The sequence below is a fragment of the Gluconobacter kondonii genome (genome assembly GCF_002723995.1).
In the GTDB taxonomy this organism is placed as follows: Bacteria; Pseudomonadota; Alphaproteobacteria; order Acetobacterales; family Acetobacteraceae; genus Gluconobacter; species Gluconobacter kondonii.
This window is the reverse complement of record NZ_BEWP01000005.1, coordinates 172,495-228,051: the sequence shown is the minus strand read 5'-3', so window position 1 is coordinate 228,051 and position 55,557 is coordinate 172,495. Positions and strand designations below refer to the sequence as shown.

53 protein-coding genes, 4 tRNA genes and 1 other RNA gene (2 of these 58 cut by a window edge) are annotated in these 55,557 nt (G+C 59.0%); 20 read left to right on the top strand and 38 right to left on the bottom strand.

What is annotated here, in order from left to right; all coding sequences use genetic code 11:
* The 3 genes from GKO01_RS07665 to GKO01_RS07655 all read left to right on the top strand — a co-directional run.
* Positions 1-217, top strand: the 3' portion of a protein-coding gene (locus GKO01_RS07665; protein ID WP_099286567.1) for a DUF4142 domain-containing protein. It extends 374 nt beyond the left edge of the window; the window shows 217 of its 591 coding nt (coding positions 375-591); the start codon falls outside the window, past its left edge; it ends in the stop codon at positions 215-217.
* A gap of 26 nt (positions 218-243) precedes the next feature.
* Positions 244-816, top strand: coding sequence for a cob(I)yrinic acid a,c-diamide adenosyltransferase (locus GKO01_RS07660; protein ID WP_099286532.1), 573 nt, complete (start codon positions 244-246; stop codon positions 814-816).
* 216 nt (positions 817-1,032) lie between these two features.
* Positions 1,033-1,593, top strand: coding sequence for a hypothetical protein (locus tag GKO01_RS07655; RefSeq protein WP_099286531.1), 561 nt, complete (start codon positions 1,033-1,035; stop codon positions 1,591-1,593).
* A gap of 17 nt (positions 1,594-1,610) precedes the next feature.
* On the opposite strand, the gene GKO01_RS07650 is transcribed toward GKO01_RS07655, so the two are convergent.
* Positions 1,611-3,494, bottom strand: a complete 1,884-nt coding sequence (locus GKO01_RS07650; protein ID WP_099286566.1) for an OPT family oligopeptide transporter — start codon at positions 3,492-3,494, stop codon at positions 1,611-1,613.
* A 96-nt stretch (positions 3,495-3,590) separates the two neighbouring features.
* Positions 3,591-4,184 carry a hypothetical protein gene (locus tag GKO01_RS07645; RefSeq protein WP_099286530.1) on the bottom strand — a complete coding sequence of 198 codons (594 nt, stop codon included), beginning with the start codon at positions 4,182-4,184 and terminating at the stop codon, positions 3,591-3,593.
* 114 nt (positions 4,185-4,298) lie between these two features.
* On the opposite strand from GKO01_RS07645, the gene ispH reads away from it, so the two are divergent.
* From ispH to GKO01_RS07625, 4 genes are all read left to right on the top strand, one after another.
* On the top strand, positions 4,299-5,309 hold the full coding sequence (gene ispH / locus GKO01_RS07640; RefSeq protein WP_099286529.1) for a 4-hydroxy-3-methylbut-2-enyl diphosphate reductase: 1,011 nt from the start codon (positions 4,299-4,301) through the stop codon (positions 5,307-5,309).
* A 6-nt stretch (positions 5,310-5,315) separates the two neighbouring features.
* Entirely contained in the window at positions 5,316-6,266 is a 951-nt protein-coding gene (locus GKO01_RS07635) for a homoserine kinase (RefSeq protein WP_099286528.1), read from the top strand.
* Complete coding sequence (gene rnhA, locus GKO01_RS07630; RefSeq protein ID WP_099286527.1) at positions 6,259-6,711, top strand: ribonuclease HI; 453 nt, start codon at positions 6,259-6,261, stop codon at positions 6,709-6,711. Before GKO01_RS07635 ends, rnhA begins: the two co-directional genes overlap by 8 nt.
* Before the next feature lie 109 nt (positions 6,712-6,820).
* Positions 6,821-6,896: transfer RNA gene (locus GKO01_RS07625), tRNA-Asn, on the top strand.
* A 72-nt stretch (positions 6,897-6,968) separates the two neighbouring features.
* On the opposite strand, the gene GKO01_RS07620 is transcribed toward GKO01_RS07625, so the two are convergent.
* The gene (locus tag GKO01_RS07620; RefSeq protein WP_099286526.1) at positions 6,969-8,195 is read right to left on the bottom strand and encodes an MFS transporter; all 1,227 of its coding nucleotides are present in this window, start codon (positions 8,193-8,195) and stop codon (positions 6,969-6,971) included.
* A gap of 70 nt (positions 8,196-8,265) precedes the next feature.
* Between GKO01_RS07620 and gpt the strand changes: the two genes are divergently transcribed.
* From gpt to GKO01_RS07605, 3 genes are all read left to right on the top strand, one after another.
* Positions 8,266-8,772, top strand: a complete 507-nt coding sequence (gpt, locus tag GKO01_RS07615) for a xanthine phosphoribosyltransferase (RefSeq protein WP_099286525.1) — start codon at positions 8,266-8,268, stop codon at positions 8,770-8,772.
* A gap of 49 nt (positions 8,773-8,821) precedes the next feature.
* Positions 8,822-8,898, top strand: a tRNA-Pro gene (locus tag GKO01_RS07610).
* 18 nt (positions 8,899-8,916) lie between these two features.
* Positions 8,917-8,993, top strand: a tRNA-Arg gene (locus GKO01_RS07605).
* Between the two features lie 43 nt (positions 8,994-9,036).
* On the opposite strand, the gene GKO01_RS07600 is transcribed toward GKO01_RS07605, so the two are convergent.
* The 23 genes from GKO01_RS07600 to mraZ form a co-directional block, all read right to left on the bottom strand.
* Positions 9,037-9,447: an Ivy family c-type lysozyme inhibitor gene (locus tag GKO01_RS07600; protein ID WP_099286524.1), complete on the bottom strand. Its 411-nt coding sequence runs from the start codon at positions 9,445-9,447 to the stop codon at positions 9,037-9,039.
* Between the two features lie 11 nt (positions 9,448-9,458).
* Positions 9,459-10,031, bottom strand: a complete 573-nt coding sequence (locus GKO01_RS07595) for a nicotinamidase (RefSeq protein ID WP_099286523.1) — start codon at positions 10,029-10,031, stop codon at positions 9,459-9,461.
* 36 nt (positions 10,032-10,067) lie between these two features.
* Positions 10,068-11,417, bottom strand: coding sequence for a hemolysin family protein (locus GKO01_RS07590; protein WP_099286522.1), 1,350 nt, complete (start codon positions 11,415-11,417; stop codon positions 10,068-10,070).
* Positions 11,418-11,487: 70 nt separating this feature from the next.
* Positions 11,488-13,539, bottom strand: coding sequence for an NAD-dependent DNA ligase LigA (ligA, locus tag GKO01_RS07585; RefSeq protein ID WP_099286521.1), 2,052 nt, complete (start codon positions 13,537-13,539; stop codon positions 11,488-11,490).
* Positions 13,536-15,257: a DNA repair protein RecN gene (gene recN / locus GKO01_RS07580; RefSeq protein ID WP_099286520.1), complete on the bottom strand. Its 1,722-nt coding sequence runs from the start codon at positions 15,255-15,257 to the stop codon at positions 13,536-13,538. Before recN ends, ligA begins: the two co-directional genes overlap by 4 nt.
* Positions 15,258-15,302: 45 nt before the next feature.
* A complete protein-coding gene (locus GKO01_RS07575; protein ID WP_099286519.1) occupies positions 15,303-16,202 on the bottom strand; it encodes an outer membrane protein assembly factor BamD in 900 nt (299 codons plus the stop codon).
* A 69-nt stretch (positions 16,203-16,271) separates the two neighbouring features.
* Positions 16,272-17,303: a UDP-3-O-acyl-N-acetylglucosamine deacetylase gene (gene lpxC, locus GKO01_RS07570; protein WP_099286518.1), complete on the bottom strand. Its 1,032-nt coding sequence runs from the start codon at positions 17,301-17,303 to the stop codon at positions 16,272-16,274.
* Between the two features lie 121 nt (positions 17,304-17,424).
* Positions 17,425-18,957: a cell division protein FtsZ gene (ftsZ, locus tag GKO01_RS07565; RefSeq protein ID WP_099286517.1), complete on the bottom strand. Its 1,533-nt coding sequence runs from the start codon at positions 18,955-18,957 to the stop codon at positions 17,425-17,427.
* Positions 18,958-19,014: 57 nt separating this feature from the next.
* Positions 19,015-20,412, bottom strand: a complete 1,398-nt coding sequence (gene ftsA / locus GKO01_RS07560) for a cell division protein FtsA (protein WP_062028568.1) — start codon at positions 20,410-20,412, stop codon at positions 19,015-19,017.
* The gene (locus GKO01_RS07555; RefSeq protein WP_099286516.1) at positions 20,409-21,353 is read right to left on the bottom strand and encodes a cell division protein FtsQ/DivIB; all 945 of its coding nucleotides are present in this window, start codon (positions 21,351-21,353) and stop codon (positions 20,409-20,411) included. Before GKO01_RS07555 ends, ftsA begins: the two co-directional genes overlap by 4 nt.
* Complete coding sequence (locus GKO01_RS07550) at positions 21,353-22,267, bottom strand: D-alanine--D-alanine ligase (RefSeq protein WP_099286515.1); 915 nt, start codon at positions 22,265-22,267, stop codon at positions 21,353-21,355. Before GKO01_RS07550 ends, GKO01_RS07555 begins: the two co-directional genes overlap by 1 nt.
* The gene (murB, locus tag GKO01_RS07545; protein ID WP_099286514.1) at positions 22,264-23,184 is read right to left on the bottom strand and encodes a UDP-N-acetylmuramate dehydrogenase; all 921 of its coding nucleotides are present in this window, start codon (positions 23,182-23,184) and stop codon (positions 22,264-22,266) included. Before murB ends, GKO01_RS07550 begins: the two co-directional genes overlap by 4 nt.
* The gene (gene murC, locus GKO01_RS07540; protein ID WP_099286513.1) at positions 23,181-24,614 is read right to left on the bottom strand and encodes a UDP-N-acetylmuramate--L-alanine ligase; all 1,434 of its coding nucleotides are present in this window, start codon (positions 24,612-24,614) and stop codon (positions 23,181-23,183) included. Before murC ends, murB begins: the two co-directional genes overlap by 4 nt.
* Before the next feature lie 31 nt (positions 24,615-24,645).
* Positions 24,646-25,743, bottom strand: coding sequence for an undecaprenyldiphospho-muramoylpentapeptide beta-N-acetylglucosaminyltransferase (gene murG / locus GKO01_RS07535; RefSeq protein WP_099286512.1), 1,098 nt, complete (start codon positions 25,741-25,743; stop codon positions 24,646-24,648).
* Entirely contained in the window at positions 25,740-26,933 is a 1,194-nt protein-coding gene (locus GKO01_RS07530) for an FtsW/RodA/SpoVE family cell cycle protein (protein ID WP_099286511.1), read from the bottom strand. The genes murG and GKO01_RS07530 overlap by 4 nt, the downstream gene beginning before the upstream one ends.
* A gap of 4 nt (positions 26,934-26,937) precedes the next feature.
* Entirely contained in the window at positions 26,938-28,284 is a 1,347-nt protein-coding gene (gene murD / locus GKO01_RS07525; RefSeq protein ID WP_099286510.1) for a UDP-N-acetylmuramoyl-L-alanine--D-glutamate ligase, read from the bottom strand.
* Positions 28,281-29,372 carry a phospho-N-acetylmuramoyl-pentapeptide-transferase gene (gene mraY / locus GKO01_RS07520; RefSeq protein ID WP_062028551.1) on the bottom strand — a complete coding sequence of 364 codons (1,092 nt, stop codon included), beginning with the start codon at positions 29,370-29,372 and terminating at the stop codon, positions 28,281-28,283. Before mraY ends, murD begins: the two co-directional genes overlap by 4 nt.
* Positions 29,372-30,745 (bottom strand): UDP-N-acetylmuramoyl-tripeptide--D-alanyl-D-alanine ligase, encoded by a 1,374-nt coding sequence (locus tag GKO01_RS07515; protein ID WP_099286509.1) that lies wholly within the window; start codon positions 30,743-30,745, stop codon positions 29,372-29,374. Before GKO01_RS07515 ends, mraY begins: the two co-directional genes overlap by 1 nt.
* Positions 30,742-32,202 carry a UDP-N-acetylmuramoyl-L-alanyl-D-glutamate--2,6-diaminopimelate ligase gene (locus GKO01_RS07510; protein ID WP_099286508.1) on the bottom strand — a complete coding sequence of 487 codons (1,461 nt, stop codon included), beginning with the start codon at positions 32,200-32,202 and terminating at the stop codon, positions 30,742-30,744. The genes GKO01_RS07515 and GKO01_RS07510 overlap by 4 nt, the downstream gene beginning before the upstream one ends.
* A gap of 8 nt (positions 32,203-32,210) precedes the next feature.
* Positions 32,211-34,202: a peptidoglycan D,D-transpeptidase FtsI family protein gene (locus GKO01_RS07505; protein WP_099286507.1), complete on the bottom strand. Its 1,992-nt coding sequence runs from the start codon at positions 34,200-34,202 to the stop codon at positions 32,211-32,213.
* 81 nt (positions 34,203-34,283) lie between these two features.
* Positions 34,284-35,078 (bottom strand): cell division protein FtsL, encoded by a 795-nt coding sequence (gene ftsL / locus GKO01_RS07500; RefSeq protein ID WP_099286506.1) that lies wholly within the window; start codon positions 35,076-35,078, stop codon positions 34,284-34,286.
* Complete coding sequence (gene rsmH, locus GKO01_RS07495) at positions 35,075-36,031, bottom strand: 16S rRNA (cytosine(1402)-N(4))-methyltransferase RsmH (protein WP_099286505.1); 957 nt, start codon at positions 36,029-36,031, stop codon at positions 35,075-35,077. Before rsmH ends, ftsL begins: the two co-directional genes overlap by 4 nt.
* Complete coding sequence (gene mraZ / locus GKO01_RS07490) at positions 36,028-36,522, bottom strand: division/cell wall cluster transcriptional repressor MraZ (RefSeq protein WP_099286504.1); 495 nt, start codon at positions 36,520-36,522, stop codon at positions 36,028-36,030. Before mraZ ends, rsmH begins: the two co-directional genes overlap by 4 nt.
* On the opposite strand from mraZ, the gene GKO01_RS15935 reads away from it, so the two are divergent.
* Positions 36,521-36,673, top strand: a complete 153-nt coding sequence (locus tag GKO01_RS15935) for a hypothetical protein (RefSeq protein WP_167383443.1) — start codon at positions 36,521-36,523, stop codon at positions 36,671-36,673. The two genes, mraZ and GKO01_RS15935, sit on opposite strands and share 2 nt — an antisense overlap.
* Before the next feature lie 138 nt (positions 36,674-36,811).
* Here the strand turns inward: GKO01_RS15935 and rnpB are convergent.
* Positions 36,812-37,231, bottom strand: an RNA gene (rnpB, locus tag GKO01_RS07485) — RNase P RNA component class A.
* A gap of 75 nt (positions 37,232-37,306) precedes the next feature.
* On the opposite strand from rnpB, the gene GKO01_RS07480 reads away from it, so the two are divergent.
* Positions 37,307-38,302: an alpha/beta hydrolase gene (locus tag GKO01_RS07480; RefSeq protein ID WP_099286503.1), complete on the top strand. Its 996-nt coding sequence runs from the start codon at positions 37,307-37,309 to the stop codon at positions 38,300-38,302.
* A 24-nt stretch (positions 38,303-38,326) separates the two neighbouring features.
* On the opposite strand, the gene GKO01_RS07475 is transcribed toward GKO01_RS07480, so the two are convergent.
* Both GKO01_RS07475 and zwf read right to left on the bottom strand, forming a co-directional pair.
* Positions 38,327-38,797, bottom strand: coding sequence for a hypothetical protein (locus tag GKO01_RS07475; protein WP_174694266.1), 471 nt, complete (start codon positions 38,795-38,797; stop codon positions 38,327-38,329).
* Positions 38,798-38,803: 6 nt separating this feature from the next.
* Positions 38,804-40,273: a glucose-6-phosphate dehydrogenase gene (gene zwf, locus GKO01_RS07470; protein WP_099286502.1), complete on the bottom strand. Its 1,470-nt coding sequence runs from the start codon at positions 40,271-40,273 to the stop codon at positions 38,804-38,806.
* 276 nt (positions 40,274-40,549) lie between these two features.
* On the opposite strand from zwf, the gene GKO01_RS07465 reads away from it, so the two are divergent.
* Entirely contained in the window at positions 40,550-40,816 is a 267-nt protein-coding gene (locus GKO01_RS07465; RefSeq protein ID WP_099286501.1) for a DUF2312 domain-containing protein, read from the top strand.
* Positions 40,817-40,870: 54 nt separating this feature from the next.
* Positions 40,871-41,485: a hypothetical protein gene (locus tag GKO01_RS07460; protein WP_099286500.1), complete on the top strand. Its 615-nt coding sequence runs from the start codon at positions 40,871-40,873 to the stop codon at positions 41,483-41,485.
* A gap of 18 nt (positions 41,486-41,503) precedes the next feature.
* Here GKO01_RS07460 and proB read toward each other — a convergent pair whose 3' ends face one another.
* The 4 genes from proB to rplU all read right to left on the bottom strand — a co-directional run bounded on the left by proB (position 41,504) and on the right by rplU (position 44,362).
* On the bottom strand, positions 41,504-42,640 hold the full coding sequence (proB, locus tag GKO01_RS07455; RefSeq protein WP_099286499.1) for a glutamate 5-kinase: 1,137 nt from the start codon (positions 42,638-42,640) through the stop codon (positions 41,504-41,506).
* Positions 42,637-43,647 carry a GTPase ObgE gene (obgE, locus tag GKO01_RS07450; protein WP_099286498.1) on the bottom strand — a complete coding sequence of 337 codons (1,011 nt, stop codon included), beginning with the start codon at positions 43,645-43,647 and terminating at the stop codon, positions 42,637-42,639. Before obgE ends, proB begins: the two co-directional genes overlap by 4 nt.
* A 100-nt stretch (positions 43,648-43,747) precedes the next feature.
* Complete coding sequence (gene rpmA, locus GKO01_RS07445) at positions 43,748-44,014, bottom strand: 50S ribosomal protein L27 (RefSeq protein ID WP_062027139.1); 267 nt, start codon at positions 44,012-44,014, stop codon at positions 43,748-43,750.
* Positions 44,015-44,047: 33 nt separating this feature from the next.
* Positions 44,048-44,362 (bottom strand): 50S ribosomal protein L21, encoded by a 315-nt coding sequence (rplU, locus tag GKO01_RS07440; RefSeq protein WP_062494728.1) that lies wholly within the window; start codon positions 44,360-44,362, stop codon positions 44,048-44,050.
* Positions 44,363-44,653: 291 nt separating this feature from the next.
* Between rplU and GKO01_RS07435 the strand changes: the two genes are divergently transcribed.
* Positions 44,654-44,743 (top strand) — tRNA-Ser (locus GKO01_RS07435).
* Between the two features lie 169 nt (positions 44,744-44,912).
* Here GKO01_RS07435 and GKO01_RS07430 read toward each other — a convergent pair.
* Positions 44,913-46,316: an aminotransferase-like domain-containing protein gene (locus GKO01_RS07430; RefSeq protein ID WP_099286497.1), complete on the bottom strand. Its 1,404-nt coding sequence runs from the start codon at positions 46,314-46,316 to the stop codon at positions 44,913-44,915.
* 122 nt (positions 46,317-46,438) lie between these two features.
* Between GKO01_RS07430 and GKO01_RS07425 the strand changes: the two genes are divergently transcribed.
* Complete coding sequence (locus GKO01_RS07425) at positions 46,439-46,873, top strand: UrcA family protein (RefSeq protein WP_099286496.1); 435 nt, start codon at positions 46,439-46,441, stop codon at positions 46,871-46,873.
* Positions 46,874-46,875: 2 nt separating this feature from the next.
* Positions 46,876-47,715, top strand: a complete 840-nt coding sequence (locus tag GKO01_RS07420) for a PhzF family phenazine biosynthesis protein (protein ID WP_099286495.1) — start codon at positions 46,876-46,878, stop codon at positions 47,713-47,715.
* A 287-nt stretch (positions 47,716-48,002) separates the two neighbouring features.
* On the opposite strand, the gene glsA is transcribed toward GKO01_RS07420, so the two are convergent.
* From glsA to GKO01_RS07405, 3 genes are all read right to left on the bottom strand, one after another.
* Complete coding sequence (glsA, locus tag GKO01_RS07415; protein ID WP_099286494.1) at positions 48,003-49,061, bottom strand: glutaminase A; 1,059 nt, start codon at positions 49,059-49,061, stop codon at positions 48,003-48,005.
* Between the two features lie 312 nt (positions 49,062-49,373).
* Positions 49,374-51,608 carry an FUSC family protein gene (locus GKO01_RS07410; protein ID WP_099286493.1) on the bottom strand — a complete coding sequence of 745 codons (2,235 nt, stop codon included), beginning with the start codon at positions 51,606-51,608 and terminating at the stop codon, positions 49,374-49,376.
* Between the two features lie 27 nt (positions 51,609-51,635).
* Positions 51,636-52,676 carry a UdgX family uracil-DNA binding protein gene (locus GKO01_RS07405; protein ID WP_244901372.1) on the bottom strand — a complete coding sequence of 347 codons (1,041 nt, stop codon included), beginning with the start codon at positions 52,674-52,676 and terminating at the stop codon, positions 51,636-51,638.
* A 421-nt stretch (positions 52,677-53,097) separates the two neighbouring features.
* Between GKO01_RS07405 and GKO01_RS07400 the strand changes: the two genes are divergently transcribed.
* Genes GKO01_RS07400 through GKO01_RS07390 form a run of 3 tightly spaced genes read left to right on the top strand, consistent with a single transcriptional unit; the run spans position 53,098 to position 54,900 of the window.
* Positions 53,098-53,565 carry a MucR family transcriptional regulator gene (locus GKO01_RS07400; protein ID WP_099286491.1) on the top strand — a complete coding sequence of 156 codons (468 nt, stop codon included), beginning with the start codon at positions 53,098-53,100 and terminating at the stop codon, positions 53,563-53,565.
* A gap of 44 nt (positions 53,566-53,609) precedes the next feature.
* Entirely contained in the window at positions 53,610-54,554 is a 945-nt protein-coding gene (gene sppA / locus GKO01_RS07395) for a signal peptide peptidase SppA (RefSeq protein ID WP_099286490.1), read from the top strand.
* A gap of 40 nt (positions 54,555-54,594) precedes the next feature.
* Entirely contained in the window at positions 54,595-54,900 is a 306-nt protein-coding gene (locus GKO01_RS07390) for an integration host factor subunit beta (RefSeq protein WP_099286489.1), read from the top strand.
* Between the two features lie 451 nt (positions 54,901-55,351).
* Here the strand turns inward: GKO01_RS07390 and GKO01_RS07380 are convergent, their stop codons facing one another.
* On the bottom strand, positions 55,352-55,557 hold the 3' portion of the coding sequence (locus tag GKO01_RS07380) for a LysR family transcriptional regulator (protein WP_099286563.1). Its footprint extends 700 nt past the window's final position; the window shows 206 of its 906 coding nt (coding positions 701-906); its start codon lies off the right edge, out of view; it ends in the stop codon at positions 55,352-55,354.

Here is a 55,557-nt window from a genome sequence, read left to right as displayed (position 1 = left end):
TGCGTTCGACCGGATGTTCCTGCGCGATATCGTCAGCATCCGCACACCGGATCTGAACAAGGCCATTGCGACGGCTCAGGCTTCGGGCGGTACGCCGGATATCAAGACCCTTGCCAAGGACACGGACAAGATGCTGACGGATCATACATCCCGCGCCCGTGATCTGATGGGCGATCGCAGCATTGGTCATCGCGCAAAGCATAAAAGAAGCCACTGAGACCAGCGCGGAGAATTGGACAGGTCATGACGATCCGCATCGATAAGATCGTAACACGGGGTGGAGACAGGGGGCAGACGTCTCTTGGGGATGGCACACGCGTCCCCAAGTCTTCAAACCGGATCGAGGCGATGGGGACTGTGGATGAACTGAATGCCCAGTTGGGAATTTTGTGCTGCACTATGGCGCAGGATTCCCGGATGGCTGTGCTTGAAGACGAGATCCGTCAGATCCAGTCCTGCCTGTTCGATCTTGGTGCGGACCTTTGCCTGCTTGACCCAGAACGTATCCCCAGCCTGCCTTCGGAGGCCACAATATGGCTGGAAGTCCGGCTGGAGGATCTGCGCCGCCACCAGCAGGAACTCAGAAGCTTCGTTCTGCCGGGAGGCAGTCTCGTCGCGGCTCAGGCGCATCTTGTCAGAACCGTTGCGCGCCGGGCCGAAAGGCGTGTCGCAGCACTGGAGCAGGTACCAGTAGACGGACTTCGTTTTTTGAACAGATTGTCTGATTACTTCTTTGTTCTTGCGCGTCACGCCAACAATCATGGTGAAACGGATATTCTGTGGTCGCCGGGTCGTTGGCATGAGAAGAAAATATAAATAAACGCTTATTGCCCTGATGGACAGAATGCGTGTGCAGTGCTAGGAAATCCTCGTCAGAACGCTGGGGTTCTTCCAGACGAGTCGACTTTTCATATCCTTGTCAGGACATGTTCCGGCTGAGCGGGTTTAAATCCGGTCAGCTTTTCTGCCTTTTGGCAGACCTGTTCTGGCAGGGGAAAATCCATAAATATCATATTGGTTGAAGAATACAGAATGCAGGACGAGCATCAGGCTAACGAAGAAGACAAGCTGAGACAGGCTCTGGCCCGTCTGGGTGCCGGAGCGTCCTCCCGTACCCCAAACAAGTCACGGCCCGCACCCCCGACCGCCGAGCGTCGTCGTCGTTTCGTCCGTGACGGGCAGGTCGTGGTCGAACATCAGGGCGGTCGTGGAATTGCGGCGCGTAATCCTATTCAGGACGATCAGGAAGAAGTTGAGCGGCTGCGTCAGTCGGTCAAGCGCGAGCAGCGTCGCTGGGAAGAAGCTGAGCGGAGTCTTGCGGAAATTCGTGCCCAGCTTAAGACATTCGAGACACGTGAAGCCCATGCGAAAATCCAGATCAGTGAACTGAACCGCGAACTGCGTGAAAATCAGGACACGATCCAGGCATTGAAGGCTTCTCTGCATCAGGCGCGTGAACAGGCCGCAGAAGCAGCACGCCGTACACCGCGCCCTGTTGGACGTCCCCGCAAGGAGGTTGCTCCGGAAGTGTTGAATACGGCAGAGACCGATGTTTCCGAACAGGAACCTGTGCAGTGGTGGGTAAAGGCCTGAACTCAGGCCTTATTCATTTATTCTGAATGTCTGACCCGGCGTCCGAACCAGAGCAGAATACCACAGAAAACAGCCCATCCTAATCCGGCATTCAACAGGGCTGGAACGGGAAGCGCCAGAGTATCGGAGCTTCCCGTAGCACCTGTCATCGCCGCAAGTGCTACGCCGATCAGGCTTTCCCCGACAATGAAACCTGAGGCGATCATCGTTCCCTGTTCCCGTGGGAAACGGCGCAGAAGCCACGCAAGCCCCGCACCAATTCCGATAGTCACCGAGACCTCTGCTGGGAGATAGATGCCCATCCCCACGGCCAGCGGCGGGAGAGCAAGGTTGCGGCGGTTCAGCACGATATCCACTACGACCAGACAGACGCCAATAGCGGCTCCGATTTCCAGCATCACCCAGTCCAGTTGATGTGTCAGGATGCCGGTGGCGATAGCAGCCATCAGGGCGGGCTGGGGGGCGGCGAGTGCGCGCGTCGGGTCCATGTCGGCGCGCGGCATCGCGCCGACGAAACCATAGGCGTGATACAACACCTGAAGCACCCAGGGTATGACAATCGCGCCAACGGCACAGCCGATAAGCAGAGCAACTTCCTGCCTCCAGGGTGCCGCGCCGACGAGCTGGCCTGTCTTGAGATCCTGCAGATTATCGTTGGAAACGGCGGCTGAGGCAGTGATGGCGGAGAGGACGAACAAGCCGAACGCGATGGCGATCGGGCGCTGGTCCACCGTCAAGAGACCGCCGCTCTCCAGCCCCCAGAGGGCAACCGAAATGACGATGATGGCGATGATTCCAACGCCGGATATCGGTGACGAAGATGATCCGATGATGCCAGCCATATAACCGCACGCGCTGGCGACCAGAAAACCCAGCCCGAAACAGGCGATCAACCCCAGAACGACCAGTGTTCCCAGAGCGCCACCATGCGGCATGACAGGCCACAGGAAATAGCCGAACAGCGCAGCGAGCAGTATCGCAAGACCTGCGCAAAGACCAATCAGTGTACGAGGAGAAAGATCGCGGTCGCTGTCATCGCCGGTGGCCAGATGGGTGACCGAAAGCGCTTCTTTCAACCCTTGTGCGACCGGACGGGCAAGAGCGAGCAGCGTCCAGACCGCTGCCACTGCAATGGTTCCGGCACCGATGAAACGCACCTTGTGCAGCCAGAGGCCCGAAGCCTCGGCCAGTGGCGTGGCTGAAGGGGCGAGGTGGCCCAGAACCGGCACCATGACGCCCCAGGCCAGAAACACACCGAGCAGCATCGCAATACCGCCGCCGATGCCGACCAGATAGCCGGTGCCCAGCAGGGCCAGCGAAAAACTTCCGTTCAGACGAAATGCCGATGACCCGACGACGGTAGCAGCAGAAAATCCGTCCGACAGAAGGCGCAGACCAGATGTGGCAAACGCCACAGCACCCGAGACAAGAGTGCCGAGCGTGAGGGATTTGAGGCTCCGGGCATCGCCCTCTGGCGAGGAGGCGCGCAGGATTTCCGCACAGGCTGTGCCTTCTGGGTAGGGCAGATCGGAGTTGCTCACGAGGGCCCGGCGTAGCGGGATGGTGAAAACAACGCCCGTCATGCCCCCCGCCATCGTCAGCAGCAGGGTGATGACATACGGAAATTCATGCCAGTATCCGACCATGATGAGGGCCGGGAGGGCCGCAAACACGCAGGACAGGGTACCGGCAGCAGAAGCCTGCGTCTGGACCATGTTGTTTTCCAGCATGGTTCCGCCACCCATGAGGCGCAGGACGGCCATCGAAATGATGGTGGCTGGAATGGACGAGCCGAAAGTCAGACCGATTTTCAGACCCAGATAGACGTTTGCTGCCGTAAAGACGACCGTGATGAGGGCTCCGAGAATAATCCCCCGGAGGGTCAGTTCGCGATTGTCCATGTATTTCTGTTCCGAAATGATGGCAGTCACAGAGCCGCTTGCTGTGACTGCATGTCGGGGCTGATGCTTCAGCCCCGCCGATTTTTACTGGTACTTTTACTGGGTGTGGCTGTGAAAAGCGACCGGTGACAGATGTTCGCGGTTATAGCCCAGTTCGCCGTGTGTCAGCTGATACCCGATTTCGAGTGTATAAGGATTTTCCTGCGCCATGTTGTCGGTGGCTGGCAGGTCGATCAGGCGCAGGTCCGTGCGGACGGACTGTGTGCTGACATTCGGCGGGAAGCGGAACGTGTCCGTGAAGACTTTCTTGTCCACGATCTTGCCGTCCCGCATGATGACGATGAAATACGGCACATCAATTGTATTGCTGGTCGCCGCCGGGCCACGGGTCAGGTTCATGGCAAGGCTCAGGCGTGTGCGGACCGTCTGATGGCCATGTGGCCCTTCCGGCCCACGCTCGCAGTCTCCGGACAGAGACGTGATCTGCGCATGACTGACGAGGCCTCCGATATCCGCGCTCTTGCCGTTATAGACGAACTGGTCCGCTGCCGATCCCGGGATATCGAGCGCCGGACAGGCGGGGGCGAAGAAACTCTGGTTGGATTCGTCGCAGCCGGCCAGACTCGAAAGGGCCAGGAGGGCGAAAGCCGGAGCAAACAGGGGCGAGGCGAAGCGCCGGATGGCTGGCATCAGCTGAAGAAACTCCTACAAAGAGGCTCGGCAAAGAAGCCCGGACGTTGCGACGAGAGGCAATCCGGTCGATACTGGTCCTACATATCGAACTCCGCCCGCTTGGGGAACACCATGTCAGAACAGACGACTTTCGCTCCTGCCCGCACCAATGGTGTGGATGCTCCTCCAACCCTTCGCGTCCTGCTTGCCGGTCCGCGTGGATTCTGTGCCGGTGTGGACCGCGCCATCCGTGTCGTGGAAGAAGCGCTGCGTCGTTATGGCGCTCCGGTCTATGTCCGTCACGAGATTGTCCATAACCGGACGGTCGTTGAGGGACTTGAAGCCAAGGGGGCCATTTTCGTCGAGGAACTGGACGAGGTTCCCGAGGACGGACATGTTGTTTTCTCCGCGCATGGCGTTCCGAAATCCGTTCCCGCCGAGGCCCAGCGCCGCAATCTGCTGTATCTGGATGCAACCTGCCCGCTGGTGTCGAAGGTTCATCGTGAGGCCGAGCGTCACTTCGCGGGTGGCGGTCCGGACCAGCTCCACATCCTCATGATCGGCCATGCGGGCCATCCGGAAGTTGTTGGCACGATGGGACAGCTCCCGCCGGGCGCCGTTACGCTCATCAATGATGCGGAAGAAGCCCGCACGATCCAGCCGGAAGACCCCGCGAAACTGGCCTTCATCACGCAAACCACCTTGTCGGTCGATGATACTGCCGAGATCGTGGACATCCTGCGTTCGCGCTTCCCGCTCATCGAAGGGCCGAAGCGCGAAGACATCTGCTATGCGACGACCAACCGTCAGGAAGCCGTGAAGGCGATTGCGCCCGAAAGTGATCTGGTGATCGTGATCGGTTCTCCGAACTCGTCCAACTCGCAGCGTCTGCGTGAAGTGGCCGAGCGGTCTGGCGCGCGTCGTGCGCTGCTGGTGCCGAAGCTCGAAAATCTGGACTGGAGTGTCCTTGAAGGCGTGGAAACGCTGGGCATCAGTGCCGGTGCATCCGCTCCCGAGAGCCTTGTGCAGGAAATGGTGACAGCTCTGGCCGAGAAATATTCGCTCAAGATCGAAGAGCGGATCGTTAAGGAAGAGAACATCAACTTCCGTCTGCCCGGCCCGCTGGCTGGCGAGGAAGACTGATTTCTCATGGCCGTCTATACGGAACTGGCGGCCGAGACGCTTGAGGCGTTTCTTGGCACTTACGCGATCGGCACTCTGGTCTCGTTTCATGGCATCGCCGAGGGTGTCGAAAACAGCAATTTCCTCCTCCGTACGACGGAGGGGGATTTTATTCTCACGCTGTTCGAGCGTCGGGTAAATGCCAGTGAGCTTCCGTGGTTTCTGGGGCTTATGCAGCATCTGGCGGGCAGGGGGCTGAACTGCCCGCTCCCCGTATCCGACCGGAATGGCACCGCGCTGCGGACACTGGCAGACCGTCCGGTCGCCATCACGACATTCCTTCCCGGTGTGTCCGCCACACAGCTTGATGCGGGGCTGTGTCTGGAACTCGGCAAGGCGCTGGCCCGGCTGCATATTGCTGGTGAGGGATATAGCGCCGTTCGTCCGAATGCGCTGTCTCCGGCGGCATGGGGGCCGCTGCTTGACAGTTGTGGCGAGAGTGGAGATGCGCTGTCGCCCGGCCTGACGGCTGAAGTGCGGACTGCGCTGCAGCGGATCGAAAGCGCATGGCCCCTCCCGGATGAACTGCCGCGTGGGCAGATCCATGCGGATCTGTTTCCGGACAATGTTTTCTTCCAGAACGGGCAGGTGTCGGGTCTGATCGACTTCTATTTCGCCTGTACGGATTTTCTGGCTTACGATCTGGCGATCTGCCTGAATGCCTGGTGTTTCCGGGACGAAAAGACATTCGCGCCATCATTCGCTGCGGCCATTCTTCAGGGCTATGAAAGCGTTCGTCCGCTGACTGAGGCGGAGAAATCGTCGCTTCCCCTGCTGTGTCAGGGGGCTTCGATCCGCTTTCTGCTGACGCGTCTGTATGACTGGATCAACACTCCGGCCAATGCGCTCGTGACTCGCAAAGACCCGCTGGCCTATCTGGTGCGCCTGCGCCATTTCGCGGGTGTTGCGCATGTCTGAGGCCTCTGCGGAGCGGCCTCAGGTTGAAATCTGGACGGATGGCGGCTGTAAACCCAACCCCGGCCCGGGTGGCTGGGGTGCGCTTCTGGTCTGTCGCGGTCAGGAAAAAGAGCTTCTGGGCGGGCATCCGGAAACGACCAACAACCGTATGGAAATGACGGCTGCTGCTGAGGCGCTGGAGGCTCTGAAACGCCCCTGCATCGTGACGCTGCATACGGACAGCGAATATCTGCGGAATGGCATTACCCGCTGGCATACGGGCTGGGTGCGCCGGAAATGGCGGAATGCGGCTGGGGACCCTGTTGCTAATATGGATCTGTGGCAGCGTATTCTGGAAGCTGCGAAGCCGCACGAGATTGAATGGCTCTGGGTCAAAGGGCATTCGGGCGATGAAAACAATGAACGCGTGGATCAGCTTGCAACGCGGGGGCGGGAAGAGCTCTGAAAATAGCGGTTTTTCTCAGGTCTTTGAAGAAAAACGAAAAAATCTCCAAAAAAAGTTCATTTAGGGGCTTTACCGACCCCGACCATTTGGCTACATACCACCTCGCCGGTCCCGAATAGCTCAGTTGGTAGAGCAAGCGACTGTTAATCGCTGGGTCGTAGGTTCGAGTCCTACTTCGGGAGCCAGCCTTTCTTTTTGAAAAGCTGCTTCGGCCGCAATAAAAAGCTCCCTTTCGGGAGCTTTTTGCGTTTCTGGTCTTACTGTTCTTCGGGGAAGACGTCTTCAAGACGATCCAGCGCCCATAGTCGCGGGAAAAGCCGCGCCCATGCGGCGGCCACCAGAATGGTGCCGACCCCGCCCGCGATCACGGCTGCCTCCGGTCCGATCGCCGTTCCGAGCATGCCGCTCTCAAATTCGCCAAGCTGGTTGCTCGATCCGATGAACAGCGTGTTCACGGCTGAGACGCGCCCTCGCATCGAATCCGGTGTTGCAAGCTGGATCAACGAGGAGCGGATCACGACGCTGATGACGTCAGCGGCTCCGAGGATCATCAGTGCTACAATCGAGACCCAAACCGTGTGGGACGCGCCAAAGACAATCGTCGCTATGCCGAACACGACGACCGACACGAACATGACGAGGCCTGCACGCCCCTTGAGGGGGTAGCGGGACAGGCCCCAGGACATCAGCAGTGCGCCAATCGCCGGAGCCGCGCGAAGCAGTCCCAACCCGACCGGACCGACATGCAGAATGCCGTCGGCATAAACCGGGAGCATGGCTGTAGCGCCTCCCAAAAGAACGGCGAACAGATCGAGCGTAATCGCCCCCAGCAGGTCACGGCGCCGGTTGAGAAAAGAGAGACCAGCAAAGACCGAAGCGAATGTGATCGGTTCTTTTGGGGGAACGGTGTGCACCAGCTTCAGGGAGAATGTTCCTGAGAAAGCCACCGCAAACCCGATGGTCGAGAGGCCATAACAGACGACCGGCCCGATGCCGTAGAGCAGGCCGCCAAGGCTGGGGCCGACGATGGATGCTGTCATGAAGAGCGAAGAGAGCAGCGCCTGCGCGCGGGGCAGAAGGGATGGAGGCGCGATGGCAGGCAGAAACGCCTGCTGGCAGGGCATCTCGAAGCTGCGCAGAACGCCATAGAAGGCTGCGAACGCATAGATGCCGCCCGTCGTCAGCCCGTGAAGTGCGGCAGCCACGGCGAGAGCGGCCGTAGAGAGAATTTCGCAGATCTGACAGACAAGGACGATGGTGCGCCGGTTGAAGCGGTCCGCAACGTGCCCTGCGACGAATGTCAGCGGGATCATGGGCAGGAACTGTGCCAGCCCCAGATAGCCCAGAGAGGCCACGTCATGCGTCAGCGCATAGATCTGCCATCCGATGGCGATCGTCATGGTGGTCGCGGAAAGCTGTGAGAAAATTCTTCCGACGATAAGAGCCGGAAGGCCGGAGAGGGTGCGCAAGGCCGGATCGATCATTACGGCACTTTAGGCACTTCCGTCTCTCAAGTTTATTGCAAAATTGCGAGACGGAAGGCAGAGGAAGATCATGACAGCCAATCAGACCCCCCAAACCGTTCATTATGCAACCGTCACCTGGGACCAACTCCATCGGGACGCGCGCCTTCTGGCCTCAACTCTCATGCAAAAGCATGGGCCTTTCCGTGGGATCGTCGCCATTACCCGTGGTGGCCTGATCCCCGCCGCCATTCTTGGTCGCGAAATGGGCTGCCGCTTGATCGAAAGCGTTTCGGTCATCAGTTATGCGGGCGAAGAAGGCACGCAGCATGAGCCGAAAGTCGTCAAGCCGCCTGTTGCTGCGGGAGATGGCGAAGGCTTCCTGATTGTGGACGATCTCGTGGATTCGGGCGTGACTGCCCGTATCGTGCGCGAACTGCTGCCCAAGGCAGTCTTTGCGTGCCTCTATGCCAAACCTGAGGGCAAACCCTTCACGGATCATTATGTGACGGAAGTCGCGCAGGACACCTGGGTGCTCTTTCCGTGGGACACAGCGCCGCTTTTCGTGCCGCCGCTCGTAAGAAGCGAAGGCGAGTAAAAAAACCCTCTTGCCTCAACCGGCCAGACATCCTAGGTTCCGGCCGGTTCGGGGCGTGGCGCAGCCTGGTAGCGCGCTTGTTTTGGGTACAAGAGGCCCCCGGTTCGAGTCCGGGCGCCCCGACCAGTTAATGGCCAGATTGATGCGCCCTTAGCTCAGATGGATAGAGCAACAGCCTTCTAAGCTGTGGGTCGATGGTTCGAATCCATCAGGGCGCACCAGCCATTTCAGAGATATCGGCTGGCGCTCCATCTTCCTTTAAATTCAGTCTGCTGGATTATTATCTTGATAGGCTTTGAGAAGAACCTTTTGCATCTCGGCATCGGGTGCGCCCAGAAAAGTCTGTTTTAGCGGCCCCTCCCGTTTGATGCTCAACAGCCCCCATGCCGCTGAATGGTCTTTCGCAAAAACAACCTCAAGCTGCTCTGCTGCACAGTCATGCTGGCGGCACATATGTCCCAGAAGATAAGTCTTGCCCCCAATGCTGAAATCGCTGACCGGCACGGAGGTCGCATGTGCCGTCATCACCCATGACGGCAGTGTCACCATAGCCTGATAGGCCTGCCGGAATCCTTGCGTGTTCGCCAGATCTGCCGTTATCGGAGGTGTCGCTGCTGAGGCAGTCTGGAATGCCGCACATGCAAGTATTGCAGGAAGCAGTCGGGTTATATGCATGATTGTGCCCTTCAGAAGGTATTCAGGTTTTTCAACCGAACGCCTTGTTTTTCAAGTTTTTCCAATGTGGCAGTTGGGTTAGAGGAAATCCCCCGGCAGGCTTCCGGCACGACGTCGGTTTGATAGCCGCAACTTATGGCATCCAGCGCCGTCGCCATGACGCAGTAATCCAGAGCCAGCCCACAGACGACCACACGGTCTATGCCGAGACCTTTTAATAACCCGTCGAGCCCTGTTGAAGTTGCACGATCATTGTCGAGAAACCCCGAATAGCTGTCCCGCTCCTGCAGAACGCCTTTGCGGATAATGTGCGTTATTGGCTCGGGTGTGAGTGCTTCAGGAAAATCAGCCCCTTGGGTGCCAGCAACGCAGTGGATCGGCCAGGGACCGCCCTGAGAGCTGAAAGAGCAGTGATGGGAAGGGTGCCAGTCCTGCGTTGCGATCACTGCCCTGAAGGCGTGTCTGGAAAGCGCGTTGACGGCCTCAAGAATGCTGTCCCCATTTGGTACGGCAAGTGCACCGCCGGGCAGGAAATCATTCTGGATATCGACGAGGATAAGAGCAGAGCGGCTAAGATCGATCATGTCACGATCTAAGCAGTCTGCGTCCGGCAGAGGAAGTCAGTTCAGGCGTGTCACCAGTAACTGGTTGATTCTGAAGCCTTCCACGTCCACCACTTCAAACCGGAATCCGGACGACTGCACACTGTCCGCCTTGCGTGCCATGCGGCGCAGACGGTTCATGACAAAGCCGCCAACCGTGTCAAAGTTTTGGGCATCGTCGAACATGGGAATGTCCAGTTCGCGGATGACGTCGCCGATAGGGGCCGCGCCGTCGATCAGCCAGGATTTGTCGTCGCGGCGGACGATGGCTTGTTCCTCGAATGGGCTCACCAGACCGTCCATCAGGGCGCCCATGATGTCCTTGTAGGTGATGAGGCCGACCACGAGACCATATTCGTTGACGATCAGGGCAAAGCCTGCCGAATGCGCCTCGAACTGTGCGAGGGTCTCCCACAAATTCAGGGTGTCGGGGAGCGAGAGGACATCGCGGCGCATGCGGAAGATCTGGCTGGCGATGGGAGCGAGACCTGTGCTTTTGGGCTGGGGTTCGTCGACAACGGCAACCAGAACGTCTTCTGCGCGGATGGAGCCGATGACCTTATCGAGACCACCGTCGCAGAGCGGGTAACGGGAATAGGGACGAACCCGCACCTTGTCGCGCTGGCTTTCAGGGCTTTCCTGTACGTCCAGAAAAACGATCTCGTCGCGTGGTGTCATGGCGGACGTGACGGCGCGGTCCTGAAGGCCGAGCACGTTCTGGATCATCTGGTGCTCTTCTTCCAGAAGCACGCCGGAGGCTGTTCCGGCCGCGAGAATGGCGCGAAGGTCTTCAGGCGTGACGGGCTCGACGGTTGCGGCGGCCGGGATCTTGAGAAGTTTGAGCAGCCAGTCAGAGATTTTCGAGAAAACCAGAACCGCCGGGTAGAGAACTTTCAGGGCGATGGCGGGAAACCAGCCGACCTTGAGCGCGATCCGGTCGGGCGCGTTCATGGCAATCCGCTTGGGCAGAAGATCCGCAAACAGGACGAAAAGGCCGGTGATCAGCATAAAGGAACAGGCTGAACCCAGCTTGCTGGCAAGTGCTGGGCTTGTGCCCATCGCACGAAAGCCTGCCGCGATCGGGTCGCTCAGCATGGATTCGCTGATGATGCCGCCCAGAACGCCGACCGCGTTCAGGCAGATCTGAAGGACCGTAATGACCTGACCGCTGTTGCGTCGCAGTTTGAGAAACGCGACAGCACGGGGATCTCCCGCTTCGGCTCTGGAACGAAGGCGCACATCCCGTGCCGCGGCAAAAGAGATCTCCGATAGTGAGATCAGGATGGAAACGCCAATCAGCGCGACCGTGGCAGCTAAGCCCAGCAGGAGGAAAACGATCTGTTGCTGGGAGGAAGGAAGGACTGACATGCGGGAGGCGTTATACCCTGAAAAAGTGAAATATTACCAACTTTCTCACGGTTTTGGTTTTGCAGTTCTGTTACAGCCCTGCCAAAACGCGCCAGCCGTCCTCATCCGTGGTTTCAATCCCGAGTTCGGCGGCTTTCTTCGCTTTTGAACCCGCTTTTTCACCAAGGACGACCAGAGACGTTTTTTTGGAAACGCTGTCGGTCACCTGCGCACCCAGCCGTTCGGCAATGGCTTTGGCTTCCGGTCGGGACATGGTCGTCATGGTTCCTGTGAACACGATGACTTTTCCCGAAAGATGGCCTTCCTGAGGGGCGTCTTCGGGAGTGATCTCCGTCAGTTCCGTCGCCAGATCATCAAGAGTTTCGACGTTATGGCTTTCGGCGAAAAAGGCGGACAGTTCGTCGGCAATCGCATCGCCTACGCCCATGATCGCCCCGAGTGCCGCTCGTTCTTCTGAATCTGGGCGGGCAGCCAGCATGGCGTCGCGCCAGTTTTTGAAAGTCTGGTAGTGTCGCGCCAGCAACTGGGCATTGCGTTCGCCGATACGTCGGATGCCAAGGCCGAAAATAAGTCGTGTCAGCGGGATTGTCCGCCGCTCGTCAATCGCATGGAACAGATTGTCGACCGACAGTCGCCCCCAGCCGTCGCGCTGGAGCAGGGCGTCTTCATGCGTTCGCAAGCGGAAAATATCGCCCGGTGTGCGGATATATCCAGCGTCGTGGAATTCGCGGATGCTGCGTTCGCCAAGGCCATCGATGTCGAAGGCATTGCGCGAGACCATGTGGATCAGCCGTTCCACGACCTGGGCTTCACAGGTCAGACCACCCGTGCAGCGACGGACGGCTTCCCCATGAACACGCTCGGCGAGAGATCCGCAGACCGGGCAGTGATCGGGATAGACGAACGGTTCTGAGCGCGGTTCCTCGCTTGGCACCGGGCCAAGGATTTGCGGGATGACGTCTCCAGCGCGCTGAAGGCGGACCAGATCGCCGATGCGCACGTCCTTGCGGGCAATTTCGTCTTCGTTATGCAGCGTGGCGCGAGAGACGATGACACCGCCGACATTCACCGGCTCCAGATGCGCGACTGGCGTCAGGGCACCTGTGCGGCCCACCTGAATTTCGATTTCCAGCAGGCGGGTGATGGCCTGCTCGGCCGGAAATTTCCAGGCTATGGCCCAGCGTGGCGCCCGACCGACGAAACCCAGCCGTTCCTGCAAGCTAATATCGTCCAGTTTGAAGACGATACCGTCGATATCGTAGTCCAGCCCTGAGCGTTCACGCGCCAGTTTGTCGACATAGGCGGGAATATCGCGGGCATGGGCGATCATCTCGGAGAGTGGATTGACCCTGAAGCCCCAGCTCCGCAATTTTTCGAGATAGTCCCAGTGCGTCGTGGCAACGGGCGAGGATGTGTAGCCCTGAGCGTAAGCAAAGAGAGAAAGCGGCCGGCTGCGGGTGATTTCGGCGTCCAACTGTCGCAGAGAACCCGCGGCTGCGTTGCGGGGGTTGGCGAAGGGACGCGCGCCGCGCGCGACCTGCTGCTCGTTCAGGGTGAGGAAGCTGCTTTTGGAGAGGAAGACTTCGCCGCGGATTTCGAGACGTTCGGGAACAGGGCCGGCGAGTTCGTGAGGAATATCGTTCAGGGTCAGAAGGTTGGCGGTAACATCTTCACCTTCGATACCGTCTCCACGTGTGGTGCCACGGACGAAACGGCCGTGTTCGTAGGTCAGGCTGATGGAAAGGCCGTCGATCTTGGGTTCAGCAACGAACTGGAGGGCCTGAAGACGTTGTTCGTCTAGCCCGAGAAAGCGCCCGACCTTCGAGACAAAGCCGTCAAAGCCTTCCGGGTCAAAAACATTGTCGAGAGACAGCATCGGAACGAGATGACGGTATTTCCCGAAAGCTGCATCGGGAGCCGATCCGACCCGCTGGCTGAAGCCATTTTCCGATCGAAGGTCCGGGTGTGCGTCTTCCAGAGCCAGAAGTTCGCGCCGAGCCGCATCATAGACGGCATCAGAAACTTCGGGTTCGTCGCGCCCATGATAGGCCTCGTCCCACCGTGCGAGGTCCGCTTCGAGTTCAGCGTGACGCTCGGCGGCGGAGACTGGGGCAGTGGTCATGAAATCTGATGTCCAAGAAGGCTGTCGGCGGCCCCGCGGGCCGCGTCGGTAATAATGTCGCCCGCGAGCATCCGGGCGATTTCCTCGCGTCGGGCGTCATGAGGCAGAGGTTCGGCCAGTGTTTCGGTCCGGTCGTTGCGGACGCGTTTGGCGATTCGCAAATGGTGGTCGCCACGCGCTGCGACCTGCGGGCTATGGGTAACGACCAGAACCTGCACGTCCTGCGCGACCTTGTGAAGCCGGTCTCCGATCGAAGATGCGGTGGCGCCACCCACGCCAGAGTCGACTTCATCAAAGACCAGAGTGCCGATATCGGAGCGTTCCGCCAGCACCACTTTCAGTGCCAGCATGAGGCGTGACAGCTCACCACCTGATGCCACCTTGGCGAGCGGGCCAGGAGACTGTCCGGGGTTGGCAGCGATCAGGAACGAAGCCTGTTCCATGCCCTGACTGTTCCAGTGGTCGGGGTCCAGAGGCAGAAGCGAGACGATGAAGCGCGCGCGTTCCAGTTTAACGGGGCGCAGTTCCGTACTGACTGCTTTTTCGAGCTTTTCGGCAGCCTTCTGGCGAGCGGCAGAGAGGGTGCGGGCAGCGTCTTCATAGGCCAGACGGGCCTCTGTCAGGGCCGTCTGAAGGCGGGCCAGTTCGGCGTTGCCGGAATCCAGTGCGCTCAGCCGTGTTTTCAGGGTGGTGAGAAAGCCGGGCAGTTCGGCTACGGAAATATTGTGTTTGCGGGCCTCGGCCCGGAGTGCAAATAGCCGCTCTTCTGTTTCTTCCAGAAGACGGGGATCGCCTTCGGTATCTGCGGCAAGGCGGCTCAGCAGCATCTCCGCTTCGGCAAGGGCCTCTTCGGCTTTTCCAAGAGCGTCGAGCGCGTCCTGTGCCTGTGTCTGGTGGCTGTCTGAAAGGGTTTCCGTCTCCGTCGGTGCTGGCAGCAGTCTTGCGAGCGCACGGCTGGCTGCACGCAGGGCAGCGGCCGGAGCGGACGAGCGGCGGTCACGGGGAGTCAGTTCTGACAGGGCGGCGGCAACGGCTTCACCACGGCGTTCATCACGCTGGAGGCTGACGCGCGTGGCGGCGAGCGCGTCCTCCTCACCTTCCTGCGGGGCCAGACGTTCCAGATCATCGACCGTCTGACGCAGCCATTCTTCCTCGCGGGCTGCGGCTTCCATATCGGTGCGCGCGGCTTTGAGGGCATTGCGTGCTGCGGCCCATTGCCGGAACGTGCTGGCCGTTTTCTCTCGGAGCAGTGGAGTAATTCCGAATGCGTCCAGCAGATCGAGATGGGTGCTCTGGTCGGCAAGGCCCATCTGCTCGTGCTGGCCCTGAATCTCCACGAGGTGGGCGCCCACGCGACGCAGCAGGCCAACGCCGACCGGCTGGTCGCAGACATAGGCACGGGAGCGGGCATCCGGCGTCACGATGCGCCGCAGGACGATCGGGTCCGATGGATCTTCGCGGACGATGCCGTGTTCGTCGAGCAGGGCTAGAACAGGATGACGGGCATCGACTTCAAAAATAGCCGATACGCTGGCCTGCGTGGCGCCTGAGCGCACGAGGCCACCGCTGGCACGCTCTCCGAGGGCCAGGCCCAGACTGTCGAGTAGGATGGATTTCCCCGCCCCGGTCTCGCCGGTCAGGACGGTCAGACCGGGGGAAAGGCCGAGATCGAGCTTTTCGATCAGAACGACGTCGCGGATCGAGAGATGGGTCAGCATGACAGCAATGTTGGGAGTGTAGTGCCCTGTTTCAAAGGGCTGGTATCAGAAAACGCTGTGCCACATCCGGGAGAAAAATCCACGATGGTCCTGCTGGCCTGGACGGACGACAGGCTTCTTGAGATCGCCATTGAGCAGCTTATTCTCCCGAAGATCATTATACGCATAACGATACCACTGGCTGTCGGGATAGTTGTAGCCGAGAACAGAGGCCGTCTGGCGGGCCTGATCCTTGAGACCAAGAGACAGATAGACTTCCACGAGACGCTCAAGAGCTTCGGCAACGTGGTTTGTCGTCTGATAGTCCTGCACGACGCGCTGATAACGTGTCATGGCGGCTTCGTAGTTGCGCTGCTGCTGATACCAGCGGCCAACCAGCATTTCTTTGCCAGCCAGATGGTCGCGGCACAGATCGATCTTCAACTGGGCGTCGCGGGCGTAGGACGTCTGGGGGAAGCGGGTGATGACTTCTTCAAGCGCGTCCAGTGCCTCGACCGTACCCTGCTGATCACGTTCAACATTGGCAATCTGTTCGTAATAGCAGAGAGCACGCAGATAGAAGGCGTAGGCTGCATCAGGGCTGGTCGGATGCAACTGGAGATAACGTTCGAGCTGCTGAACCGAAAGTGCGTATTCGCCCTGAAGGTAATACGCATATCCCTCCATCAGCTCCGCATTTCCAGTGAAACCGGAATAGGGATAATTTTGCTGAAGCAGTTCGAATTCGCCACCAGCCAGTTCGTAATGGCCCGTATGCAGCGCATCGATTCCGTAATTATACAGAGTCTCGGCATCAGCGGTTTTTGGAATCGCTGGTTTTTCGTGCTGATGCGAAAACAGGGAGCAGCCGGACAGCAGCAGAAGTCCGCTGACAGCCGCAGCTCTCAGAATGAAACCACCATTCGTGACCGATGCTTCAAAATGACGCTGAGTGCTGCTTGTCATACCTGCTCTTCCCGTGGAAGCCCGTCTTATATCACGGGAATGCGCTGACGAAAGACCTGCCATGCGGCCTCAGGCGGCAACGCGCGTGCGCAAAGCTTTTGTAACGGACCGGGAAGGGGCTGTGGGAACGAAGCGCCAGTTGGAAGCATCTGAAAAAACGGTTCGCAGAAGCTTGTTGTTGAGCGTATGTCCGGATTTATGGCCAATGAAACCAGCCTGCATTCGATGTCCTGCGCAATACAGATCGCCAATGGCATCAAGTAATTTGTGGCGGGCAAACTCGCGCTCGATTTTCAGTCCAGCAGGATTGAGGATGTTTTCGCCATCCACGACGACGGCATTTTCCAATGATCCACCGCGCGCAAGACCAATACTCTGAAGATATTCAATGTCCTGACGATTGACGAATGTCCGGCAGAACGCCACTTCTTCCATGAAGCGCTGTTCGTTGAGCTGCATGGCGTAACGCTGGTTTCCGATGGCCTGTGCTGAAAAGCTCAGGGAAATGGCCAGTGACAGTCCGCGCTGGGCAGGGCGCAGTTCGGCAAAAGCTCCGTCTTCGCCTTCGACGCGGACATTGCGCAGGATCTCAATGACTTGGCGAGGTGTATCGAGGATCTTGCGACCCGCGCACTTGATCAGGAATGCAAAGGCGTCAGAAGAGCCGTCGAGAACCGGCAGTTCAGGACCGCTGACCGAAATCAGGATATTGTCGATCTCGCAGGCATTGAGTGCCGCCATCAAATGTTCGATTGTCGCGACACGCAGGGAGGGATCGGCCTCGCACGCGACGACAGTTGAAAGGCGCGTATCCACGATGTGGTCATAGGTCGCCGGAAAAGAAGGTGACCCTTCTCTGTCGGAACGCTGGAACCGTATTCCCGTATTGGCCGCCGCCGGAGAAAGATGGAGATCGACCGTGACACCGCTATGCAGGGCGATCCCCTGACAGTGAATGGGGTGTGCAAGAGTTGTCTGCAGATTTTTTGAACCGCTGCGCTCAGTGCGGGAAGGCGAACCATCAAGGCCCGATGCCGTCTCTGGCTTTATGACATCAACGCCACGCGCCGTTTTTACACCTTGCTTGGGCGTCACCTGCATAAAGCCTCCGAAAATTCTGGTTCCGGAGACTAGAAAACAGATACTGGACTTTGGTTCCAGTCAACGATTGTTGCCGGATATTACCCCCTCTCGCCCTGCGAGCAAGAGGGGGGGGCGTTGATCAGCGACGCAGATAGGTTGGGATATCCAGATTGGAATCATCGCCGCCGCTCGAAGGCTGTTCGGGATGCTGCGGGGTCTGATGCTGGTAATTGTCGCGTGTGTTGGGTTCTGCGCGCTCCGTTGGCTGCTGGCCCTGCTGCGGCTGGGGCGGACGACTGCGGAAAGCACCTGTGACCATGCCGAACAGGCTGCGGGGCGGTTCGGCCTGCTGCTGGGGAGCATGGCGGGAGGGATCTGAAAACAGACCAGCTCGCGGAGAAGGCTGATGGGCGCTCTCCTGTCGGTGCGCGGGGTTTTCAGGGGCAGTCTGCTCGGGAGCAGGGGCTTCCTGTGCGGACAGGGGAACTGTGTTGTGAGGCTGTGTCTGTTGTGCGTCGAGTGCGAAATTCGGGCGCGACGGGCCACCAGCATAGGTTGAGCCGGGCTGGAAAGACGGTGCGCTGGCACGTGAAGACGCTGTTTCCCGGGTGGCAGACTGGGACATGGGGCTTGCGTGCGGCGCCGATGCCTGAACGGGTTCGGGAGCAGCAGACGGGTCATGTGAGGGCTGGGTGTCGATGCCGGTTGCGACGACTGAGACGCGCACGCGACCGTTCAGCTTCTCGTCAATCAGGGCGCCGAAGATGATGTTTGCATCGTCGGCCACTTCTTCACGAATACGGTCTGCGGCGGCGTTGACTTCGTATAGCGTCAAGTCTTCGCCACCGGTGATGTTGATGAGAAGACCGCGTGCGCCTGCCATTGAGGCATCTTCCAGCAGCGGATTGGAAATCGCACGTTCGGCTGCGAGGACGGCACGGTCTTCCGCGTCTTCTTCGCTGGAGGCTTCACCCGTACCCATCATGGCTTTGCCCATCTCTTCCATCACGGCCTTGACGTCCGCGAAATCGAGATTGATTAGGCCGGGGGAGACCATAAGGTCCGTAATGCCGCGAACGCCCATGTTCAGGACGTTGTCGGCCATCCGGAAGGCTTCGCGGAATGTCGTGTTCTGCGTTGCGGAATTGAAAAGATTCTGGTTCGGGATGACGATCAGCGTATCGACGTGCTTCTGAAGTTCGGCAATGCCTTTTTCAGCAGCTGTTGTGCGGCGACGCCCTTCAAAATTGAAAGGTTTCGAGACGACGCCGACCGTCAGGACGCCGCGTTCGCGTGCCATGCGTGCGATGACCGGAGCCGCCCCCGTCCCTGTGCCGCCGCCCATGCCAGCCGTGATAAAGACCAGATTCGCGCCTTCAAGCTGCCGGTCGATTTCCTGAGCAGCTTCTTCAGCGGCTTCACGACCGATTTCCGGCTTTGCGCCTGCACCCAGGCCGCGGGTCAGATGCGGGCCGAGCTGGACGCGGCGTTCAGCCTTGGAATGGGCAAGCTGCTGTGCGTCGGTGTTGGCAACGACGAATTCGACGCCCTTGAGATCAGACGCAATCATGTTGTCAACGGCGTTCGTCCCGCCGCCGCCAACGCCGATCACGGTAATCCGTGGCGCCAGCTCAACGTGGGAATTGGGAGTAGGGGTAAGGTTCAGCGTCATGATCTGGTCCGGAACTTCAGGAAAGCGACAGGTGAGGGCGTTATGATCTGTAATAGCTTATACATTATTGCGTATGAAGCCTACGAGACGTTTAACAAGTCCGCGAGGTCTTGGTTCGGGTGCGGAAATATCTCCGAAGTCCCGATCCGCACCCGCTGCCCAGGCCAGAAGCCCCGCAGCGGTTGAAAAGCCTGCCGAAGCCGCGGCTGTCTCGGGCAGACCATAGATGTTCTGGGGTTTTCCCATCCGGACAGGACGGCCCAGAATACGGGTAGCGACGGGAACAATTCCTTCAAGCAGAGAGGCTCCGCCGGTAAGGACGACCCTGCCATTGGCCAGTCGACCCAGTCCGGCATTGTCGAGGGACTGCCGGACGAGCTCCAGCGTTTCCTCGATCCGGGGCTGGATAACGGAAATAACCTTGGAACGTTGCAGACGTACCAGCCGATCGCTGTTTTCCCCGATCAGGGGAACGGACAGGATTTCCCGCTGGTCGTCGGAACCCATCTGGGCTGCACCATACATTGTCTTGAGACGTTCGGCTGTTTCCAGAGACGTTGACAAGACGCCCGCGATATCGCGCGTGACATGCAGGCCGCCAACGCGGATCTGGGCCGTGTGCAGCAGTTTTCCTTCGCAGAAAACTGCTAGAGATGTGGTGCCACCGCCCATTTCCACGACCGTGACGCCTAGCTCCCGCTCTTCGGCCGCAAGAACCGAAATGCCCGAGGCAAAGGGGCTTGCAACCAGTCCGTCCAGTTTGAGTTCCGCATGTTGCAGAACGGCGTCCAGAGTGCGCAGGGCACTGGAGTTCATGTCCACGACATGCATCCGGGTCGCCAGTTCTTCGCATTGGTGGCCGATGGGATCGGCAATGCCGGGAATGGAATCCACGACATATCCGATCGGGAGCGTATGGATGACCTCCCGACCTTCCATCCAGGCGCGGGCCTGTCCTTCTGCAATGAGGCGCTGAACGTCCCCGGCCGTTACCTCACGTCCACCGATCGGGATTTGGGCATCCACCAGCCGACTCAGTGGCCTGCCGCAGGACAGGTTGACGACGAGGGAGTCCATGCGCCGTTCGGCGGCCTCTTCGGCCTGGCCGACCGTCGCCCGGATCGCGGCTTCGGCTTCGCGGATATCGACGATCGATCCTGAACGGATACCGTGAGAACGGCGCCATCCGTGACCCAGAACCTGAATGGAACCGTCGGCCTCGCCCTTGCCGATCAGACAGGTCATTTTCGTCGTGCCGATATCCAGCGCGCCGAAAATTCCCGGACGCCATGCGATACTACGATGCGTCTCTTCTGGTGGAAGCGGCAGGATGTCGCGCGGGACACGGTTGACGCTGACGTCACGCTCGCCGCCAACGGGAATGAGGGACCGGCCTCTCAGACCACCCCGGCGCCGGAATGCCGGAAGATCTGACATGGAGGTAAGGTCATTCATGGCTGCTTCGTGCTGTCTGATGGGGGTGGAGGAGAGGACGGAGACGGATCGGGTTTTGCTCCTTCGGCAGGTGGTACGGCGACCTGTGGAGGCTGGTGGACGACCATTCTGTCCGGGAGGCGCAGATCAATCGACTGCACCGGACGTTCCAGCAGGCGCATGCTCTGCTGATAACGCGCCAGACGCGCAAAAGCTGCAGCTTCTTCGCCTTCAGGCAGCAGAATAGTGGTGCCATCCTTGAGCGTTGCATTCCAGCGGCGGCTTCCGACCCGGATCAGGGCCGTGACCTGAGCCTTGACCAACGGTTCGTGGTTGAGGGCGTCGATGACGCTTGCGGCGGCAGTATTGGCGCCTTCACCCACAACGAGAGGAAGCTGGAGAAAGGCCTGTGCGTTCTTTCCAGTCAGTCCCTGATCGGGAACTTCTTCACCGACGCGGTTGATGAGCATGAAATGCCCGCGGTCCTGCCAGACGGCAATCGGGGTGCGCTCGACCAGTGTGATGATGACGGTATCGGGCATGTGCCGTTCGACCGTCGCGTGGTCGATGAAGGGAAGCTCGTCCAGTCGCTGGCGGGCGGCTTCGACGGAGAAGCCGAAAATCGGATGCCCGATGGAGGTTCCCAGCGCGTCTTGAATTGAGGCCTCGCTGGTCATGCCGCGACCATTGATGACGATGTGGCGGATGGGTAGCGGCTCCATTGCGACCAGACGTTCGCGTAGGGGGGCGAAGCGTTCTTCCGAAGCGGCGTCATACAGCAGGCGCATGCCCGCGCCTGAAAGACCCATCACCACCAGAAACACGATCGCAGGCCGGACCAGCCGCCGTTGCCGGCGCCAGAATAGCTTGGCCCGGGAAGGACGGTCTTCCTGAGGCGGCATGCCGCCGGAATAACGCTCCCGGACAAAATCGTTTTTCTGAAAGGACGGGTCTTCCCGCATCAGCGTGTCATCAGTGCCTCTCGGACCATCCAGTCACACAGGTCCGGATAGGGAATGCCACAATAGGCAGCCTGTTCCGGAAGCAGGGATGTGGGTGTCATGCCTGGCTGCGTGTTGACCTCGAGAATGATCAGCGTGTCGGTCTTCTCGTCATAACGGAAATCCGTACGACTAGCGCCCTGACAGCCTAGCGCCTGATGGGCGCGTAGGGCGTAGTCGAGCGCGCGATCCGTTACAGCTTGGGGCAGAACCGCAGGAACAACGTGACGCGAGCCGCCAGCCTTGTATTTGGCTTCGAAATCATAGAACGCGGCTGTTTCGCAGGGCAGGATGTCGGTGACGGCGAGGGCGCGGTCTCCCATGACGCTGGCGGTCAGTTCCCGGCCGGGGATGAAGCTCTCGACCAGTGCGTCTTTTCCGAAGCGCCAGGTCTGTGCGATTTCTGCACGACGGTTGTCTCCTGCCCGCACGATCTCGACCCCCACGGACGAGCCTTCGGCAACGGGCTTGATGACATAGGGGGCGGGGAGAGGGTCGGCTTCGGCCAGTTCCTCAACCGTCACCACACGCCCCTGCGCCACTGGCAGACCGGCAGCCGCCAAAAGGATACGGGTAGCGCCCTTGTCCATTGCAACCGCAGAAGCGCGGATGCCGGAATGTGTGTAAGGTAGGCCGAGCCATTCCAGAACGCCCTGAATGGCGCCATCTTCGCCGCGCGGGCCGTGCAGCGCATTGAAGACGACGTCTGGAGCTGCGGATTTCAGGCTGGCGATTGTCGCGGCGATGTCGGGCCCGACATCGAGCGGCGTGACGTCGTGGCCTGTGTCGCGCAGGGCCTTGATCACGGCCTCGCCGGTCACGAGGCTGACGGGGCGCTCGTTGGATGTTCCGCCCAGCAGGACTGCGACTTTCATAACGTCTGGTCTCCTTTGGACTGACGTCCGATCCGTTTGATTTCCCAATGCAGACTGACGCCGCTCTGTGCCAGAACTTTTTCGCGCACTGTCTCTCCCAGCGTTTCCAGATCAGCGCTGCTGGCCTGCCCCAGATTGAGCAGGAAATTGCAGTGTTTTTCGCTGATCTGCGCATCACCGATCCGAAGGCCGCGACATCCGGCTTCGTCGATCAATTGCCAGGCCTTGTGGCCTTCGGGATTGCGGAACGTGGAGCCGCCTGTGCGCGCACGGACGGGCTGCGAAGCCTCGCGGGACGCCCGGATGTCCGCAATGCGGCTGCGGATGCCGTCTGCATCATCTAGTGTCCCACGCAGGCAGGCCCGGATCACGACGCTGCCTTCGGGAAGCTCTGAATGGCGATACGCAAAACCCAGTTCTGCACGGGATAGACGGCGCAGTTCGCCGTTTTCGGTCAGGATTTCGGCCCATTCGAGAATGGCATCGAGATCCGATCCGTAGGCGCCTGCGTTCATGCGGACAGCGCCGCCGATCGACCCCGGAATGCCAGCCAGAAACTCCAGACCAGCCAGACCGGCTGCGGCGGCATGTTCGGCCACGGTGATGTCGAGGGCTGCGGCCCCGACGATCAGGCTGTTGCCCTGTATGTCGATATCCGCAAAGCCACGCGCCAGACGAATGACCGTGCCTGCAATGCCGCCATCACGGATGATGACGTTCGAGCACGCCCCCAGAACCGTAGCAGGCATGGACGCAGGCTTTTCACGCAGGAAAAGTGCCAGATCGTCCTGATCTTCAGGGATGAAGACCCAGTCCGCCGGGCCGCCGACGCGAAACCACGCACGCGGACCAAGAGGGGCGTTCGGCGTCAGTCTTCCCCGCAGGCCTGTGACCGGAAAATCGCTGCTGTCTGTCATGCCGCGCCTTCGGTTGCGGGCTGCCGGTTCAGCGCTTCGAGCTGGGCAGGAAGCGCCTGAGCCCACTGGGTGATGGTTCCGGCACCGAGGCAGACAACATAATCACCGGGTTTGGCGATGGCGTTGATCATTTCCGGAAGATGTGCGGGATCGGGGAGCGGCACGACGGAGCGGTGGCCGCGATCGCGCAGACCTTCGACAAGTGCATCTCGGCCCGCACCTTCGATCGGAGATTCACCCGCAGCGTACACGTCTGCCACGATGACCGTATCGGCATCATTCATGCAGGTGCAGAATTCGTTGAACAGGACTTTCAGGCGCGAATAACGATGCGGCTGCACGACGGCGATGACGTTCTTCGCACCCGCTTGACGTGCGGCTTTCAGAACGGCGGCGATTTCAACCGGGTGATGGCCGTAATCGTCGATGATGGAAATGCCGTTATAGTCGCCGGTGCGTGTAAAGCGGCGCTTGACGCCTTTGAATGTCGTCAGGGCAGACGCGATGACGGAATCGCTGATTTCCATTTCAAGGGCGACGGCGATGGCGGCCAGCGAATTCAGGACGTTATGGTGTCCGAGCATGGGCAAACGGAAGGGGCCTGCCCGGCGCGAGCGGTTGCGCTGACGGTTCGTGACGACGACTTCGAATGTGGCGCCCCGCTTGTCCATGACGACTTTTTCGGCACGGATGTCGGCCTGTGGGCTGAAGCCGTAGGTGATGACGCGATGATCGGACAGGCGCGGGATCATCTGTTGGACCTGCGGATGATCCACGCACAGGACCGCAAAACCATAGAACGGGATGTTGGAGACGAACTGGTCGTAACCGGCCTGCATGGCCTCTTCCGTGCCCCAGTGATCCAGATGTTCCGGATCCATGTTCGTCACGACCGCGATCACGGCGGGCAGACGCAAGAAGGAGCCGTCGCTTTCGTCAGCCTCGACCACCATCCAGTCGCCTGAGCCCATGCGTGTATTGGTGCCATAGGCTTCGATGATGCCGCCATTGATGACAGTCGGGTCGAGTTTTGCATGTTCCAGAACGCAGGCGACGAGGCTAGTCGTGGTGGTCTTGCCGTGCGTGCCGCCGATGGCGACGGACCAGCGCAGACGCATCAGTTCGGCGAGCATTTCTGCGCGGCGGACGACCGGAATGAGCTTGGCGCGCGCCGCCACGACTTCGGGGTTGTCTTTCTTCACCGCCGTAGACGTTACGACAACCTGTGCATCACCCAGATTGGCAGCGTCATGGCCGATGTGAACGACAATCCCGGACTGACGCAGGCGTTGCACATTCGCGCCCTCCGCGATGTCCGAACCCTGCACCCTGTAGCCCAGCATGTGCAGCACTTCGGCGATGCCGGACATGCCGATGCCGCCGATACCGACGAAGTGAATGGTTCCAATGTTCAGGGGCAGGGCGCGCATGGGGCAGGTACTCTTGGGTAGAAGCGGAGGATCAGGGACGAAGAGCGGATTCAATCAGATCCGCGACTTTTGCGGCAGCATGAGGGCGCGCGCAGGAATGAGCGGCTTTTGCTGCATTTTCGAGCTTTTCAGGATGGGAAAACAGGTCCGTCAGCAGACTGGTCAGCGCTGTGGGCGTGAAATCCGGCTGGCGGATCATCCAGGCGGCACCCGCATCCACGAGCGCCTGACCATTCGCCCCCTGTTCATCGGAGGCCGCGATGGGCAGCGGAACGAGAATGGAGGGGCGGCCTGACATGGTCAGTTCCGCGACCGAAGAGCCGCCCGCGCGACCGATGACGAGATGTGCGTCTCTGAGGCAGGTGGGCACATCCGTGAAGAATGGTGCGGCTTCAACCTCAATACCGGCATTCGCATAGACGGCACGGACGCGGTTCAGATCGTCAGCCTTGATTTGCTGTGTGACTTTGAGGCGCTTGCGGAGTTCTTCGGGCAGGGCGGCAAGGGCTTGTGGGACGACTTCGGAAAAGACCCGCGCTCCGAGAGAGCCCCCCCAAACCAGAAGATTGATCTGCTCTTCCGGAGCCGCATAGGCGTTTTCAAAGAGCGCTTCGATGCCCGCACGGACAGGCATGCCAGTGAGTGTCGTCTGTGCGTTTTGCGGGAGGCGCGCGACCGTTGCGTAGGATGTGGCGATCAACGGAGAAAAGCGGGACAGGAAGGCATTGGCCTGTCCGAGAACCGCATTGCCCTCATGAATGACCATGCGTGGCCGTTTTGCGGAGGGCAGAAACCGGGATGCGGTCAGGGGAGGAATGGACGGATAGCCGCCAAAACCTACGACGGCTACTGCATCGAGAGATTTGAGGACGCGACGTGCTTCTCTTATACCGCGCAGCAATGCGAGCACACCACGGATTTTGCCGCCAAGACCCTTGCCTGCCACACCGGCACCATCCAGCACATATTGCGGAAGGTCTTTGAACAGGCCCGTGTCTCGGCGTCCATGCCGGGCGTCGGTCATGAGGACGAGGTCATGGCCCCGTTCCGCTAGCACGGTCGCGACGGCTTCGGCTGGAAAGAAATGTCCCCCGGTGCCACCGGCGGCAATAACGATGGGGCGGCTCACGGCGCATTCCTCTCAAACAACGGGCTCTGGCCGTAAGATGCGGCGGCTCTTTGTGCGATTTTGCTCTGGCCGACATGATGGCGGGTCAGGGCCAGAACCATTCCCATGGTCAGAGCAACCGACATTGCCGAACTGCCGCCATAGGAAATGAAGGGGAGGGTCATGCCCTTTGTCGGGATCAGATGCAATGTCGAACCCATGTTGACGAAGGCCTGAAGGCCAAAACCTGTCACCAGTCCCGCAGCAGAGACAATGACGAACGGATCGTCTTCATGCATCAGCTTGAGGAGGGTCCGCAAAACGATCGTTCCGAAAAGCAGAATGATGATCACGCACAGGATCAGGCCGTATTCTTCACCAGCAACGGCGAAGACGAAGTCAGCATGGGCGTCGGGCAGCAGGTCTTTCACCCGTCCTTCGCCTGGGCCGCGTCCCAGAAGGCCGCCGTTTCCGAAAGCACGCAGTGCGGTGTCGATCTGGTAGTGATCCCCGACATCAGGATGCAGGAAGCGCTGGACGCGGGACTGGACGTGCGGAAAGACGATATAGGCGACCGCAAAGGCGCCTGCCATGCCTGCGACGCACAGTCCGACCCAGTAGAGTTTGAGCCCATCCACGAAAAGCTGGGTCATGAAGACCATCGTGATGACGGAGAGCATCCCGATATCCGGCTGTGATTTCAGCAGGAGCAGGATGAAGCCGAAGCACAGAAACGCAATCAGCATGCCCGGAAAGGCGCTATTGCCCCACATGACGACCGAACGTCGTGCGGAAAGCAGCCAGCCTGTCACGACCGCAAAGCAGGGCTTGAGGAATTCGGAGGGCTGCACGGACATCATCGGCAGCGCGATCCATCGGCGCGCGCCCTTGATTTCCATACCGTGCACCAGCGTCATGGCCGTGGCACCCAACGCGATAATCCCGCCGATGATCGCCAGTCTTTTGATGGCCTTGCGGGACAGATACGACGTGCCAAGTACGATGCCGCCAGCCAGTGCCAGAAAGATCACCTGCTTGAGAATGAACATGTTGCGCGAGGCACCGATACGTGATGCCACCGCGGGACTGGCGGCGAGCATCAGCACATAACCCAGCCCGATCAGCAGGCCCACGCAGGCCAGCGTGACGCGATCAAGGTTTCGCCACCAGCGGGCGACAGCGGAGGTCTCGACACGGGACAGTCCCGACATGGTGTCAACTCTCCAGCTTTTGCGTGAGCGTGGTGCCCGAATGGCCTGATTTCACAATATTATCGCAAATATGAAGAAAGTGTGACCCACGATCCTCGAAACTGCGAAATTGATCAAAACTTGCACAGGCGGGTGAAAGCAGAACAACCGGGATAGTCTGGGCGAGAGCGGCGCTGAAGGCTGCCGAGACGGCATTCTCCAGCGTTCCGCACTGCTGGAAAGGCACGCCGTGTATGGCCAGTGTCCCAGCGAGCGTTTCCGCATCCTGCCCGATCAGAAAGGCCTGTGCGATATGACCGAAGAACGGCGCAAGGCTTTCGATGCCGCCCGCTTTTGCAACGCCGCCGGCAATCCACATGACCCTGTCATACGAAGCAAGAGCCTTGGAGGCAGCTTCGGCATTTGTGGCCTTGCTGTCATTGATAAACGACACGCCGTCGTATTCCGCGACTTTTTGCAGGCGATGTTCCAGGCCGGGAAATGATTTCAGACCGTCGCGGAGTGCTGCCTCATCAAGGCCGAGATGATGCGCGATGGCGCAGGCTGCACCAACATTCTGGGCATTGTGTCGGCCTGGAAGGGCTGGACCGTCGAAGGGGGGAAGCGCATCGGCGTCCAGTTCCATGACCTGCACACCGCGCGCTGCAACCTGTGACGCAATGGCGCGGCACCAGTTATCATCGGTGCCGATCACGGCGAGGTCACCGGAGCCCATATTGTCGAACACATGCGCTTTGGCGGCGGCATATCCGGTCATGTCGCCATGCCGATCCAGATGATCGGGCGTCAGGTTCAGCAGGCAGGCTGCGCTTGCATGAAAGCGGTCCAGCCGTTCGAGCATGTAGGACGACATTTCGATCACATAAACGCCGTCATCGGGCAGGAGCGGCAAGGCCAAAGAGGCAGTTCCGAGATTGCCACCTGCCACGCAGGGACGCCCGGCCATCGTAAAAAGATGGGCGATCAGGGCTGTTGTCGTCGATTTGCCGTTTGTGCCGGTGACGGCCACGAACGCGGCTTTTGAGCCGGATTTCCGAACGACCCGATACAGGATTTCGGCATCGGACAGGATCTGGACGCCCTGTGTGCGGGCGAGATCTGCGACAGGATGCGCCTTCGGCAGCAGGTGCGGAATACCCGGTGACAGGATGAGGGCTGTCATTCCAGACAGATCGTTCAGGGGCGCGAGAGTCAGGTTCGGATGTGCAGGCAGATCGGCGTTGCGATCGTCCCAGGCCTGAACCTGTGCGCCCATTCCGAGCAGGGCATGGACGACAGCCGCACCGTTACGCCCCAGACCGCAGACGGCATAACGCTCGCCTGCCAGAAGGCTGGGTGAGAAGCCGTTCATCGTAGTTTTAGGGTCGCAAGGCCGCAGAGGCCGAGCACGATGGAGACGATCCAGAAGCGGATGACTATTTTAGGTTCCTGCCAGCCCTTTTTCTCGAAATGATGGTGTAGCGGCGCCATGAGGAAGACACGGCGTCCCGTTCGTTTGAACCAGAAGACCTGAATGACGACCGAAAGGGTTTCGGCCACGAAAACGCCCCCTACGATGCACAGGACGAGTTCATGCTTGGTGGCGACGGCGATGGCGCCCAGTGCTCCGCCGAGAGACAGGGAGCCGGTATCGCCCATGAAAACGGCCGCAGGGGGGGCGTTGAACCATAGAAACCCGAGACCCGCGCCGATCAGGGCCGCGCAGAAAACTGCCAGTTCGCCCGTGCCCGGAACCGGATGGAGTTGCAAATAGTCAGCAAAAACGTGATTGCCCACCAGATAGGAAATCAGGGCGAAAACCAGCGCGGCGATCACGACTGGAACGATGGCCAGTCCGTCCAGCCCGTCCGTGAAGTTCACGGCGTTGCCGAAACCGGTAATAGCGATCATCGCGAAAATCGGGAACGCATAACCCAGCGGAAGCAGCACGTCCTTGACGAACGGAAAAGCCACCATGTTGCGCAGTTCCGGGGGCGTCAAATGTTGCAGCCAGATGCCGGCGATCAGCGACGTCAAGAATTCGCAGCCCAACCGGGTGCGCTTGGAGACGCCTGTTGTGTTGCGTTTGGAGAGCTTCAGATAATCGTCGGCAAAGCCAACGGCGCCGAAAGCGGCCGTCGTCAGCATGACGGCCCAGACGAAGCCGTTTGTCAGATCCGCCCAGAGTAGGGTTGCCGAGAACAGGGCGATCAGGATCAGCATGCCGCCCATTGTCGGCGTGCCGGCTTTTTCAAGAATATGCCGCTCCGGTCCGACAGAGCGGATCGGCTGACCTTCGCGCTGGATGCGTTTGAGCTGCGCGATGAAGGGTTTGCCCAGAGCCAGCGAGATGACCAGCGCCGTCAGGCAGGCGCAACCCGAGCGGAACGTCAGGTAATGGAACAGGTTGAAGAACCCGCCATGGGACGTGTCGTGGGCGGCGATAAGATTGAAGAGCATCAGGCAGAGACCGGGCTGGAGGCGTTGTCGAGGGCTGAAATCACGTCACGCATCCGGCTGCCGAGGCTGCCTTTCACGAGGAGGAGATCACCGGGGCGGAGGGCATCAAGAAGAATGGGCGCGAGGGAGGCGGCATCAGCGGCGTATCCTCCCTGAAGTTTAGAGGGAAGCGCGTCGTAAAGGGCGCGCATGTGTGGGCCGCAGCAGAACGTGAGAGCGTTTGCGGCCTGCACTGCGTCTGCCAGAGAGCGGTGTTCGGCATCGGCGAATGTGCCGAGTTCGCGGATGTCTCCGAGGGCTGCAACATGCCGCTGGGCCGGAAGCAGGGCGAGCGTGGCCAGAGCCGCGCGGACGCTGGGGGCGGAGGCGTTGTAGCTTTCGTCGAGCAGGCGTACGTCGTTCAGGATCGTGCGGATCTGTCCTCGGCCTGCGCCCGGCACGAAATCGTTCAAGGCGCGCGATGCTGCTGCGACGTCTTCGCCGAGGGCTGCAACTGCGCCGAGGGCCAGAGCTGCGTTTCTGGCAAGATGTTCGCCGGGTGCAGTGAGCGTCACATTCTGCGTTCCGCAGGGAGTGTGCAGCGAAAAATGACTGCCTTCCGCCGTGCAGTTCAGGTCTTCAAGGCGGAGTTCCGCTGTTGCGGAAAAGCCGGACCGCCAGAGGGTGCAGCCTCTGGGAAGAGCGTCTGTAAAGACTGTCTGACCGTGAGAATCATCAGGGACGATTGCGATCCCATGGGCGGGAAGAGCGCCGAACAGGGATGCTTTTTCAAGCGCAATCGCTTCGATGCTGCCCATATGGCCGAGATGTGCTGTACCGATCGTGGTAATGATGGCCACATCGGGACGGACCTGAGCGGCAAGGGGAGCGATTTCTCCCACATGGTTCATGCCGATCTCGCTGATGCAGAAGCGCGCGTCCTGCGGCAGTCGGGCCAGCGTGAGGGGAACGCCCCAATGATTGTTGTAGGAAGCGACGGCGGCATGTGTCGGGCCAATCGCGGACAAGGCGACCTTCAGCATATCCTTGGTCGTCGTTTTGCCTACGCTTCCGGTAATCGCCACGACTTTTCCGCGGAAACGGGCGCGGGCGTAGCGGCCCAGATCCACCAGTGCGGTCATGGTGTCGGGCACGATCAGGAGGCGCGGGTCGTTCAGACCGGCGGTGTCATGCACGAGGACGCAGGCCGCGCCCTTGTCCAGAGCCTGCTGGACATGGGTGTGGCCATCGTTGCTCTCGCCACGCAGGGCGATGAACAGGTCTCCGGGCGCGAGCGTGCGGGTGTCGATTGAGATGCCCGTAACATGGACATCGGCCTCAAGCGTGCCGCTCGTCGCAGCCCGCAGGTCTGCGCTGGTCCAGAGAACGCTCATGCTGCACCTGCCAGTTCGCGGAGGACGAGACGATCGTCGAAAGGCAGGATATCCGTGCCTACGATCTGCCCTTGTTCGTGCCCCTTGCCCGCTACGACAAGGATGTCGCCCGGTTGCAGGGCCTCAAGCCCTGCTGCGATGGCGCTGCGGCGGTCTGCGATTTCCAGAGCGTCCGGGCAGGCCGCGCGGATTTCGGAACGGATCGTCATGGGGTCTTCCGTGCGGGGATTGTCGTCCGTGACGATGGCCAGATCTGCCATACGTGCCGCGACCTCTCCCATCAGCGGACGCTTGCCCCGGTCACGGTCGCCGCCCGCGCCGAACACCACGACCAGACGGCCCGTCGTATGCGGGCGCAGACTGGACAGGACGCAGTCGAGGGCATCGGGCGTGTGGGCGTAATCGACATAGGCTGCGGCACCGTTAGGCAGTTCGACCGCCCGTTCGCATCGGCCGTGGACGCCTGTCAGTCGCGGGAGAAGCTCGACGACCTGCCGGGCATTGGTCTCGTCCGTCCAGCACATGGCTGCTGCCAGCATGACGTTGTCGGCCTGAAAACGGCCCGGTAGCGACAAGGACATCTCGGGTAGCTCCTCGCTATGCAGCGCCAGACGGAGGATTTGACCGGAGGGCGTGGGGCGGGCCTCGATCCGCCGAAGGGTGGTGCCATTGCGTCCGACGCTACGAAGTTTGAGGTTTCTGCGGACTGCAATTGCCTGAAGGGCTGCGAAAGTCTCGCTGTCCATATCAGCATTGACGGCTGCGATGCCGCCTTCGGGCAGGACTTCGTCAAACAAGCGTAGTTTGGCCGTGCGGTAGGCGTCCAGCGTCAGATGATAGTCAAGATGATCGCGCGTCAGGTTAGAAAAGCCAGCGGCTGTAAGAGTGATGCCATCCAGGCGGTGCTGTTCCAGCCCGTGCGAGGAGGCTTCAAGCGCGACGTGATCCACCCCGTTCCCGGCCAGTGCGGCAAGAGTTTGGGCGAGCGAAACGGGATCGGGCGTGGTGAGGCTTGGAGGGGCGGGGATTTTTGTATCCGACACAAGCCCCAGCGTTCCCAGACTGGCCGCGCGGTTTCCCTGAAGGATCCAGAGTTGCCGGAGAAAATCGGCCGTGCTGCTTTTCCCGTTTGTCCCGGTGATTGCCGCGATACAGGAAGGCTGCGGACCGGCAAGGGCGAAGGCCATGCAGGCCAGAAGATGCTTGGCATCCGGGCGCACGATCACAGGGATCTGGGCCGAGATTTCTGCTGTATCATGATCTGCGATGACTGCGGGGGTGCCTTGCGAGAGGGCCTGTGCAATGAAGGCGCTCCCATCCTGTTTTGCGCCGCGCAGGGCAAAGAACAGCGCCCCCGGTCTGACCCTGCGGCTGTCGGCAGTGACGGTCAGAATGTTAGGATCGTCCGTCAGGGACTGCGATGTGCCGCAAAGGGCGAAGAGCTGGGAAAGGCGCATGGGACGGTTCAGTGCTGTGTCTTGGTCTTCGGGGAGATGGTCTTGGATTCGTGAGGCTGATTACGCGGGTCTCCGGGGTCATTTCCGGGGCCGAGGGCATGATAACCGGCGGGGACGACCGGGTTCATCGGAATGGCCAGAGAGGCATCAATGGCATCTTTGTTCGTAAGATCCGGGAACTGGTTCAGGATCGGGCCGACGCGGGAAATGATCTTTTTCACGGTCGGGGCTGCGTTCCAGGCGGCCGTCGTCCAGCCATGGGTCGCAGCAGTTCCCTGCGGGCTGTCGAGCATAACATAAACAGCATAATGTGGATTGTTCATCGGGAAGACGCTGGTGAAGGCCGAGACGTTGACGTGCTTCAGGTAGCCGCCATGCGCGCCAATTTTTTCCGCCGTGCCGGTCTTGCCACCCACATAATAGCCCGGAACTTCAGCGGACTTACCGCTTCCCATCGTAACGTCGAGGCGCAGAAGTTTGCGCAGAAGGGCTGACGTCTGTTCAGACAGAACCCGTGTGCCCACAGGCGTTTCGGCACCGATTTCGTCGCTGTCGGAACCCGGACGATATGCGACCGGGCGAAGCTGTGCCGCATCAGCATCGGGCGTCGGCTTGCTATCGTCTTCGGTATCGCGGGCTACGAGCGTTGGTTTGAGCAGGATGCCACCATTCACGGTCGCGGCTGTTCCACGCACGATTGCAAGCGGCGGTTCGGCCACACCATGACCGAAGCCGACTGTCATAACGGTGGAAATACCCCAGTTGCGCGAAGCTGGAACGAGCGGACGTCCGGCTTCGGGCAGTTCGACAGGAACACGGTTGAAGAAGCCCATGTTCCGCAACCAGTCCTGCTGCCGGGTGGCACCAACATCAAGTGCGATATGCGCGGCGGCGGGGTTGGATGAAAACGCCAGAACGCCGGGCAGGGAAAGCCACGGTGCGAAATGGTCCGTCTTCATGTCCCGAATGGTGAAGCGCCCGACGCGGATGGGGATGGTCGAAAAGCGGTCCCAGATATGAACGACACCAAGCTGAAGGCCCATTGCGGCGGTCTGGAGCTTGAAGGTCGAACCGGGTTCGTACATGCCGGTGACTGCGCGGTTAAAGCGCGCATCGTTGGGAGCGTGTCCGAAATCATTGGCGTCGTAATCGGGCAGGCTGACCATGGCCAGAATTTCGCCGGTACGGACATCCATGACAATCGCGCTGGCGCCAATGGCGGAGAATTCGTCTTTCGCGGCTTGAAGTTCGTCATGCGCGACGGTCTGGACACGAACGTCCAGCGACAGGCGCAGCGGAGATTTGTCGGAATTCAGGCGCTTGTCGAAATACCGCTCCACCCCGGCGATACCATGATCGTCGATATCGACACTGCCCATGATCTGGGCGGCGGTCCGGCCAAGAGGGTAATGACGGCGTTCACCTGCTTCGAAATAGATGCCTGGAATGCCCAAGTTGTTGATGGCGATTTCCTGAACGGGGGAAATATCGCGCGCCAGATAGACGAACTGCTTCTTTAGCGACAAACGCCGGATCGTCTCGTCCCGGTCCAGTTGCGGGAGGACTTTGCGGAGTTTGTCTGCCGCGTCTGCCGGATCGATCAGCTCCATCGGGTTCGCGTAGACCTGCGCTACGGGCAGCGAGAGCGCCAGAGCCTGACCGGTCCGATCAGTGATGGTGGCGCGCTTGACCGTTGGCAGCACGAAATCGCCGGACATTTCTCCGCGCGGGTCGCTTTTGGGAATTTCAGGAACCTGCGGGGCGATCTGACGCTTTTCCGGTTCCATCGGCATCAGGACTGTGGCGACGGTTGCCTTGAGGGCCACAGCGCCATAAATCGCCAGAAAGCCCATTCCGACGCCCAGAAGGCGTCCGTGCATCTGGTCAAGATTCAGTCGGCTACCTCTTCGCGATGCCGCACCTTTCCGGGGACGTCCTGACGGCACATCCTGACGCGCGGGGCGCTGCGAACCGGAAGAAGGTGGCACGTCCTGGGGCATCGTGCGGGGGTGCGTCCTGTTGGAGGGCTCGCCCTAAGCTATCCGAAAATGCTGAACGAGCGGTTAACGATGGAAGGGCTTTCAGTTAGCCAACGGCACCGGTGCGGGCAATGCGTCATTTACATTTGCCAGAGCGGAAAGTTGAGCGTGATGCGCCCGCGGGCGCTCTTCCGCAAGGCGGGTCGTTACAGGCGCATGGCTGACATGAACAGTCTGCGGATGCCAGGCGGCCACCATCAGCGGAGCAGGGTGGCTCTCACGATAGCTGACAAGATGGACGTTTGGCGCTGTGTCCGCATGGCTGTGAACGGACGCTGTAGCCGGATGCGGAGCGGCAGACGCGAGTTGGACATCTGCAGTATGGGCATGGGAAGGGTGTGCCGGAGTCGCAGCAGGTTTGACGACGACCGGGGCAGGATGACTTGCCATGGCTACGACCACAGGCCGGGGCGCGGGCGCGCTCTGGACAGGAGGTGGGGCATGCACGACGGCTTGTGGAGCGGGCAGGGGCAGATGTGCGGCTTCTGCGGCCCTGTTGACGACTTCATGCAGTCCTTCGCGAGGATCTGCCGCCTGAGCTTTCGAGCCGGGAGCCGGAAGATGCGCTTCAAGGGACGTCATGCGGATGAACTGGTCCGGCTCCATCGGATGCAGCGTCGGGACGAAGCGGGCGGCGAGGGTGTTGAGGCGGTCCGGCTGGTTCAGGAGGGCCCATTCCGTCCGCAGCATGGCGGTCTGGCTCCGCACACGCTGTGTGTCCTGCACGATTTTCGTGATCTGCTGGTCCAGAACCGTGGTCTCATGCTTCTTTGTATAGAGAAACAGGCCAGATCCTGCGGCAAGGACGGCACAGGCGACTGTGAAGGGCCGGATCATGAGGGCATTCCTGAGGCGGGATTACGGACCAGTGCACGCAGGCGGGCGCTGCGGGCGCGCGGATTTTCCCGGGATTCCTCGTCCGTAGCGGAGAGGGGGCGGGAATGGAGAAGGGAAAAAGCCGGCGCGTTCTGACGAAGCGGAGCCGGTTCGTAGCGGGAAGGATTTCCCGTCCGTCCTGCGAGAACAGCCATGGCACGCTTCGCCAGACGGTCTTCGAGGGAATGGAAGGTGACGACCACGAAAATACCGCCCGGCGCCAGAAGGCGCGGCGCTGCTTCCAGAGCCCGCTCCAGTTCGCCGAGCTCGTCGTTCACGGCAATCCGCAATCCCTGAAAGCTGCGGGTTGCGGGGTCGATATTGGCGCGGTCACGGGGAACGCAGCAGCGGATGATATGGGCAAGCTGGCCGGTCGTAGTGATCGGAGCTTCGGCGCGGGCAGCCACAATGGCGCGTGCGATGCGGCGGGAGAGTTTTTCTTCGCCGTACCGATAAAGAATGTCCGCGAGGTCCGCTTCCTTGAGGTCATTGACCAAATCGGCGGCGGAGGGGCCGTCCGAACCCATGCGCATGTCCAGCGGGCCATCGTTCCGGAACGAAAAGCCGCGCTCGGCCTGATCGATCTGAAAGGACGAGACGCCCAGATCCAGCACGATGCCGTCAAACGGGCCTTCTGCGCCAACCAGAGCTTCCATGTCACCGAACGTGCCCTGATGCATCCGCAGTCGTCCGTTGGCCTGTACGGCCATGGCGTTTCCGCGTTCGATAGCCGCCGGATCACGGTCGATGCCGTCGAGGGTGCAGTCAGCGGCGTTCAGAATGGCGCGGGCATAGCCACCGCCGCCGAACGTACCGTCCAGATACCGGCCACCAGCGCGGGGTGCGAGGGCTTCGAGTACCTCATGCAGCATGACAGGGACGTGACCCGAGTGAACCAGAGTGATCGCGTTCATTCGGCTGCTCCCGCAGTGTTTGTAGCGGCAGGCGCGCTGATGGGGCGACGGCTCGTTGCAAGTGTTTTTGCACGGCTACGGGCGGCCTGACGGCGCTCTTCGGCAGCGGCGGGATGCCAGATTTGGAATGTCCGTCCCAGCCCCATGAAAGAGACTTCATCCGTCAGCGCCGCATGGGTGCGCAGGGTTTCGGGCAGAATGATTCGGCCTTCCTTGTCGCTGTCCAGCGGATAGGCATCCGCGTAGAGGCTGGCGGCCAGATCTTCGTGGTCTTCCGAAAACGGGTCGTATTCGTCAAGCGGAGTGGCAAGGGAGGCGAAAGCGCCAGCCGTCCAACCCTCGATGCATGGGTGGAGATGGGACGGGCGAAGAATAACCAGCGGGTCGCCCGGCTGGGCCTGAGATTTCAGGGCAGCACGGAAAGGTGCAGGGATAGAGACGCGTCCCTTGGCATCGAAACGGTTCTGATGCGTGCCGAGGAACATGCTCATGAACGATGTGCCTCCTTCCTGCATTCAGAAACCGGGTATTCGGCTGCTGATTATTTGGCTTGGTCTTTATTGGGATATCATGGGATTTCATGGGACGTCAAACACATATCGTCAAAAAACCGCAGAAAACTGCGGCATTTTCAAAAGTTGAAATGTGACAAAAATTTTTGCTGTTTATTAGGGTTTATCAGGGATAATCGCGGAGGCGGATCTATACCTGCCGTTATTTGTTCTGTTTTTGTTCTTCTTTGGGGGAGGAGACAATTACTGGAAGAACAGATTTTCAGAGGGTGCCAGACGGCCTGTAAGCCGGGTTCTGTCCGCCCGAAAGCGGGACGATCATTCCTCTGGGACCTGCATTGCTGCAGGCCTCACGCAACCAACCCGAACGACGGGGCGAGAAGCCCCCGGCTTCCTTGCGGAAACCTGCCGTTCCTATTCGGTCTTGCTCCCGGTAGGGTTTACCGTGACCATCGCCGTTGCCGGAGATGCGGTGCGCTCTTGCCGCACCGTTTCGCCCTTACCCGCAACGTATTTTCCCCGCGATAAATCGCTGAAAAAACAGTCCGGCGGGCGGTCTGTTTTCTGTGGCACTGTCCCTAGGGTCGCCCCCGCCGGCAATTAACCGGTACCGTTTTCCCGTGGAGCCCGGACTTTCCTCCCTGTATGCGATCCTCATCGCACACACAGCGATCGTCCAGCCGTCTGGCGGGGCAGACACTGCTCCGGGACGCCTCCGGGGTCAAGGGCAGACTTTTACTGATGACCGGAGCATAAGGGATAAATGCGCCCGACCCTGACATTGCGGATCTTCCTGTTCTGGCTGGCCCGACAGAGCCGCAGACGTGGTGTTGCACCGCGAACAATCGCTCTTGACGAAATTCCGGCCATCCCTGCCCCACAGCCTTCTGCGGACGCTCTGCAACAGATCCGCCGTGTGACGGGACGCCCGAGTTTCCCGGTCAGTCTTTCGTCGCTGCGGATCCGTCAGTGGCGTGAGATCCGCGTTCCCGGGGCTGAGGGAGAGCGGAATGCGCGTCTGTACCGGCCACGGGGGAAAGTCAGGGGTGTTGTGCTGTTTCTGCACGGCGGCGGATTCGTGCATTGCGATCTCGTCTCGCATCATGGGATCTGCTGCCGCCTTGCGGCCTCGTCAGGGGCGATGGTGCTGTCGTTGGATTATCGTCTTGCGCCCGAACATCGTTTTCCGGCTGCTCTGGATGATGCCAAAGCCGCGTTGGAGTGGATTTTCGCGACTGTGCCGGCTGATGTGCCTGTGGCTGTGGCGGGTGACAGTGCGGGGGGTAATCTTTCTGCCGCGCTCACGCAATGGGTGCGGGCGCGGGGATCACGCCCGCTCAGCGCTCAGCTTTTGTATTATCCTGCCCTGAGCGGTCCGTTCGTTCCGCCGTCCCGTCAGGCTTATGCGGACGGGTACATGCTGAGTGTGGAGCTTCTGTACTGGTATTGCGGTCAGACGCTGACGAGACCGGAGCAGCTTTTTGATCCGGCATTTTCGCCATTGCTGGCTGACGATTTCGAGATTCTGCCGCCCGCTATGATCGTCACTGCGGGGTTCGATCCACTCAGGGGCGAAGGCGAGCTTTATGCCCGTCGCCTGAATGAGGCCGGGGTGCCGGTTGTGCTGAAAAACTTCCCGCGCATGATTCATGGTTTCCTGAACGGCTATGCGCTGTTCCGGGATGGGCGGCGGGCGTTGAGAGAAGGGGGAATGTTTCTGCGCGAGGCTTTTGCGCAGGAGAAAAACGGAGCGTCCTAGGGCGCTCCGTTTTTTCCGAACACGTCAGAGAGGCAGGTCGTGGAAGGAGCCGGGTGTTCCCGCATCGGTCTGTACGGTCCGGTCGGCCCGGTTGATCTTCAGGCTGAACAGCTTGTCGGCCGAAGGCTTCTCGCCGGGGCAGCCATTACCGTGCCGTCCGAGAACGTCCATCGTCGGTGTGTTGTCGGACGCGCTGCCGTTCACGACGAAGACGAGGCAGTTGCGCGGTAGATCCGTCAGATTGTCCTTCACCACCGCAAGGCGGAGATGCTCCACCAGAGCGGTGTTATCGAACCAGCTCAGCTTGCTGAACGTGATCTTGTCATAAGACATGTCCAGCAGCCCACTCCGGACTGCAATGAACATGAGCAGAAAAGCCGGGATGACGATCAGAAGCCGCCGCAGCAGAAGCTGTTTGAAGCTGCGGGGCTGGCGGCGTGTATTTTTGCCCGGCGCGCGGCCCAGACGGGGCGTTGCGCTTTTATCATCACTCAAATGTGGTTACTCCGAGGCTTCGTGCCAGGTGTCGCCATGCTCGGCAAGCAGACGGGTCGCCTGCTCCGGACCGTAGGAACCGGCGCTGTAGGTCTGCATGGGTACCTTATTATGCTTCCACGCATCAAGGACCGGTTCAGCCCAGCGCCATGCAGCTTCGACTTCGTCGCGACGGATGAAGAGGACCGGATCGCCCCGGACCGCGTCTAGCAGCAGCCTTTCGTAGGAGTCGGGGAAGGGCATGCCGCCTTCCATACGGATGGAGGTATCCAGATCCGCCGTGTGGAGGTTGAACACATCCAGCGCGGGGTTCTTGACGTTCAGGCGCAGTTCCACACCCTCATTGGGCTGGATGCGCAGCACGAGGCGGTTGCTGGCGGGAGCTGCACCAAACATCGCGGTCGCAGCCGGGCGGAACGTCACGACGATCTCGCTGACTTTGCGGGCCGAGCGCTTGGCTGTGCGGATATAGAACGGCACGTTCTTCCAGCGCGGCGTATCAACCCAGGCGCGGACGGCGGCATAGGTTTCCGTGGCGCTGGGCGTACCCAGTTCTTCAAGATAGCCCGGAACATTTTCGCCGCCGATCACACCAGCCGTGTATTGCGCACGCACGGTCTCGGTCGCTGCACTGGCTTCGGTGATCGGGCGCAGCGCGTTCAGAACCGCCAGTTTGGCGTTGCGGACGGCATCGGCCTCGAGGGAGTCCGGCGCTTCCATAGCGACCAGACACAGCACCTGAAGCAGATGGTTTTGGATCATGTCGCGCAGTGCGCCTGACGTATCGTAATAAGCGGCACGACCTTCAACGCCGACCGTCTCGGCAGCGGTGATCTGCACGCTCTCGATATGCTCTGCTGACCATGCCGCATTGATGAGCGGATTAGCAAAGCGCAGGGCAAGAACGTTCTGGACCGTCTCTTTGCCGAGATAGTGATCGATCCGGTAGATCTGCTTTTCCGGGAAATACTGGCCCACACCGTCATTGATGGCGGTTGCGGTCGCCATATCCGTTCCGATGGGCTTTTCAAGCACCACCCGCGAATTGGCCGTGATCAGCCCATACCGGTGCAGGTTTTCGCAAATGCTGCCGTAAAGCTGCGGCGCGGTTGCGAAATAAAAGACCCGTACCCGATCAGGCTGTGCCTTGGCGAAGAGGGACGTCAGGCTGTCCCACTGTTCGCTCTGGCGGCTGCTGTCGAGGGTCACATAGTCCAGACGGGCCAGAAAACGGTCCACCAGTCCGGGGCTCAGGACATCCGAAGGAAGGAAACGCTCAAGCGCCTCACGGGCACGCGCGACATAGGCCTCACGGCTCAGCTCCGTCCGGGCGGCTCCGATGATGCGGGCATCATCCGGAATCTGGCCCAGCCGGAGGCGGTTATAGAGCGCGGGCAGCAGCTTGCGCATCGTGAGATCGCCAGTGGCGCCGAAGATGACATAGTCGAAAGGCTCGACCTGCTGAAAATGTTCCATGGAAGACTCTCTGACCTCTCGAACCCGCAGACCGGGAAAAAAGGGTTAAGGTTCAGGCCGTTTCAGGCACCGTCTAGTTCCCTGTCGGGGGGCTTTCTGTCAAGGGATGAGCCGTGCACGACATCGGGAGAAAAGCTTCGTCATGTTCACGCGTTCATGAAACGTGCGCATAATTCCGTTGACCGTCCGACCCTCATCACGATAAGCCGCGCGGCGGATGCTGTGTTTGCGCAGCGTCGGCAAAACATAGCCCAGACGACATAAGGAAACCGGACCATGGATGCAGAAATCAAGAACGAAGGCGCTGCCACGGGCGGGATCGCTGCGGACCGTCTGCGCTCCATTATCGAGCGTGTCGAGCGTCTGGAAGAGGAGCGCAAGGCTCTGGCTGGCGATATCAAGGACATTTTTTCCGAAGCCAAATCGGCCGGATTTGACGTAAAAGTCATCAAGCAGATCATCCGCTTGCGCAAACAGGAGCCTGCGGAAATCGAGGAACAGGAAACTTTGCTCGATATCTATCGTCGCGCCCTTGGAATGTAATTCCGGCCGCCGGAACATCGAACACGCCACTTTCAGACTGGACCGGGCCTCCTCATGATGTCTGATTTTTCATGGCTGCCAGGCTGGGCCTTCGGGTGCCTGGTCGTGGTGGCCGCTTTTTTTGTTCTGGCATTGCTTTGTATGCCGTTCGCCGTGTTCGGCACCAAGCCCCGGTTGCAGGATCTGGAGTTCCAGATCGCCGAGATGCGCGCTGAACTCCGGGCGCTGAACCTGCGCCTGGCTGTTTCGAGCCGTCCCGACAGTCCTTCTGCTGAACCAATAGCACAGGCCGTCACAGCATCTCAGGAGCGCATGACGCGGATAGATGAAGACTATCTGATGCCCGCACGTACCCTGCGTCCTGATCTGCCGTCCTATGAGGATGGTCCCGGGCAGAGTGGTTCGGGGCAGGGCGTTATGGGACGGGGAGACCCTGAAACCCTGCCACGCAGGGGTTTTAAGGCTGAATCCGCTCCAGTGAGAGAGGACCTGTCCAGTGCGTCCGAGCGGGTCTGGTCACGCGCGCCATGGGAGCAGGGCGCAACAGAGACTGCGCGTCAGCCTCTTGGGCGCGTCATTGACAAGAAGCAGTCCGCAAAAACAGTTGCGGAGAATGACGCTTACCAACCCCGTTCTGAACCCAAGCTGCGCTGGCCCCCAAGGGGCTGAACAGCAGGGCAGGGCGTGTCAGGGATGATCGAGAGCCAGATCATCCCGATGAATTAACGCATCCCGGCCGCGATATCCCAGAAGCTGCTCCATTTCGCCGGAGCGGTGTCCGATCAGTTTCAGACTTTCATCCGAATCATAACCGATCAGGCCGCGCCCGATCACGTTGCCTTCAGCGTTGCGGATGGCGACAAGATCGCCGCGTCCGAACACGCCCTCAAGTCCGGTTACGCCTGCGGGAAGGAGGGAGGCACCCTCCTGAAGTGCGCGGCACGCGCCTGCGTCAATTGTCAGTGAGCCTTTGGGTTGGAGGCTGCCGCCAATCCAGCGCTTACGGGCTGAACCTGCATCGGTCTGGGCCAGGAACCAGGTGCAGAGGCCGCCATTTTGCAGTCTGCGCAGCGGATGGTGTTCCTGTCCGGCTCCGATGACCATGTTCGCACCGGCGCGCGTTGCAATCTTTGCAGCCAGAAGTTTTGTACGCATTCCGCCTGAAGAATAGCCGGGTGGCGGCTCGCCCCCCATGGCCATGATGTCGTCGCTCATCTGTTCGACCACGGGAATATGCCGTGCAGACGGGTCCTGTCGGGGGTCGGCCGTATAGAGTCCGTCAATATCGGAGAGAAGCACCAGACAATCCGCACCAGTCATCTGGGCAACACGCGCGCCCAGACGATCATTGTCTCCGAAGCGGATTTCGCTGGTGGCGATGGCATCATTTTCATTGATGACCGGCACGCAGCCCAGATCCAGCAGTGTCTGGAGCGTCGCGCGGGCGTTGAGGTGGCGCTCGCGGTTTTCCGTGTCGTCCGGCGTCAGGAGAAGCTGTGCCGCGACCAGATTATGATCCGCCAGCGCCGTACTCCAGCCCTGTGCCAGCCCGATCTGTCCGACGCTGGCCATGGCCTGTTTTTCGTCCAGACGCAGCCTGCGGGACGTGAGGCCAAGACGATGCCGGGCAAGGGAGATCGCGCCTGACGAGACGACAATGACTTCTGCGCCATGCGCGCGCAGGTCGGCAATGTCGGCGCACACACTCTGCAACCATTGCTGGCGCAGAGTGGCGTTTGCTGAATCGACCAGAAGCGCGCTTCCGATCTTGATGACGATCCGGCGGGCCTGCGCCAGATGAGGAGCACAAGCCGCAGCGGTCATCCCTGCCGATCCTGTTTGGCAGCCGTGACACGATCCTGAAGCATCCGGAGCAGTTCGGGCAGGCCTTCCTGCGTCGCGCCGGATAGCATCAGTACTTCGGCCCCGGATGCCTTGGCCAGCGCCCGCTTTTTGGCGGAACGCTGCGTGGGCGTCAGGGAGTCGCATTTGTTCAGAACGATGATCTCGGGCTTGGCTGCAAGCTCCGGATCGTAGGCCTCAAGTTCTTTGCGGATCAGGCGCCAGTGCTTGACGACCTGACTTTCCGTCCCGTCGATCAGGTGCAGGAGCGTCGCGCAGCGCTCCACATGCCCCAGGAATCGGTCCCCAAGGCCCGCGCCTTCGCTGGCACCTTCGATCAAGCCGGGGATGTCGGCGATTACGAATTCTTCAGTATTGTTCAGCCGGACCACACCAAGCTGCGGGTGCAGGGTCGTGAATGGGTAATCTGCAATTTTCGGGCGCGCACGGGATGCGACGGAAAGAAGCGTGGATTTACCCGCGTTTGGAAGGCCCACAAGACCGATATCGGCGATCAGCTTGAGGCGCAGCCACACCCAGCGCTCTTCACCCGGCCAGCCTTTGTCGGCCCGGCGTGGCGCACGGTTGGTGCTGCTTTTGAAGTGGGTGTTGCCAAGGCCGCCATCACCGCCGCGGCACAGAAGGACTTCCTTGCCCTCGGCGTCCAGATCGGCCAGCAGGGTTTCGCGATCTTCGTCGAAAATCTGCGTTCCAACCGGGACATTGATGGTGACATTTGCAGCGGCAGCACCAGTCCGGTTGGAACCTGCGCCATTGCCGCCCTTGCGGGCCTTGAAATGCTGCGTATATCGAAAGTCGATCAGGGTATTCAGGCCGGGGACCGCACGGAAAAGGATATCACCGCCACGGCCACCGTCACCGCCGTCAGGACCGCCATATTCGATGTATTTCTCGCGCCGGAATGCGATCACGCCGTCACCGCCGTCACCGGAACGCACATAGATCTTGGCCTGGTCGAGAAACTTCATCGTATTGTCCGAAAGAATAAGGTGAGGGGCGCTTTATACGCAAAAAGGCCGGTCCCGAACAGGACCGGCCCTTTCTGCTCGCGCTGGAACAGCGGGCTGCTTATTCAGCGGCTTCCGGTAGTGCCACGGAAACGTGGACGCGGCCTTCTGCGCGGCGCTGGAACTGTACGTGGCCGTCCACCAGAGCGAACAGCGTGTGGTCGCGACCGATGCCGACATTGGCGCCAGCCTTCATCTTTGTACCGCGCTGACGTACGATGATGTTGCCTGCGATGACGCTTTCGCCACCGAACTTCTTCACACCCAGACGACGACCTGCACTGTCGCGTCCGTTACGGCTCGAGCCGCCTGCCTTTTTTTGTGCCATGACTGTTTGTCCTTACCTAAAGTGTCTGGCCAATCAGGCCGCGTTGATCGCGTTGATACGCAGGACGGTCACCGGCTGACGGTGGCCATTCTTGCGGCGGCTGTTCTGACGGCGACGCTTCTTGAAGATGATCACCTTCGGCAGACGATCCTGAGCGACGACGGTTGCCGTCACGGTTGCGCCAGCAACCAGCGGTGCGCCAACGGTCACGGTGCCTTCGCCGCCAACCATCAGGACGTCGGTGAAGGTGATGGTGCTGCCGGCTTCGGCTTCGAGCTTCTCGACCTTGAGGATGCTCTCGGGAGCAACGCGATACTGCTTACCGCCGGTGCGGATGACTGCGTACATTCTGGAAACTCTCTCTGTTCCGATCTCGTGGTCGCTGCTGCCGAGTGGTCCCGGTCTGGCGCGACCCAGTCGCTTTTTGTCGTTGGCTCCAAGGTGACCACTGCAATGCGGTCGTATGGAACAGCCGCGGTCGATACAGATATGAAGGCTTTCAGTCAATCAGAAACGACTAAAAAACCGCCCTGCAACCACATTTCTCGCAGGAAGGCGTTTCTACCCTCTTGCAATATCCGACAAAGCCCGTCATAAGCCCGTCCGTCGATCAGGTTCAGCGCAACAGCAGAACCGTACGGAGAGGTGCCAGAGTGGTCGATCGGGGCGGTCTCGAAAACCGTTGTGCCTTCGCGGGTACCGTGGGTTCGAATCCCACCCTCTCCGCCAAATAAATCAAAAGCCGCTATTCTTGATTGTCTATCTGTGCGGTTTTAATTGTGCTTTTCTCTGATCTTCTATCTTAAAGATTGTTGCTGCATGAAGCGCCGAACTGCTCTCTCAAGAAGCACAAGTCAATTCCTTCAAATCTGACTTGTACTTTCGAGCATGCGAGGAATCAGATGATTCCATCCCGGTCGGCACTTCCGTGCCCGGTAATAACATCCTTGATGATTGTAAGCGCGCGGCCCAGTTCTGCCTGGTTGTTCGGGGCGCCGAGGCAGAGACGCAGGCCGGTATCCGCCTGCGAGCAGACCGAGGACGCATCCGGAGGTGTAACTTCCACACCGGCGCGAAGCAGGCGTGCCGTTACTCGTTCCGCATCGAGCGCCGACATGGGCATCCAGGCATGAGGCGACTGTGAGGCACCCGGTCGCGCGATGAGATCGCCTAATACTGAACGTGACTGCTTCCACCGGGCAGTGGCTTCTGCCTGAACAGCCTGCGCGATAGTATCAATGCGGCCATCCTCGACCCACTGATTGAACACCAGCGCTCCCAGAGCGGGCGGGCAATATCCCAGAGCGCGGATGCCTCGCGTGAGACGTTCCCTTGGTAGAGCAGGCGGTAGTGCCAGAAAGGCCAGCCGGAAGCCCGGACAGATGCCCTTGGAAAGACTGGCAAGATACAGTGTTCGTTCGGGCGCGTAAGATACGATCTGACGCGGCTTTTGGGAGTATGCGTAATAGGCATCGTCCTCCAAAATCAGCAGATCATGCGCCTTCGCAACTGCTGCGATTTCCTGCCGACGCTGGTCTGACATTGTCCGTGTCGTTGGATTGTGAAGCGTCGGCAGGGTAAAGAGCAGACGACTGCCGGTTTCCGTTGCTGCTCGGTCCACAGCTTCGGGCAATAGTCCCTCATCATCCATCGGCAGGCCCCGGAGTTTCAGCCCCAGATGATCCGCCGCCATGCGCGCGCCGTAGAATGTTGATGATTCGCATAGAATGGTATCGCCCGGCGCGCAGAAGGACGAGAAAACCAGTGCAATAGCGTGCTGTCCACCGTTGCACTGGATCAGGTTTCCGGCCTCAAAATCCAAACCGTAACGCCGTGCGATCCATTGCGCTCCAGCTTTGCGGACGTGCGGCAGGCCCGCGCCCTGAATGTAATGGACGGCTGGATCAAGCGCACCACGCGTCATGAGTGCGGCCAGAGCAGCATTCAGGTCTGCCATCAGCGGGACGGGCGGGGGCGTGTTGCATCGCAGGTCGATCAGCCCGCTTTCATATTGTCCCATGACGGAACTGCGTTCGAATGTTGGGACGTCTGGAATGGCAGGCAGGACACTCTTCACAAACGATCCACGTCCGACATGAGCGGATAACAATCCGCGCCGCTCAGCTTCTGCATATGCCCGTGTCACGCTTCCAACGCTGACACCCAGCCGGAACGCCAGATCACGTTGGGGTGGCAGCTTCGTACCGGGAGCGAGTTGCCCCGTTTTGATATCTTTCGCCATGGCCAGAACAAGGCGTTCGTATAGCGGCATGGGGCCGGATTGCAGGTCAGGTTGCCACATATCCGGCTCCGTCAATGTTATTGGAATAGGACAATATAGTGATTGAACTCTTTCATAGAGTTGTCAATCTATAACAATCGAATCGATTCGCCTCTATTGTACTATAACAATAAGGCTTTCCCATGTCGCAATCAGTTATGGAGATCGCATGCCTGCGACCTGAGGCCCGCATTTCCACACTAATTCCGGAGATCGCCAAGGCAGTAGGTGTGCTCTGTGTTATTTTCGTAGGATTGCTCCTTCTCATGGCTATTCATGGGCCTGCTTCTGCGCAGGATATCGAAGACCGTCCCGATCAGGTTTCCGTATCTTACATTCGGCAGGATCTGAGCGATCCCATCAGAGCACGGCGTCTGCTGGTCCGGGTCGACAGAGCCGCGCTGAAAGCCTGCGGAGCGATGGATGGACTTTCCATTCCCACACAGGAACTGATCATCCGGTCAGACTGCCACCACGAGACCTTCAACCGAACGGTGAAGGCCTTTCACAGCCCGACACTGACACATCTGGCCGATGCAATCGATCTGTGGGTTGGCCCAACAACGCAGGAACCCTGACGATGGACCTCACTTTCCGACAGGTGGACGTTTTTTCCGCCGAGCCCTTCCGGGGCAATCCACTTGCTGTCATCGTCGGGGCGGATGAGTTGTCCGATGCCCAGATGGCGCAGGTCGCGAACTGGACGAACCTCAGCGAAACGACCTTTCTGCTCAAGCCGACGCACCCTGATGCCGATTATCGTGTGCGGATTTTCACGCCACAGAGCGAACTGCCTTTTGCAGGACATCCGACGCTTGGAACCGCATTTGTCTGGCAGTCTCTGGGCGGCACACCGAAATCCGATGGGATCATACAGGAATGCGGTGCCGGCCTTATTCCGGTGAGCTGTCAGGCTGATCTGCTATTTTTCGCCGCTCCACCAAGGCGCCTTACAGGGCCTGTCGGGCAAAATGATCTGGCTCGTGCTCTCACAGGGTTACGTTTGGCATCCGAAGATGTTCTCGACGCGCAATGGGCAGATAATGGCCCCGGATGGATGGTTCTGAGACTTCGCAGTCGCAGGGACGTTCTGGCCGTTCAGCCAGACTGGCAGGCGTTGAAGGGGCAGAGCTTAGGCGTTGTTGGTGCGTGGGATTCCGTGCGCGACGGCACAGGCGCCCAATTTGAGGTGCGGGCGTTTGTTGGAGGCGGACAGGGGTGGGAGGATCCGGTGACCGGAAGTCTCAATGCCGGGATTGCTCAATGGCTGATCGAAAGCGGAATTGCCCCGGCAAAGTATGTTGCCAGTCAGGGTGCCGTATTGGGGAGAGCAGGGCGTATCTTTGTGGAGAAGGATAGTGGCGATATCTGGATCGGGGGCAATGTTGTTGCCCGGATTGCTGGGACGATCACATTGTAGATTTTCGGTTCGTCTGTCTGGATCGTCGGCCAGAAGTACACACCTGATGCGAGAGAACGGCGGGTGACGTCTTCGTCCGCAATCGCAGCGGTTTGGGCTTCCAGAGAGGGTGTGGTCGCCCGAACCGGTTGGGTGGTGATACGCTTATCTTCTTTCCGGGTATTAGAAGTCTCAAGGAGAATGACTGGCGAGCGGATGTCAGTATTGGATTTTATTTCGAAAATATCAAATACTGACATCCGATAATATAAGTGATCGCAATCCTGTTTTGAGAGAATTCTGACGCGCTATTTATTTTTAAAAATATTTATTCCCAGATCATGTGCGATAGATTGGATGGCCAATTGCCCGCGAACACTGTTTCCTGCGGCATCAAGGGGTGATGAATAAACAGCAATTGCCATTTTCCCGGGAACAACAGCGACAATACCGCCGCCAACACCACTTTTTGCTGGCAATCCAACATTATAAAGCCATTCACCTGAGGTGTTATAGAGACCAGCGGTCGCCATGACAGCGAGGACTCTCATGCTTGTTTCTTCATCAGTAACGTTCTGATGTGTGAGAGGATTATTTCCTCCATTAGCCAATGTCGCCCCCATCACGGCGAGGTCTTTTGCTGTGACATTATAAGAGCATTCACGTGTGTAGAGATCGATAGTCTCGGCTGAATCGGCATAAAGGTAGTGATAGCTTTTCAGTAGAATAGCTATGGCCAGATTATGTTGGTTATCTGCCATTTCAGAGTCATAAACATCTTTGTTTAAAGTCAGTGGACGTCCTGCAAATGCAGAGGCAGTCTTGATGACTGTATTCCATTTTTCTTCAAGCGATTTGCCTTCGACAAGGCTCGCAGTAGCAATCGCACCAGCATTCACGAGAGGATTGCCGGGTGGAGGGCTGCCTGTCAGCTTATCGTTATTGAGTTCAATAGCTAAAGCAGAATTAAAAGGGAGTCCGGTGGCGTTGACACCAATTTTATTTTTCAAGTTATTTGCGCCCTGTATTTTTAGGACGTGCGCTAAGGTAAAAATTTTTGAAATTGACTCAACTGGGAAAAAATAGTCAGCGTCTCCAGCTTTAAAAATTTTCCCATCTATTGTGACAACAACAATTCCATAGAGTTTTGTATTGGCTTTTTCCAAGTACGGAATGTAAGAGGCATTGGATCCATCTGTATTTGATTTATAGTCATTATAGGCGCGATTAACTGCTTCTTGAATGGTTATAGGATGAGTTGGCTGCGGAACATCACGCGCGGTAGCTGCTTGGGTTGGGCCGAAAAAAACACACGAGGCGATTGATACTATGCTCAAATATTCTAAAAAAGATTTCTGTTTCGTCATTGGAATGGCTTTTCTGTATCTTTGAATGAAGGCAGAATAGAAAAACCACTCTGCAACTTTATGAATGGTTGTGTTGCAGTTTAGTTCCGAATTTTTGAAGGGTGGATTGTTTTTGGTTGTGATGCGAATACGCGTTTGAGATAGTGAAGTATGCCTTCAATACGGCTTGCGGTCCGATAGTGTTCTCAGCCTATAGGGTGAAAAATATGCTGTTGGAGCTGGGATGGTTATTTTCAGTTATCAGGATTCAATGTGACCGCCTACAGAATATAAGGCGCACAAATATTTTTTTGATATGCTTTAAGAACCAAATTACGCTTTAAGCACGTTACTGTTTCTTTCGCCCCGGAAAGGCTTGCTCGCATCGAGGAAGTCTTCGTTCGTCCGCATGGTATGGGCGATCACGACCAGATAGGTGATGGCGCGTGTGAGCTCAAGGCGCGTTACCAGATCCGTTTCCTGAGCATCGAGAACGCGGAGCCGTCGCACGGCGGCTTCTGCGATGCGGGCGGCCTTGTCGTGCCTGCGGGTTGATTCTTCAACATAATGCAGAACAAGCAGGATTGGTCGTCTCGCGCTTTCGGGCAGATACTCACGGTCCAGCAAGGCGCGCAGTCGGATGACATTCAGCCCAAGAGTCAGGGTGGCCAGCGTTCCGAGGATGCAGGCTTCGATCAGCGGAGCAGGTGTTGGTCCTGCATGACGGATCAGTCGGGCAAAGCGGTCCGTATTGCGGCCGATCCACACGCTGATCCGCGGGGTGAAGCCCGGATGGGCCAGATGTTGCAACTCACCCAGCATGACGCGGCGGAGGCGGAGGCGCTCGGCATCGCTGCTGAAGGGCAGGACGCTTCGGAAAACGATTACACTGACGGCGACAGCAAGAACGGTCGCCATGTTGCCATTATAAAAAGCAAGCTCGTTCATGACGTGATGGTTTTCCAGACCAAGCATGGCCGGAAGCAGAAGCCCGTAGGCCGCTGAGCCGCCAGCAGTGGCCGGGTTGCCCTTGGCCAGTCCACCCAGAAACATGGCAGGGCCCAGAAAGAGCGTCAGGGTCTCGAAGGTTGTGACCTTCGGCATCAGGACGAAGACCAGAAACCACGCGACGATATAGGCTGCCACGGCGCCTTTGAGGAATTCCGTGGTGCCAAGAACGGGATTTTCTTTGGTGGCAAAAAGCCCGCAGACCAGTGTCGTAATGGCGATGAAACCAAGGCCATTCGGCCAGGCCGTAACTTCGTAAATATAGGCAGTGATCAGGACTGCGCAGGCTCCACGCAGACCGTTATGCACGGCTTCACGAGTGTCGCGATGGGTTTCGAGCTGGAAGTGGAAGTGGTCGCCTTTAATGCGGTGCGTGCTGGCCTCGTATTCCTTGATAGCCTGTTCCAGATCGCCCAGAAGCTCTCCGAGAGAGACGAAAAGCACACGCTCGTCCAGTCTGTCGTCCAGCGTCTCTGGACTGGCATCGATCGCGTCAAAGGGTTCATGCCCGGGAATCGGCTCAAGATCAGGACGAATGTCGGTTTCGCGATGCGGTGCAGCGTACAGGCGGCAGATATCCCGAAAATGCTGTAAATCCGCGAGAAGGGCAGGAACGGAGTTCTGGTCGGGCAGGCGCTGTGGAAACTGCTTCAGAAAAGCGAGGATCTCGTCTGCGGTTTTGGTAAACGCCGGGTGGTTATGGTTGAGCACCTGAAGGCGCATGGCCATTCCGAACCCGCGTGACAGAAGGGCTGAGACGGCGGCGAGGGCCGCGCGTGCATGGTCGCCTTCATGGCCGTGCGGTCCCATTTCGACTTCGGCAAATTCGATCTGGTCATTGATGGTGAGGATCGTGCCAAACTGGCGCCGGGCCGCGTTCAGCGCGCCGCGTTCTTCCCCCAGAAGGCTGCACAGTGTTGTCGTAACGAGAACCAGCGCCGATTCAAGTTTCTGTCTGAGCTGCGCGCGGGCATGCCGTTCCTGACTGGTGGCAAAAATCAGCCCCATGAAGGCTTCGCACAACACACCGAGCACGATGTAGGTGCCGCGCGACATCGCGACCATGAAGATATTGTCGGGATTGGACGCTGCGCCCATGCAGATGATGGAACAGGTATATCCTGCAAGAACAAGGGCATAGGAGCGGAAGTTGCTAACAAATGTCGCAAAACCGCTGCACAGGCCGATCCATAATGCGATCATGGGAAAAAACAGCCATGGCGCCTGCGGAGCAAGCGCCATGATGGTGATGGCGGCAACACCGCCGCTGATGGTGCCGACGATACGCCATTTGGCTTTGGACTGGCTTTCACCCCGGCTGGTCTGCGCGACGGCCCAGACGGTCATGGCGGCCCATGCCGGGTCGTCCAGTTCCATCCAGAAGGCAATCCCGATCGCGAGACAGGCTGCAATGGTGTTGCGCAGGGCAAACGTGACGGATGAAGCGCTGGGCGCGTACAGCCACGAGAGGAAAGGACGCGCCCGCGGCCGCAGCGGTGCAGGCCGTGTGGTTGTATTATCCGGAGTCGGTTGTCCCGAGGAGATGGTGCTGCCACTCATTGCGGGGGTTTCTTAGCCCTAACGGCATTATCCGGCGAGAGTGGAAATTGCCATTCTGAGATCGTTTACGAATTTTGTATATTCGCGTGTCTTCGACTCCTCATCGGGCAGGCGCAGCAGATAAGACGGATGTACGGTTACCAGACCGATACTTCCGTCCTCCAGAGGAATAGGCCTTGAACGTTCGCGCGACACTGTAACCTGGCGTCCCAGAACAGCGCTGGCGGCTGTAACGCCCAGAATCACCGTCACTTCCGGAGATAGAACCCTGCGTTCTGTTGCAAGCCACGGTGTGCAGGATTTGATTTCAGGTGCGTCCGGTTTCTGATGAATGCGGCGGTTTCTTTTGGGAATGAATTTGAAGTGCTTGACGGCATTGGTGATCCACATCTCTGCGCGATTGCCGCCGGCCTCTCGGAGAGCACTGTCAAACAGTTGTCCTGCTGGTCCAACAAAGGGGCGTCCGTGAAGATCTTCCTGATCTCCGGGCTGCTCGCCAATGAAGATGATTCGGGCTTTGGGGTTACCTTCTCCGGAAACGGTTCGCGTCGCGGGCTTGCACAATTCGCACATCTGGCAGTCGATCGCCTGAGCGCGCAGGCTGGCGAGTGAAGAAGATTCGATATTTCCGGGGGTAGGATGGAGTCGTACCGGCGCAATTCCGTCCCAATAGGCGTTTCCGCGGCCAGCGGTAGCGAACTCGCGTGCAGTTTCGATCACCTCTGATGGAGGTAGTTCATTGTCTGTGAAACCCGGTCCAAAACGATATTCCTGACCGTCCCAGAGCAGTGTTCGATCAGGCGCCATCACGATCCACGGTGTGGGGCGTAGGTTTGAAAGTATGTCTGCCTGACTGTCGATCAGGGCCGCTGTATGAGATGTGCGGAGGATCTGCCATTCCGGATTGCTGGCATCAGGCATCTGACAGCGCAGGTCGAGTGCTCTTTTCCAGCTTTCGATAGCGAGTTTTTTCAGGCTTTCGGTAAGTTGATCGGGCACTGGCATGTCGTCACGTAAAGTCTGAAGCGTGAGATACAGGAGATGCAGTCTGTCAGGATCTTCGGACACGAAGACGGCCGGGAAGAGTGACGCAAGAGAGCGGGGCAGGCTGACTGTCGATGGAGCGCCGGGAAGAAGTCTCGTTGCAGAAGGGGCGTAAATGAACGGGGGAGGGTTTATGATCCATTGTATTGAATCAGCAGGGACTCTGTCATGAAGCAGTTTGCGCGCCCATGCACGCCAGCCGGAAAAATCACTGGTTGTTGAGAGCGTGACGGTTTCTCTGATCATGTCGTCATCCCAGTTATGGACTGCAGCGCAGAAGATTTTTGTAAGCGCGTGAGCTTATTTTTGTTTGCGGGTTATTTTGATATGATGATAATCATGGGTAGGAAAAGGAATACGTCAAATATTTCCATGTTGCATTTACCTGACCCTTTACAGGCGTTAAGGAACTGAAAATTCATTCGAACAGATAGGGCGAAATATTATGTCTGATAGCACTTCCAATACAGGTCTTCTGGAACTTACGGCCAGAATCGTTGCTGCCCAAGCGTCGCGCGGAGCACTTGAAGCGGAAACACTGCCGGCCCTGATCCGGCAGGTATATGATGCTCTCTCAAAGGCTGGAGTTCCTGAGGAAACACCACAGGTCGAGCGGCCACAGCCGGCAGTACCTATCAAACGCTCTGTTTTTCCTGATTACATCATCTGTCTTGAGGACGGAAAAAAACTGAAGATGCTCAAGCGTCATCTTCAGAGTGCGTATGATATGACTCCGGAACAGTATCGTGAACGTTGGGGCCTGCCGGCAGATTATCCTCTGGTGGCTCCGAATTATGCTCAGCGTCGTTCGGCTTTGGCGCGAGAAATTGGTCTGGGGCGGAAGATTAGCGCGGCAAACGGCGAAGGAAAGAAAGAATCCGCTCGTGTGCGTCGTGTCAAAAAAGAAGACTGATCGTTCTCTGACCTTGTCTGAAAAACAGAAGCAGGATTCGCTTCATGAGTGCTGAACTGAACCTTTTTCTGACAAGTCAGACAAAACATAGACAACTGGTGTTTTGGCGGGTCGGGGCGCTGGTGGCTTTTTGCAGCGCCCTTGTCATTTCGATGATGGGTCATAGCGGGTCTGTTGGTTCAAATTTCACCAACAGACCCCACATTGTTCGTCTCACCATTACTGGTGTCGTCCAGAATAACGTCTCGCAAATCGTGCGTGCGCTGAAACAGGCTCAGAGTGCGTCAGATGTGACTGGGCTACTGTTGGTTGTTGATAGTCCGGGCGGAGGTGTGACTGGTGGGGAAAGGCTTCATGACGCAATTAAGCGTTTCGCAGCGGTTAAACCAGTTTCCGTTTCAATGGGCGACATGGGAGCGTCTGCGGCCTACATGCTCTCTGTGCCGGCCCAGCATATCGTTGCTTTGCCTTCAACGCTGACCGGATCGATCGGCGTGATTTTTCAACGTCCTGACGTTTCGGTTGGCCTCGGACGTCTGGGAATTGGTGTCGATGCCATTACATCGGGTGCCATGAAAGACCAGACTGATCCTACCAGTGCGTTGACACCCGAAGGGCGGCAGATGCTTCAGGGTATCGTCAACGATCTTTTTGCTCAATTCGTGTCGATGGTTGCGGACGGCCGTCATTTGACGGAAGAAAAAGTCCGCAGCATGGCCGATGGGCGTGCCTATACGGGGCGGCAGGCCATTGCACTCGGTCTTGTCGATGAGCTCGGGGACGAAGATGCGGCGCGTCTGTGGCTCAGAAAACGGCTGAATATCGGGACGTTGTCCTATCCTGTGCTTCCGTTGATGCCAGAACGCTCCAGACGCTGGTATGAATGGCCCGGCAAGAAGGCGCTTCTGACAGGGTTGCTGGGAGGAAGTTTCTCCAGCGCTCTCGACCGTGAAGGCCTTGACGGAGCCGTTGCGATTTTGCAACTCTGATGGCCTGTTTCAGAAGGCGGAGTCAGGTGGAACAACTGTCATGACTCGATCCGAACTTATGGCCGAACTGGCGGAAGCATATCCGCACCTTCTCACCCGCGATATAGAACGTATCGTCCACGCGGTCTTTGACGAGATCGGTTCTGCACTTGCGCGCGGGGATCGTGTGGAACTGCGTGGTTTTGGGGCATTTCTCCCCCGTGAACGTGCAGCTCGGACAGGGCGAAATCCCCGGACCGGCGATATCGTGCCTGTTGAGGAAAAGAGCGTCCCGTTCTTCAAGGTGGGCAAGGAACTCAGGGAGCGCGTTAACCAGCGCCTGTCATCGTCAAAATCCGGGAACTGATACTATTGTGGCCAAGGCGCATCAGCTGTGCTGCAAGGATATGACCGGGAATGGTGAAGACTGGCTCGGTAAAGCGTTTTTGCGATACCATGAACTTATGAAGCCTCTTCCGCATTTTCTGGTGATCTCTGTCTGGATATCGGGCGTCTCTTTTGGGGCTTTGCTTATGGCTCCCTTGGCAGCATGGGCTCATGGCTCCCCGAAACCTGGCGGGAACATTATGGCGCATCATCAGGGCAACAAAGCTCACTCATCGCAGCCGGCGGTCTGTTACCGGATGGCGTCAGGCGTCATTGTGCTTGAGCAGATGCCCAACAATGCGCATCGCCTCGGACGGGGCAGTGGATTTGCGCCGATTGGGGAAGCGGTCTTCCGATCCAGCAATCGGCCTCATGCCTGTCCCTCGACTCATGGTCGCAGAGGGTAGGAGGCGTAAAAGCCTCCCAGTTTCTTATCCCTGTTCCTGCCCTTTGAGGTTGCTGATTTCGGAAAGAAGAAAGTCCCGGAAGACCGCGATCCGCTTTGATGTCCGCAATTCTTCAGGGTAGACGAAATAGGCTTCCACTAAGGGCACCTGCTGGTTCGGCAATATCCTGACAAGATCAGGATAGCCTGCTGCGGCATAGAGGGGCAGGGAGCCGATGCCCGTTCCGGCTG

Excerpts from the sequence above, each read along its gene's own strand:
- GKO01_RS15935 (WP_167383443.1), top strand. The coding sequence starts at position 36,521 with ATGAACGATGTGCCTCCTTCCTGCATTCAGAAACCGGGTATTCGGCTG.
- zwf (WP_099286502.1), bottom strand. The coding sequence starts at position 40,273 with ATGGAACATTTTCAGCAGGTCGAGCCTTTCGACTATGTCATCTTCGGC.
- GKO01_RS07635 (WP_099286528.1), top strand. The coding sequence starts at position 5,316 with ATGGCCGTCTATACGGAACTGGCGGCCGAGACGCTTGAGGCGTTTCTT.
- ispH (WP_099286529.1), top strand. The coding sequence starts at position 4,299 with ATGTCAGAACAGACGACTTTCGCTCCTGCCCGCACCAATGGTGTGGAT.
- sppA (WP_099286490.1), top strand. The coding sequence starts at position 53,610 with ATGAGTGCTGAACTGAACCTTTTTCTGACAAGTCAGACAAAACATAGA.
- murD (WP_099286510.1), bottom strand. The coding sequence starts at position 28,284 with ATGAACGGCTTCTCACCCAGCCTTCTGGCAGGCGAGCGTTATGCCGTC.
- ligA (WP_099286521.1), bottom strand. The coding sequence starts at position 13,539 with ATGACCACTGCCCCAGTCTCCGCCGCCGAGCGTCACGCTGAACTCGAA.
- GKO01_RS07595 (WP_099286523.1), bottom strand. The coding sequence starts at position 10,031 with ATGATCGATCTTAGCCGCTCTGCTCTTATCCTCGTCGATATCCAGAAT.
- gpt (WP_099286525.1), top strand. The coding sequence starts at position 8,266 with ATGACAGCCAATCAGACCCCCCAAACCGTTCATTATGCAACCGTCACC.
- GKO01_RS07430 (WP_099286497.1), bottom strand. The coding sequence starts at position 46,316 with ATGTGGCAACCTGACCTGCAATCCGGCCCCATGCCGCTATACGAACGC.
- rsmH (WP_099286505.1), bottom strand. The coding sequence starts at position 36,031 with ATGAACGCGATCACTCTGGTTCACTCGGGTCACGTCCCTGTCATGCTG.
- GKO01_RS07600 (WP_099286524.1), bottom strand. The coding sequence starts at position 9,447 with ATGCATATAACCCGACTGCTTCCTGCAATACTTGCATGTGCGGCATTC.
- rnhA (WP_099286527.1), top strand. The coding sequence starts at position 6,259 with ATGTCTGAGGCCTCTGCGGAGCGGCCTCAGGTTGAAATCTGGACGGAT.
- ftsL (WP_099286506.1), bottom strand. The coding sequence starts at position 35,078 with ATGATCCGGCCCTTCACAGTCGCCTGTGCCGTCCTTGCCGCAGGATCT.
- GKO01_RS07620 (WP_099286526.1), bottom strand. The coding sequence starts at position 8,195 with ATGATCGATCCGGCCTTGCGCACCCTCTCCGGCCTTCCGGCTCTTATC.
- GKO01_RS07460 (WP_099286500.1), top strand. The coding sequence starts at position 40,871 with ATGATGTCTGATTTTTCATGGCTGCCAGGCTGGGCCTTCGGGTGCCTG.
- GKO01_RS07655 (WP_099286531.1), top strand. The coding sequence starts at position 1,033 with ATGCAGGACGAGCATCAGGCTAACGAAGAAGACAAGCTGAGACAGGCT.
- obgE (WP_099286498.1), bottom strand. The coding sequence starts at position 43,647 with ATGAAGTTTCTCGACCAGGCCAAGATCTATGTGCGTTCCGGTGACGGC.
- GKO01_RS07650 (WP_099286566.1), bottom strand. The coding sequence starts at position 3,494 with ATGGACAATCGCGAACTGACCCTCCGGGGGATTATTCTCGGAGCCCTC.
- GKO01_RS07480 (WP_099286503.1), top strand. The coding sequence starts at position 37,307 with ATGCGCCCGACCCTGACATTGCGGATCTTCCTGTTCTGGCTGGCCCGA.
- ftsZ (WP_099286517.1), bottom strand. The coding sequence starts at position 18,957 with ATGACGCTGAACCTTACCCCTACTCCCAATTCCCACGTTGAGCTGGCG.
- GKO01_RS07660 (WP_099286532.1), top strand. The coding sequence starts at position 244 with ATGACGATCCGCATCGATAAGATCGTAACACGGGGTGGAGACAGGGGG.
- proB (WP_099286499.1), bottom strand. The coding sequence starts at position 42,640 with ATGACCGCTGCGGCTTGTGCTCCTCATCTGGCGCAGGCCCGCCGGATC.
- mraZ (WP_099286504.1), bottom strand. The coding sequence starts at position 36,522 with ATGAGCATGTTCCTCGGCACGCATCAGAACCGTTTCGATGCCAAGGGA.
- GKO01_RS07530 (WP_099286511.1), bottom strand. The coding sequence starts at position 26,933 with ATGTCGGGACTGTCCCGTGTCGAGACCTCCGCTGTCGCCCGCTGGTGG.
- glsA (WP_099286494.1), bottom strand. The coding sequence starts at position 49,061 with ATGACGAAACAGAAATCTTTTTTAGAATATTTGAGCATAGTATCAATC.
- GKO01_RS07555 (WP_099286516.1), bottom strand. The coding sequence starts at position 21,353 with ATGCGGGAAGACCCGTCCTTTCAGAAAAACGATTTTGTCCGGGAGCGT.
- rpmA (WP_062027139.1), bottom strand. The coding sequence starts at position 44,014 with ATGGCACAAAAAAAGGCAGGCGGCTCGAGCCGTAACGGACGCGACAGT.
- GKO01_RS07510 (WP_099286508.1), bottom strand. The coding sequence starts at position 32,202 with ATGCGCCTTTCCCAGCTCTTCGCCCTTTGCGGCACATCGCAGTCCCTG.
- mraY (WP_062028551.1), bottom strand. The coding sequence starts at position 29,372 with ATGCTCTTCAATCTTATCGCCGCCCACGACACGTCCCATGGCGGGTTC.
- GKO01_RS07420 (WP_099286495.1), top strand. The coding sequence starts at position 46,876 with ATGGACCTCACTTTCCGACAGGTGGACGTTTTTTCCGCCGAGCCCTTC.
- recN (WP_099286520.1), bottom strand. The coding sequence starts at position 15,257 with ATGCTGACCCATCTCTCGATCCGCGACGTCGTTCTGATCGAAAAGCTC.
- GKO01_RS07515 (WP_099286509.1), bottom strand. The coding sequence starts at position 30,745 with ATGAGCGTTCTCTGGACCAGCGCAGACCTGCGGGCTGCGACGAGCGGC.
- GKO01_RS07390 (WP_099286489.1), top strand. The coding sequence starts at position 54,595 with ATGACTCGATCCGAACTTATGGCCGAACTGGCGGAAGCATATCCGCAC.
- ftsA (WP_062028568.1), bottom strand. The coding sequence starts at position 20,412 with ATGAATGACCTTACCTCCATGTCAGATCTTCCGGCATTCCGGCGCCGG.
- murB (WP_099286514.1), bottom strand. The coding sequence starts at position 23,184 with ATGACAGACAGCAGCGATTTTCCGGTCACAGGCCTGCGGGGAAGACTG.
- GKO01_RS07505 (WP_099286507.1), bottom strand. The coding sequence starts at position 34,202 with ATGCCCCAGGACGTGCCACCTTCTTCCGGTTCGCAGCGCCCCGCGCGT.
- GKO01_RS07590 (WP_099286522.1), bottom strand. The coding sequence starts at position 11,417 with ATGTCAGTCCTTCCTTCCTCCCAGCAACAGATCGTTTTCCTCCTGCTG.
- GKO01_RS07425 (WP_099286496.1), top strand. The coding sequence starts at position 46,439 with ATGTCGCAATCAGTTATGGAGATCGCATGCCTGCGACCTGAGGCCCGC.
- rplU (WP_062494728.1), bottom strand. The coding sequence starts at position 44,362 with ATGTACGCAGTCATCCGCACCGGCGGTAAGCAGTATCGCGTTGCTCCC.
- murC (WP_099286513.1), bottom strand. The coding sequence starts at position 24,614 with ATGCGCGCCCTGCCCCTGAACATTGGAACCATTCACTTCGTCGGTATC.
- GKO01_RS07550 (WP_099286515.1), bottom strand. The coding sequence starts at position 22,267 with ATGAAAGTCGCAGTCCTGCTGGGCGGAACATCCAACGAGCGCCCCGTC.
- GKO01_RS07410 (WP_099286493.1), bottom strand. The coding sequence starts at position 51,608 with ATGAGTGGCAGCACCATCTCCTCGGGACAACCGACTCCGGATAATACA.
- GKO01_RS07575 (WP_099286519.1), bottom strand. The coding sequence starts at position 16,202 with ATGACAAGCAGCACTCAGCGTCATTTTGAAGCATCGGTCACGAATGGT.
- GKO01_RS07645 (WP_099286530.1), bottom strand. The coding sequence starts at position 4,184 with ATGCCAGCCATCCGGCGCTTCGCCTCGCCCCTGTTTGCTCCGGCTTTC.
- GKO01_RS07465 (WP_099286501.1), top strand. The coding sequence starts at position 40,550 with ATGGATGCAGAAATCAAGAACGAAGGCGCTGCCACGGGCGGGATCGCT.
- lpxC (WP_099286518.1), bottom strand. The coding sequence starts at position 17,303 with ATGCAGGTGACGCCCAAGCAAGGTGTAAAAACGGCGCGTGGCGTTGAT.
- GKO01_RS07400 (WP_099286491.1), top strand. The coding sequence starts at position 53,098 with ATGTCTGATAGCACTTCCAATACAGGTCTTCTGGAACTTACGGCCAGA.